At 59.3% G+C, this 56,201-nt stretch carries 57 protein-coding genes, 3 tRNA genes and 2 pseudogenes (1 of these 62 running past the window's edge); 45 read left to right on the top strand and 17 right to left on the bottom strand.

The genetic code is table 11. The annotated features are described in order from the left end of the window. Together EA472_RS17720 and EA472_RS17715 are read right to left on the bottom strand one after the other, a co-directional pair. Positions 1-1,222 carry the 5' portion of a DUF58 domain-containing protein gene (locus tag EA472_RS17720; protein ID WP_243637893.1) on the bottom strand. The gene continues 776 nt to the left of window position 1, outside the view, so 1,222 of the gene's 1,998 nt are visible here — the first part of the coding sequence; its start codon is at positions 1,220-1,222; its stop codon lies beyond the left edge, outside the window. After that, the gene (locus EA472_RS17715; protein WP_124192844.1) at positions 1,219-2,142 is read right to left on the bottom strand and encodes a DUF4129 domain-containing protein; all 924 of its coding nucleotides are present in this window, start codon (positions 2,140-2,142) and stop codon (positions 1,219-1,221) included. The genes EA472_RS17720 and EA472_RS17715 overlap by 4 nt, the downstream gene beginning before the upstream one ends. 295 nt (positions 2,143-2,437) lie before the next feature. Here EA472_RS17715 and EA472_RS17710 point away from each other — a divergent pair. The 14 genes from EA472_RS17710 (at position 2,438) to EA472_RS23270 (ending at position 9,033) form a co-directional block, all read left to right on the top strand. Beyond that, positions 2,438-2,520, top strand: a tRNA-Ser gene (locus EA472_RS17710). A 75-nt stretch (positions 2,521-2,595) separates the two neighbouring features. Next, positions 2,596-3,108 (top strand): 30S ribosomal protein S13, encoded by a 513-nt coding sequence (locus EA472_RS17705; protein ID WP_124192843.1) that lies wholly within the window; start codon positions 2,596-2,598, stop codon positions 3,106-3,108. Next, positions 3,108-3,629, top strand: coding sequence for a 30S ribosomal protein S4 (locus EA472_RS17700; protein WP_124192842.1), 522 nt, complete (start codon positions 3,108-3,110; stop codon positions 3,627-3,629). Before EA472_RS17705 ends, EA472_RS17700 begins: the two co-directional genes overlap by 1 nt. A gap of 1 nt (position 3,630) precedes the next feature. Then, entirely contained in the window at positions 3,631-4,020 is a 390-nt protein-coding gene (locus tag EA472_RS17695) for a 30S ribosomal protein S11 (protein WP_124192841.1), read from the top strand. Between the two features lie 4 nt (positions 4,021-4,024). Beyond that, positions 4,025-4,774, top strand: a complete 750-nt coding sequence (locus tag EA472_RS17690; protein WP_124192840.1) for a DNA-directed RNA polymerase subunit D — start codon at positions 4,025-4,027, stop codon at positions 4,772-4,774. A 131-nt stretch (positions 4,775-4,905) separates the two neighbouring features. Further along, positions 4,906-4,990: transfer RNA gene (locus EA472_RS17685), tRNA-Leu, on the top strand. 210 nt (positions 4,991-5,200) lie between these two features. Further along, positions 5,201-5,554 (top strand): 50S ribosomal protein L18e, encoded by a 354-nt coding sequence (locus EA472_RS17680; protein ID WP_124192839.1) that lies wholly within the window; start codon positions 5,201-5,203, stop codon positions 5,552-5,554. Next, on the top strand, positions 5,551-6,000 hold the full coding sequence (locus EA472_RS17675) for a 50S ribosomal protein L13 (protein WP_124192838.1): 450 nt from the start codon (positions 5,551-5,553) through the stop codon (positions 5,998-6,000). Before EA472_RS17680 ends, EA472_RS17675 begins: the two co-directional genes overlap by 4 nt. Next, positions 5,994-6,392, top strand: coding sequence for a 30S ribosomal protein S9 (locus EA472_RS17670; protein WP_124192837.1), 399 nt, complete (start codon positions 5,994-5,996; stop codon positions 6,390-6,392). The genes EA472_RS17675 and EA472_RS17670 overlap by 7 nt, the downstream gene beginning before the upstream one ends. 12 nt (positions 6,393-6,404) lie before the next feature. Beyond that, positions 6,405-6,599 (top strand): DNA-directed RNA polymerase subunit N, encoded by a 195-nt coding sequence (locus EA472_RS17665; RefSeq protein WP_124192836.1) that lies wholly within the window; start codon positions 6,405-6,407, stop codon positions 6,597-6,599. Position 6,600: 1 nt separating this feature from the next. After that, complete coding sequence (locus EA472_RS17660; RefSeq protein WP_124192835.1) at positions 6,601-6,780, top strand: DNA-directed RNA polymerase subunit K; 180 nt, start codon at positions 6,601-6,603, stop codon at positions 6,778-6,780. Between the two features lie 2 nt (positions 6,781-6,782). Next, positions 6,783-7,994 (top strand): phosphopyruvate hydratase, encoded by a 1,212-nt coding sequence (eno, locus tag EA472_RS17655; RefSeq protein ID WP_124192834.1) that lies wholly within the window; start codon positions 6,783-6,785, stop codon positions 7,992-7,994. Continuing rightward, positions 7,991-8,815 carry a 30S ribosomal protein S2 gene (gene rpsB, locus EA472_RS17650; protein WP_124192833.1) on the top strand — a complete coding sequence of 275 codons (825 nt, stop codon included), beginning with the start codon at positions 7,991-7,993 and terminating at the stop codon, positions 8,813-8,815. Before eno ends, rpsB begins: the two co-directional genes overlap by 4 nt. A gap of 92 nt (positions 8,816-8,907) precedes the next feature. Continuing rightward, positions 8,908-9,033, top strand: a complete 126-nt coding sequence (locus tag EA472_RS23270; RefSeq protein WP_279387187.1) for a hypothetical protein — start codon at positions 8,908-8,910, stop codon at positions 9,031-9,033. A gap of 103 nt (positions 9,034-9,136) precedes the next feature. Here EA472_RS23270 and EA472_RS17645 read toward each other — a convergent pair whose 3' ends face one another. Together EA472_RS17645 and EA472_RS17640 are read right to left on the bottom strand one after the other, a co-directional pair. Further along, positions 9,137-10,342 (bottom strand): LolA family protein, encoded by a 1,206-nt coding sequence (locus tag EA472_RS17645; RefSeq protein WP_124192832.1) that lies wholly within the window; start codon positions 10,340-10,342, stop codon positions 9,137-9,139. A 141-nt stretch (positions 10,343-10,483) separates the two neighbouring features. Further along, entirely contained in the window at positions 10,484-11,413 is a 930-nt protein-coding gene (locus EA472_RS17640; RefSeq protein WP_124192831.1) for a thiamine-phosphate synthase family protein, read from the bottom strand. A 100-nt stretch (positions 11,414-11,513) separates the two neighbouring features. On the opposite strand from EA472_RS17640, the gene mvk reads away from it, so the two are divergent. From mvk to EA472_RS17625, 3 genes are all read left to right on the top strand, one after another. After that, complete coding sequence (gene mvk, locus EA472_RS17635; RefSeq protein WP_124192830.1) at positions 11,514-12,500, top strand: mevalonate kinase; 987 nt, start codon at positions 11,514-11,516, stop codon at positions 12,498-12,500. Continuing rightward, positions 12,497-13,240, top strand: a complete 744-nt coding sequence (locus EA472_RS17630) for an isopentenyl phosphate kinase (RefSeq protein WP_124192829.1) — start codon at positions 12,497-12,499, stop codon at positions 13,238-13,240. Before mvk ends, EA472_RS17630 begins: the two co-directional genes overlap by 4 nt. A 90-nt stretch (positions 13,241-13,330) precedes the next feature. Continuing rightward, positions 13,331-14,572, top strand: coding sequence for a hypothetical protein (locus EA472_RS17625; RefSeq protein ID WP_124192828.1), 1,242 nt, complete (start codon positions 13,331-13,333; stop codon positions 14,570-14,572). Between the two features lie 254 nt (positions 14,573-14,826). Here the strand turns inward: EA472_RS17625 and EA472_RS17620 are convergent, their stop codons facing one another. Beyond that, on the bottom strand, positions 14,827-17,145 hold the full coding sequence (locus tag EA472_RS17620) for an amino acid permease (protein WP_124192827.1): 2,319 nt from the start codon (positions 17,143-17,145) through the stop codon (positions 14,827-14,829). A gap of 466 nt (positions 17,146-17,611) precedes the next feature. On the opposite strand from EA472_RS17620, the gene EA472_RS17615 reads away from it, so the two are divergent. The 3 genes from EA472_RS17615 to EA472_RS17605 all read left to right on the top strand — a co-directional run bounded on the left by EA472_RS17615 (position 17,612) and on the right by EA472_RS17605 (position 21,190). Next, on the top strand, positions 17,612-18,964 hold the full coding sequence (locus EA472_RS17615; protein WP_124192826.1) for a ribonuclease J: 1,353 nt from the start codon (positions 17,612-17,614) through the stop codon (positions 18,962-18,964). A gap of 1 nt (position 18,965) precedes the next feature. Continuing rightward, on the top strand, positions 18,966-20,069 hold the full coding sequence (gene idsA3 / locus EA472_RS17610; protein ID WP_124192825.1) for a geranylfarnesyl diphosphate synthase: 1,104 nt from the start codon (positions 18,966-18,968) through the stop codon (positions 20,067-20,069). 326 nt (positions 20,070-20,395) lie between these two features. Next, entirely contained in the window at positions 20,396-21,190 is a 795-nt protein-coding gene (locus EA472_RS17605) for an NAD+ synthase (RefSeq protein ID WP_124192824.1), read from the top strand. 101 nt (positions 21,191-21,291) lie between these two features. Here the strand turns inward: EA472_RS17605 and EA472_RS17600 are convergent. Continuing rightward, a pseudogene (locus EA472_RS17600) lies at positions 21,292-21,966 on the bottom strand (enoyl-CoA hydratase/isomerase family protein); the annotation flags it as partial. 89 nt (positions 21,967-22,055) lie between these two features. Here EA472_RS17600 and EA472_RS17595 point away from each other — a divergent pair. The 4 genes from EA472_RS17595 (at position 22,056) to EA472_RS17580 (ending at position 25,864) form a co-directional block, all read left to right on the top strand. Next, a complete protein-coding gene (locus tag EA472_RS17595; protein ID WP_124192823.1) occupies positions 22,056-22,796 on the top strand; it encodes a DUF7114 family protein in 741 nt (246 codons plus the stop codon). A 121-nt stretch (positions 22,797-22,917) separates the two neighbouring features. After that, a tRNA-Thr gene (locus tag EA472_RS17590) sits at positions 22,918-22,989 on the top strand. A 304-nt stretch (positions 22,990-23,293) separates the two neighbouring features. Then, a complete protein-coding gene (locus EA472_RS17585) occupies positions 23,294-24,343 on the top strand; it encodes a tyrosine-type recombinase/integrase (RefSeq protein WP_243637892.1) in 1,050 nt (349 codons plus the stop codon). Positions 24,344-24,643: 300 nt separating this feature from the next. After that, the gene (locus tag EA472_RS17580) at positions 24,644-25,864 is read left to right on the top strand and encodes a hypothetical protein (protein ID WP_124192821.1); all 1,221 of its coding nucleotides are present in this window, start codon (positions 24,644-24,646) and stop codon (positions 25,862-25,864) included. A 6-nt stretch (positions 25,865-25,870) separates the two neighbouring features. Here the strand turns inward: EA472_RS17580 and EA472_RS17575 are convergent, their stop codons facing one another. The 3 genes from EA472_RS17575 to EA472_RS17565 form a co-directional block, all read right to left on the bottom strand. Then, a complete protein-coding gene (locus EA472_RS17575; protein ID WP_124192820.1) occupies positions 25,871-26,347 on the bottom strand; it encodes a hypothetical protein in 477 nt (158 codons plus the stop codon). 103 nt (positions 26,348-26,450) lie between these two features. Continuing rightward, positions 26,451-27,800 (bottom strand): hypothetical protein, encoded by a 1,350-nt coding sequence (locus EA472_RS17570; RefSeq protein WP_124192819.1) that lies wholly within the window; start codon positions 27,798-27,800, stop codon positions 26,451-26,453. A 165-nt stretch (positions 27,801-27,965) separates the two neighbouring features. Then, complete coding sequence (locus EA472_RS17565) at positions 27,966-29,306, bottom strand: PD-(D/E)XK nuclease family protein (RefSeq protein ID WP_165874938.1); 1,341 nt, start codon at positions 29,304-29,306, stop codon at positions 27,966-27,968. Positions 29,307-29,520: 214 nt separating this feature from the next. Between EA472_RS17565 and EA472_RS17560 the strand changes: the two genes are divergently transcribed. The 4 genes from EA472_RS17560 to EA472_RS17550 all read left to right on the top strand — a co-directional run bounded on the left by EA472_RS17560 (position 29,521) and on the right by EA472_RS17550 (position 33,972). Next, positions 29,521-30,375 carry a hypothetical protein gene (locus EA472_RS17560; protein WP_124192817.1) on the top strand — a complete coding sequence of 285 codons (855 nt, stop codon included), beginning with the start codon at positions 29,521-29,523 and terminating at the stop codon, positions 30,373-30,375. A 1,124-nt stretch (positions 30,376-31,499) separates the two neighbouring features. Then, entirely contained in the window at positions 31,500-31,940 is a 441-nt protein-coding gene (locus EA472_RS17555; protein WP_165874937.1) for a hypothetical protein, read from the top strand. Next, a complete protein-coding gene (locus tag EA472_RS22625; RefSeq protein ID WP_165874936.1) occupies positions 31,940-32,116 on the top strand; it encodes a hypothetical protein in 177 nt (58 codons plus the stop codon). Before EA472_RS17555 ends, EA472_RS22625 begins: the two co-directional genes overlap by 1 nt. Next, positions 32,116-33,972 (top strand): hypothetical protein, encoded by a 1,857-nt coding sequence (locus tag EA472_RS17550; protein ID WP_124192815.1) that lies wholly within the window; start codon positions 32,116-32,118, stop codon positions 33,970-33,972. Before EA472_RS22625 ends, EA472_RS17550 begins: the two co-directional genes overlap by 1 nt. Before the next feature lie 253 nt (positions 33,973-34,225). On the opposite strand, the gene EA472_RS17545 is transcribed toward EA472_RS17550, so the two are convergent. The 3 genes from EA472_RS17545 to EA472_RS17535 all read right to left on the bottom strand — a co-directional run bounded on the left by EA472_RS17545 (position 34,226) and on the right by EA472_RS17535 (position 35,743). Continuing rightward, on the bottom strand, positions 34,226-34,555 hold the full coding sequence (locus tag EA472_RS17545) for a hypothetical protein (RefSeq protein ID WP_124192814.1): 330 nt from the start codon (positions 34,553-34,555) through the stop codon (positions 34,226-34,228). Positions 34,556-34,689: 134 nt separating this feature from the next. Continuing rightward, the gene (locus tag EA472_RS17540) at positions 34,690-35,346 is read right to left on the bottom strand and encodes a DUF3267 domain-containing protein (RefSeq protein ID WP_124192813.1); all 657 of its coding nucleotides are present in this window, start codon (positions 35,344-35,346) and stop codon (positions 34,690-34,692) included. A gap of 115 nt (positions 35,347-35,461) precedes the next feature. Then, entirely contained in the window at positions 35,462-35,743 is a 282-nt protein-coding gene (locus tag EA472_RS17535) for a hypothetical protein (protein WP_124192812.1), read from the bottom strand. A 147-nt stretch (positions 35,744-35,890) separates the two neighbouring features. Between EA472_RS17535 and EA472_RS17530 the strand changes: the two genes are divergently transcribed. The 8 genes from EA472_RS17530 to EA472_RS17490 all read left to right on the top strand — a co-directional run bounded on the left by EA472_RS17530 (position 35,891) and on the right by EA472_RS17490 (position 39,822). Next, the gene (locus EA472_RS17530) at positions 35,891-36,838 is read left to right on the top strand and encodes a hypothetical protein (protein WP_124192811.1); all 948 of its coding nucleotides are present in this window, start codon (positions 35,891-35,893) and stop codon (positions 36,836-36,838) included. Positions 36,839-37,381: 543 nt separating this feature from the next. Further along, positions 37,382-37,879 (top strand): hypothetical protein, encoded by a 498-nt coding sequence (locus EA472_RS17525; protein WP_124192810.1) that lies wholly within the window; start codon positions 37,382-37,384, stop codon positions 37,877-37,879. Then, entirely contained in the window at positions 37,876-38,262 is a 387-nt protein-coding gene (locus tag EA472_RS17520; protein ID WP_124192809.1) for an SWIM zinc finger family protein, read from the top strand. Before EA472_RS17525 ends, EA472_RS17520 begins: the two co-directional genes overlap by 4 nt. Then, positions 38,259-38,660: a DUF6166 domain-containing protein gene (locus EA472_RS17515; RefSeq protein ID WP_124192808.1), complete on the top strand. Its 402-nt coding sequence runs from the start codon at positions 38,259-38,261 to the stop codon at positions 38,658-38,660. Before EA472_RS17520 ends, EA472_RS17515 begins: the two co-directional genes overlap by 4 nt. Further along, the gene (locus EA472_RS17510) at positions 38,653-38,835 is read left to right on the top strand and encodes a hypothetical protein (protein WP_165874935.1); all 183 of its coding nucleotides are present in this window, start codon (positions 38,653-38,655) and stop codon (positions 38,833-38,835) included. The genes EA472_RS17515 and EA472_RS17510 overlap by 8 nt, the downstream gene beginning before the upstream one ends. A gap of 277 nt (positions 38,836-39,112) precedes the next feature. Then, the gene (locus EA472_RS17500) at positions 39,113-39,337 is read left to right on the top strand and encodes a hypothetical protein (protein ID WP_124192805.1); all 225 of its coding nucleotides are present in this window, start codon (positions 39,113-39,115) and stop codon (positions 39,335-39,337) included. A gap of 33 nt (positions 39,338-39,370) precedes the next feature. Further along, positions 39,371-39,601 (top strand): hypothetical protein, encoded by a 231-nt coding sequence (locus EA472_RS17495; protein WP_124192804.1) that lies wholly within the window; start codon positions 39,371-39,373, stop codon positions 39,599-39,601. A 2-nt stretch (positions 39,602-39,603) separates the two neighbouring features. Further along, complete coding sequence (locus EA472_RS17490) at positions 39,604-39,822, top strand: hypothetical protein (protein ID WP_124192803.1); 219 nt, start codon at positions 39,604-39,606, stop codon at positions 39,820-39,822. Positions 39,823-39,835: 13 nt separating this feature from the next. On the opposite strand, the gene EA472_RS17485 is transcribed toward EA472_RS17490, so the two are convergent. Continuing rightward, a complete protein-coding gene (locus EA472_RS17485) occupies positions 39,836-40,099 on the bottom strand; it encodes a helix-turn-helix transcriptional regulator (protein WP_124192802.1) in 264 nt (87 codons plus the stop codon). A 113-nt stretch (positions 40,100-40,212) separates the two neighbouring features. On the opposite strand from EA472_RS17485, the gene EA472_RS17480 reads away from it, so the two are divergent. The 5 genes from EA472_RS17480 (at position 40,213) to EA472_RS17460 (ending at position 48,344) form a co-directional block, all read left to right on the top strand. Then, a complete protein-coding gene (locus EA472_RS17480; protein WP_124192801.1) occupies positions 40,213-41,310 on the top strand; it encodes a hypothetical protein in 1,098 nt (365 codons plus the stop codon). A gap of 449 nt (positions 41,311-41,759) precedes the next feature. Further along, complete coding sequence (locus EA472_RS17475; protein WP_124192800.1) at positions 41,760-43,322, top strand: type I restriction-modification system subunit M; 1,563 nt, start codon at positions 41,760-41,762, stop codon at positions 43,320-43,322. Further along, positions 43,319-44,641: a restriction endonuclease subunit S gene (locus tag EA472_RS17470; RefSeq protein ID WP_124192799.1), complete on the top strand. Its 1,323-nt coding sequence runs from the start codon at positions 43,319-43,321 to the stop codon at positions 44,639-44,641. The genes EA472_RS17475 and EA472_RS17470 overlap by 4 nt, the downstream gene beginning before the upstream one ends. 2 nt (positions 44,642-44,643) lie before the next feature. Next, positions 44,644-47,604, top strand: a complete 2,961-nt coding sequence (locus EA472_RS17465) for a type I restriction endonuclease subunit R (protein ID WP_124192798.1) — start codon at positions 44,644-44,646, stop codon at positions 47,602-47,604. Further along, the gene (locus EA472_RS17460; RefSeq protein WP_124192797.1) at positions 47,601-48,344 is read left to right on the top strand and encodes a M48 family metallopeptidase; all 744 of its coding nucleotides are present in this window, start codon (positions 47,601-47,603) and stop codon (positions 48,342-48,344) included. Before EA472_RS17465 ends, EA472_RS17460 begins: the two co-directional genes overlap by 4 nt. 96 nt (positions 48,345-48,440) lie before the next feature. Here EA472_RS17460 and EA472_RS17455 read toward each other — a convergent pair whose 3' ends face one another. From EA472_RS17455 to EA472_RS17445, 3 genes are all read right to left on the bottom strand, one after another. Then, positions 48,441-50,393, bottom strand: a complete 1,953-nt coding sequence (locus EA472_RS17455; protein WP_124192796.1) for a type I restriction-modification system subunit M — start codon at positions 50,391-50,393, stop codon at positions 48,441-48,443. 343 nt (positions 50,394-50,736) lie between these two features. Further along, a complete protein-coding gene (locus EA472_RS17450) occupies positions 50,737-51,447 on the bottom strand; it encodes a hypothetical protein (protein WP_124192795.1) in 711 nt (236 codons plus the stop codon). Between the two features lie 41 nt (positions 51,448-51,488). Then, positions 51,489-51,914: a DUF6884 domain-containing protein gene (locus EA472_RS17445; protein ID WP_124192794.1), complete on the bottom strand. Its 426-nt coding sequence runs from the start codon at positions 51,912-51,914 to the stop codon at positions 51,489-51,491. Between the two features lie 77 nt (positions 51,915-51,991). On the opposite strand from EA472_RS17445, the gene EA472_RS17440 reads away from it, so the two are divergent. Then, positions 51,992-52,942, top strand: a complete 951-nt coding sequence (locus tag EA472_RS17440) for a hypothetical protein (RefSeq protein ID WP_124192793.1) — start codon at positions 51,992-51,994, stop codon at positions 52,940-52,942. 196 nt (positions 52,943-53,138) lie between these two features. Here the strand turns inward: EA472_RS17440 and EA472_RS17435 are convergent, their stop codons facing one another. Next, a complete protein-coding gene (locus tag EA472_RS17435) occupies positions 53,139-53,798 on the bottom strand; it encodes a hypothetical protein (protein ID WP_124192792.1) in 660 nt (219 codons plus the stop codon). Positions 53,799-53,969: 171 nt separating this feature from the next. On the opposite strand from EA472_RS17435, the gene EA472_RS17430 reads away from it, so the two are divergent. The 3 genes and pseudogenes from EA472_RS17430 to EA472_RS17420 all read left to right on the top strand — a co-directional run. After that, complete coding sequence (locus EA472_RS17430; protein WP_124192791.1) at positions 53,970-54,938, top strand: DUF2800 domain-containing protein; 969 nt, start codon at positions 53,970-53,972, stop codon at positions 54,936-54,938. Further along, positions 54,935-55,444 carry a hypothetical protein gene (locus EA472_RS17425; protein ID WP_124192790.1) on the top strand — a complete coding sequence of 170 codons (510 nt, stop codon included), beginning with the start codon at positions 54,935-54,937 and terminating at the stop codon, positions 55,442-55,444. The genes EA472_RS17430 and EA472_RS17425 overlap by 4 nt, the downstream gene beginning before the upstream one ends. A gap of 684 nt (positions 55,445-56,128) precedes the next feature. Next, positions 56,129-56,201: pseudogene (locus tag EA472_RS17420) on the top strand (IS6 family transposase); the annotation flags it as partial.

Genomic DNA, 56,201 nt, shown 5'->3' with positions numbered 1-56,201 from the left:
TGGCCGCCCGTAGCGGCACGCCGGCGGCGATCGGACGCAGACGGGGCTCGCAGACCACAGTCGTCGGAGCGCCGACGTGGAAGGCACCCTCGGCCGACCGGGAGAGATCTCGCGTCAGGACGAGCGCCGGATCGAACTCGTGGGTGCCCGGTGCGGCCGTGACGCTGTACTCGAGGGTGACCCGCTCGCCGGGTCGAAGCGCGGTGCCCAGCCGCGGAGAGCCGTCGGTGACCGAAAGCGCCGCGGGTACGCCGTCGACGAACCGGAGGTCGAACAGCGGCCGATCGCCCGCGTTCGTGATCGCGAGGGTGACGTCGATTTCGTCGCCCGGTTCGGGCTCGTCGTCGCTCAGCGTTCGGTCGATCTCGAGCGTCGGCCGCGGCGACGAGCCGGTGCGGGCGAAGCCGGCGTAGCCGATCCCGACGACGCCGGCGAGCACCACTGCGGGCAGTTCCGCGACGGCCCCGACGCCGATCGCCGCCAGCGCGACGACGCCGATTCCGGCCCAGTGGCCGGTCGCACTGACGGGAAACGACGACACCTCGCCCTCGGGGAGGCGTTCGTCCGTGGTTCTGACGTCGACGTCGTCGTCCGCGCTCGAGCGCCGGTGGCGGAGGGTGACGGTGTCCGGAACGGTTCGGTCGTTCAGTCCGACGTAGCCGATCTCGGCGATCGCGGCCGCCGTCCGGCGGATACCGCGACGAAACCGATCGTCTCTCCGGAACCGATCGGCGAGGCGGTCGCGGATCGATCGTGACGGGAACTCGACGTCCTCCGAGAGGAACGCGGCGGCGATCGGATCGTCCGTCCAGGAGCCGTCGCCGACTGCGGCCCGTGCGTCGTCCTCCGAAAGCCCCTCGAACCGAGTGAGGACGGCGACGGCGGCGGTTCTGAGCCCGTCGACCGTGCGTCGACTGACGAACGAGCCACGCGCCGTCGTCGCGGTGAACGCTTCGACGGCGTCGGTGAGGTGTTCACCCGGAACCGGGGTCGGGTGGTGGCGCTCGGAATCCGGCGTGGACGTACACTCCCGGGCGTCGCGGCGACGGCCGAGACTGGCCGCCGCGCCAACGAGCGCGACGGCGCCGACGAGAGCGACGACCGCCCGGGTCATCGTCACCGTCCCGGTTCCGGCGAGGATCGCGATCGCGCCGGCGAACGAGCCGACCGCGACGACGACGTGGAAGGGTCTGACCCCGGGGCCGAGGTCGCGTTCGCTCACGGCGTCTCACCGTCCGTCCGATCGTCAGCGTCGGCGTACTCGGCTTCGATCCGTCGCAGGACGGTGACCGCCCGGCGCTCTCGCTCGTCGGTCGTCTCCCGATCGCCGTATCGGACCGACTCGAACAGCGACGTGAGTTCGTCGACGTCCTCGCGTGCCAGCCCCGTCTCGACGGCCGCGGCCGCGAACTCGCCGGGCGTACTCGAGTCGGGGCGATCCACCTCGAGCGGGCGCGTCATCTCGAGCCAGGCGCGATACACCTCGTTGTCGACGTCGTCGCTCGACTCGATTCGCTCGGCTGCGCGACCGGCGGCCGCACCGACCTCGGCGCGACTCCCCTCGGCCGCGTCCGCCGGTTCGACGCCGTCGTCCTCGCGGGGAGCCGTCCGATCGTTCCGGTCTGACCAGGCGATCGCGCCGGCGAAGATCGCGGTGAGGACCGCGAGCAACACGACCAGCGGCCCGACCGAGAAGGGCTGGCGCCGCTGATCGTCTCCGTCGCCCGGCTGCCCGCCGAGGCTCTCGTTCGGCTCCTCCATCGGCTGCGGCGAGGGGACCGACTCCCACAGGTTCGACCGTAGCAGCGCGTAGACGATCGCGGCCAGCAGGAGCGAAACGGCCAGAACGACCGCGATCGTCTTGACCAGCTCGCGTCGGTGTGCGATAAAGTACCAGGCCGCGACGGCCGCGAGCAGGATCACCAGGGCGAAGAGCAGGTACTCGACGACCGCCGGCACCTCGAGTGCCGTCTCGGCGGGCTCCTCCTGGGGAATCCCGATCGGCGACCCCGTCTCCTCGCCGCCGTGGCCGTCGCTCCCGGCGGGTTCGATCGTGGAGGTGATCGTCGCCGCGGCCATCGCGACCGCCGCGATTCCGACGAGCGCGATCGCGATCCGGACCGCGGCCCGGGACCGAGACATCTACGACGCGTTAGTTGGTCGATCGATAATACACTGTCGCCGTCCAGTCGTGATCGCCGGCCGTACGAAGGGGCGGATCGACGGCTGCGGTCTCCGATCGAGCGCCGACCGGCGGAATCGGTTCCGCCGACGGCGGTCGAAAATCGCGGTCCAGCGTGCCCGTCGCGATCGGTCCGATTCGCTCGACAGTTCGGGCGTTTCGTTGCGCTTAAGTACCCGACGGGGGTAGGTTCTGGTGCGATACGTGTAGGGGATGCGGTCCCCGAGTCCGGAAGGGCGACGATAGAGACACGGTGTCGTGGTAGCCAAGCGGCCCAAGGCGCATGGTTGCTAACCATGTGGCGTCAAGCCTCCGGGGTTCGAATCCCCGCCACGACGTCGGATACTCGAGGCCGGCGATTGTGCCGGCCACGATTTGCAACGCGCGCAGACCAGACACACATACACCACATCATGAGCGAGGAAGAACCTCAAGAACAACAGGACGACGACCTTCGATACTTCGTCCGGATCGGTCAGACCGACCTCGACGGGACGAAGTCCGTCGAGCGCTCGCTCTCGGAGATGAACGGGATCGGTCGACGGACCGCCCGGATCATCGCCGACGAGGCCGGCGTGGATCGAACGGCGACGTTCGGTGCACTCGACGACGACGTCATCGACGAGGTCGTCACGCTCGTAGAGAACTACGCCGACGAAGTGCCCGACTGGCTCAACAACCGCCAGCACGACTTCTACACCGGCGAAACGACCCACGAGATCGGGAACGATCTCCAGTTGACCCGTCAACACGACATCAACCGGATGAAGATGATCGACTCGTACAAGGGCGTCCGCCACAAGCGCGGCCAGAAGGTCCGCGGCCAGCGGACCAAGTCCACCGGTCGAACGGAGGGCACCATCGGCGTCAACGTCGAGGAGATCCGCGAGGAGGCCGAGGAAGCCGCCGAGGAGGATGACGAGTAATGCCACTGGGCACCGACACCAAACAGTACGAGACGCCGAACCACCCGTACCAGGGCGAGCGAATCGCCTCCGAGCACTCGCTGGTCGACCGCTACGGGCTGAAGAACAAAGAGGAGCTCTGGCGTGCACAGTCCGAGCTCCGTTCGTACCGACGCGAGGCCCGAGAGCTGCTCGGCCAGCCACAGGGCGATGAGACCGTCGTCCGCCGATCCGGGGAGTTCCTCGGTCGGCTCAAGCGCGTCGGCATCCTCGACGAGGCGGACGAACTCGGCGACGTCCTCTCGCTCGAGATCGAGGACGTTCTCGAGCGACGGCTACAGACGGTCGTCTACCGCAAGGGTCTCGCGAACACGACCCAGCAGGCTCGCCAGTTCATCACGCACGGCCACGTCGTGATCGGCGGCCAGCGCCACCGCATCCCCTCGTACGTCGTCGACGTCGACGAGGAGGACCTCGTCGCGTTCGACGAGAACAGCCCGCTCGCGGACGAACTACATCCGGAACGCGCGGAGGGTCAGTAACATGAGCCAAGACGACGATAAGTGGGGAATCGCCCACGTGCACGCATCGTTCAACAACACCATCATGACCGTCACCGACCTGACGGGGTCGGAGACGATCGCGAAGTCCTCAGGCGGGACGGCCGTCAAGCAAAACCGCGACGAGGCGTCGCCGTACGCGGCCATGCAGATGGCCGAGTCCGTCGCCGAGGAGGTCAAAGCCGCCGGCATCACGGGCCTGCACGTTCGCGTGCGCGGCCCCGGCGGAAACCTCCAGAAGTCCCCCGGACCGGGCGCGCAGGCGACGATCCGTGCGCTCGCCCGATCCGGTATCGAAATCGGCCGAATCGAGGACGTGACTCCGATCCCGCACGACGGATCGCGCGCACCCAAAGGCAAGGGCGGCTACTAGATCCATGACAGACGCGTACGACGTCGAGTTCGTCGAACGGGACGACCGCGAGGCGCGGTTTCTCGTCCGAGGCGTAACGCCCGCGTTCGCCAACGGCATCCGGCGAGCGATGATCGCCGACGTCCCGACGATGGCGATCGACACCGTTCGATTCGTCGAGAACTCGTCGGTCATGTTCGACGAGCAACTCGCACTTCGACTGGGTCTCGTTCCGCTTTCGACCCCGCCCGAGGGCGAGTTCGGCGAGGACGAAACCGTCACGCTCTCGATCGACGTCGAAGGGCCGAGAACCGCCTACTCCGGCGATCTCGTCTCGAGCGAACCGCTCGTCCAGCCCGCGGACGAGAACGTCCCGATCATCGAACTCAAAGACGGCCAGCGACTCGAGGCGGAAGCGGACGCCGTTCTCGAGCGTGGCAAAGGTCACGCCAAACACCAGGGCGGCGTGGCCGTCGGCTACCGACATCTCCAGCGCGTCGAGGTCGTCGGCGACGCCCCCGAGTTCGAAGAGCCCGAGAGCCACATCGTCCGCGGCGTCGTCGAGATCGACGGCGAACTCGTCACGACCGAGGAGTTCGACCACGACCTCACGACGCGCTATCCGGGCAAGGAACTGGAAGTCGAGGACGTCCCGAACGCCTTCGTCTTCCACGTCGAGACCGACGGTTCGTTCACCGTCGAGGAGCTGGTCACGCGAGCCGCCGACACGCTGGCGGCCCGCGCGACCGAACTCGAAGACGCAGTACAGTTGTAGGACAATGACCCGACGCCCCCTACCCGACCCGCGCGATCCGTACGCTGACGCCGCGAGCGACGAGACCGGCGGCGGATCGGCCACTGGAATCGAAAGGGGTTTGAAGGGGCGACGGATAGAGGGAAGTGCGAGCAGGGATAGCCAAGTCTGGCCAACGGCGCAGCGTTCAGGGCGCTGTCTCGTAGGAGTCCGCAGGTTCAAATCCTGCTCCCTGCATTTTTCCGGCTCGGCCGACGGAAGAGCCGTAAAAATGGAACAGACAGATTTGAGCCACGGGAGTCGCAGCGGTCGAGCACCCGCGAGACCGACCGCCTCCCGGAGGTTCAAATCCTGCTCCCTGCACGGCTTCTCTCGGACCGATTCCACCGTCGCTCGAGACGCGGTGCGTTCTCGAGCGCGAGCAGTTGCAGTATTTGGAGGACATCAATGAGTAGCAAGACTAACCCGAGGCTCAACGATCTCATCGCCGAGCTGAAGTCGACGTCCCGCAAAGCGGACGCCGACGTCTGGCGCGACGTTGCGGATCGACTCGAAAAGCCCCGGCGCACCCACGCAGAGGTGAACCTGGGCCGCATCGAGCGGTACGCACGCGAAGAAGAGACAGTCGTCGTTCCCGGCAAGGTGCTGGGCTCCGGCGCACTACAGAAGAACGTCACCGTCGCGGCCGTCGACTTTTCGTCCTCGGCGGAGACGAAGATCGAACAGGTCGGCGAACCCGTATCGCTCGAGCAAGCGCTCGAAGAGAACCCAGAAGGATCCAACGTCCGGGTGATTCGATGAGCGTCGCCGAGTTCGACGCCGACGTCGTCGTCGACGCCCGCGACTGCATCCTCGGACGCGTCGCAAGCGAGGTCGCCCAGCGCGCACTCGCCGGCGAACGCGTCGCCATCGTCAACGCCGAAGACGCCGTCATTACCGGCGACAAAGAGGACGTCTTCGAGACGTACCGGAAGCGACTCCAGCTCGGATCGGACAGCGGTCCGTACTACCCGAAGCGACCGGACACGATCTTCAAGCGCTCCGTCCGCGGAATGCTTCCGTACAAGAAGCCCCGCGGTCGCGAGGCGTTCGAAAACGTCCGCGTCTACGTCGGCAACCCCTACGAGGACGACGACGGCCGCGAGGCCGAAATCCTCGCGGACACGTCGCTGGATCGACTCTCGAACATTCGCTTCGTCCACCTGGGCGAAGTTTCCGAACAACTCGGTGCTAACGTCACATGGTAACGAACACGAGCGGAAAGAAAAAGACCGCCGTCGCCCGCGCGACCGTCAGCGAGGGCGAGGGCCGCGTTCGCATCAACTCCAAGCCGGTCGAACTGATCGAACCGGAGATGTCCCGGCTGAAGATGCTCGAGCCGTTTCGCATCGCCGGCGAGGAGCTTCGCAGCGAGATGGACATCGACGTCCGCGTCGAGGGTGGCGGCATCAGCGGACAGGCTGACGCCGTCCGCACCGCCATCGCCCGCGGCATCGTCCAGCACACCAACGACGCCGAACTCCGCGATGCGTACATGGAGTTCGACCGTTCGCTGCTGGTCAACGACGTTCGCCAGTCCGAACCGAAAAAGTGGGGCGGCCCGGGCGCTCGGGCTCGCTACCAGAAATCGTACCGCTGAGGTGATGCAGGTATGATGGTACCGGTTCGGTGTTTCACCTGTGGTAACGTCGTCGGCGAACACTGGGAAGAGTTCGACGAACGAGCGAACGAGGGGGACGAGGACCCACAGCAGGTGCTCGACGAACTCGGCGTCGACCGCTACTGCTGTCGGCGCATGCTCGTCAGTCACACCGACCTGGTCGACGTCGTCTCTCCGTACCAGTAATATGCAACAGCAACACCACAACCGCTACGAGAAGGCACGGATTCTCGGCGCGCGAGCGCTCCAGGTGTCGTACGGCGCGCCGGTACTGATCGAAACCGATCAGACCCAGCCGATCCTGATCGCCGCCGAAGAGTACGACGCCGGCGTGTTACCCTTCACCGTCAAACGGGGTGAGAACTGAGGATGACGCTCATCACCGACGTTCGGCTCAGGCGAATCCTCGACTCGCGCGGAAATCCGACCGTCGAGGCCGACGTCGTGACCGAAAGCGGCGGTTTCGGCCGCGCCGCAGCGCCCAGCGGGGCGAGCACCGGCGAGTACGAGGCCATCGAGCGACCGCCGGGCGAGGCGATCGCCGCGGCTCGCGAACACGCGGTTCCGCGCCTCGTCGGCGAAGCCTACGCCGGCAACCAGCGCGAGGTCGACGCGATCTTGCGGGCCGCCGACGGGACGAACGACTTCTCGAAGATCGGTGCCAACAGCGCGGTCGCCATCTCGATGGCCGCCGCCAAGGCCGGAGCCGACGTCCTCGGTGCACCGCTGTTTCAGCACCTGGGCGGAACGTTCCGGGGCGAGAACTTCCCGATCCCGCTCGGAAACGTCGTCGGCGGCGGCGAACACGCCGCGGACGCGACCGACATCCAGGAGTTTCTCGCCGCGCCCGTCGGCGCGCCGAACGTCGAAGACGCCGTCTTCGCGAACGCGGCCGTCCACGCGGCCGTCTCGGATCTGCTCGCCGAACGCGGGGTTCCGAGCGGCAAGGGCGACGAAGGCGCGTGGGCCCCCTCGATCGACGACGAGACCGCCTTCGAGATCGTCGACGAGGCCGTTTCGCTGGTCGAAGACGAGGTCGGCTTCGAGATCCGGTTCGGACTCGACGTCGCGGCCGCCGAGATGTACGACGCCGACTCGGAAACGTACGAGTACGAATCGGCGGGTATCAGCCGCGACACCGACGAACAGATCGACTACATCGCGGATCTCGTCGACGAGTACGATCTCGTCTACGTCGAGGATCCCCTCGACGAGAACGACTACGACGCGTTCGCCGAACTGACGGACGTGGTCGACAGCGCGGCGCTGATCTGTGGCGACGACCTGTTCGTCACCAACACGGACCGACTCGCGGAGGGAATCGACGTCGGAGCGGCAAACAGCATCCTGATCAAGCCCAACCAGATCGGGACGCTGACCGACGCCTTCGACGCGATCGAACTCGCGACGGCGAACGGCTACGAGTCGATCGTCTCTCACCGCTCGGGCGAAACCGAAGACGCGACTATCGCACACCTCGCCGTAGCGACCGACGTCCCGTTCATCAAGACGGGCGCCGTCGGCGGCGAGCGAACCGCAAAGCTCAACGAGCTCATCAGAATCGCAGACGACGCGACATGACAGACAACGACGCAACCCAGGAAGGGCTCGACGCCGCCGAAGAGGAGATCGAGGAGGAACCGGCCGAAGGGGCCGGTCCCGCCTCCGAACCCGACGAGGACGTCGAGCCAGTCGACGAACAGTCCACAGAGGAGTCGGCCGGAGCGGCCGACGCCGACGCAGAACCAGCGACCGAGGAAACCGAAGCGGAGGCCGAAAACGCCGGCCCCGCACTCGACGACGACGTGATGTCCGACGAGGAGGCGGACCTCCTCATCCCGGTCGAGGACTACCTCGGTGCCGGGGTTCACATCGGCACCCAGCAAAAGACCGCGGACATGGAGCGGTTCATCCACCGCGTCCGAACCGACGGTCTCTACGTCCTCGACGTCTCGAAGACCGACGGACGCATCCGCACCGCCGCGGACTTCCTCTCGAACTACGCACCCGAACAGATTCTCGTCACCTCGAGCCGCCAGTACGGTCGCTTCCCGGCCGAGAAGTTCGCTGAAGCCGTCGGCGCTCGCGCGCGCACCGGCCGGTTCATCCCGGGAACGCTGACGAACCCGAAGTATGACGGCTACATCGAACCCGACGTCGTCGTCGTCACTGACCCGATCGGCGACGCCCAGGCCGTCAAGGAGGCGATCACCGTCGGTATCCCGGTGATCGCGATGTGCGACTCGAACAACCAGCTCAGCAACGTCGACCTCGTCGTCCCCACGAACAACAAGGGGCGCAAGGCGCTGTCGGTCGTCTACTGGCTGCTCGCCAACGAGGTCCTCGACCGCCGCGGTGCCGAACCCGCGTACTCGCTCGAGGACTTCGAAAGCGGCGTCTGATCGCGTATTTCGGAGCGCTCGTTTTCGCGGACCGTTCGATTCGGGACGTCTCGAAGCGAAGGAGTTACGTCTTCGCTCGAAAAATCGGTTCCATGGTCGACATCCTGTTCGAGTTCGAAGAGGGGATACTGCCGCCGGTCGTGTTGCTCGCGACGGCCGCACTGATCGCGATATTCGCGATCGGCATCCCGCTTCGACTGCTCCTCGCGCTGTTTTGAACCCCGCTCGAGCGACGGTGATCGTTCGTCCGGACGCCGATCCGGGCGAATCGCGTCCGCGGAAACGCCGACCGAACGCCTCGAGACGCAAACTCCGACCCGATCACGGCGGACAGCCCGTCGACTCGGCCACCGCGACCGCGAGGGCCTCCCCGTCGCCGTCGACGTCCGGCGTCAGTTCGTACCGGACGTCCCCGCAGTGCCAGACGAGCGTCGTTCCCATCGACGTCGAGACGAGCGAGCCGTCGACGTCGCCGACGCCCTCCTCCCGAACGTCCTCGGGATCGTACGCCGGCGGTCGTTCCGTGATTCGTCCCAGCAGCGAGTCGTCCTCGAGGTCGTCGCCGTCCCGGTAGAGAAACTGTACGGTCGAATCACCCTCGAACTCGTTCGCCGTCACCAGCTCGAGTTCGAACCCGTCCGGTGGCGTCGGCTCCGCGATCGGAAACGGAACGGCGTCGTCGGCCTCCGCGAACGTCGAGACGTCGAAGGATTCGGCGGGTTCGTAGATCTCGGTTCCGTCCGGCGGGTCGAACGCGAACCGCTCGTCGGGGATCGGCTCGTCGAACCGAACGTTCTCGTAGGTGACCGTTCGGACGGTCCGCTCGCGCTGGAGAACGTGCTCGCGGGGGTTCTCGTGTTCGGTGACGATTCGCTCTTTGATCGGGAATCCGGCCTCGACGTCTATCCACCACGTCGTCGTCCGACTCGCGTTCGACGCGTCCGCGTTCGCGTCCGCTCCCAGCACGTACTCCGTCTCGCCGACGAGGATGCTCACGCCGTCGATCGCGGCAGCGTCGGTCGCCGGCTCGATCTCGACGACGTGGGCCTCCCGACCGTCGACGTCGTCGGTGCCGACGTACTCGACGTCGAACGACTCGAACAGCGTCTCCGGCGAGTGCTGGATCGCCTCCCAGTCGCTCTCGTCGTCGACCATCATCCGCTCGCTGTCGGCGAAGTAGTGGGTTCGCGTCGAGCCGTTGACGACCGTCACGTCGCCGGCGTCGATCTCCGGTCCGGTGCTCGAGATCACCGTCGTGCGTCGATGATCCGGTGGCCGCACTTCGATCTCCGCCTTCGTCGTGAGCACGCGGGGCTCGTCTTCGTCGACGTCGTACAGCTCGTGGGTCGAAATCTCGGTGGCGCGAACGGTATCGACGCCGCCGTCGTCGTCGATCACGTCGGTGACCAGCGCCTCCGCATCGGGATCGCTCTCGAGGACGCCGACGAGAGCGGCACCCGCGACGCCGAAAGCGACGACTCCCAGGACGGCGACGACCGCGATCGACGGACCGCGCGGGACGGACATTAACGGATACGAGACCGTAATCGAATTCGAAATATGATTCTGGCGGTTCCGGCGGTCCGGACGGTCGACGCGAGCGTTCTAATTAACGCGATTCTCGAACGGTGGTAGTGCTCCGACGAGACGATCGGCGAACGTCCGCGCTCACCGCTTGGCGGCCGGACCGTCGAGTAACTCGACGATCAGCTCCGCCGCGTCGCTGGCGGCGGGTCCGAACACGTACGTCGTCGGTTCGATGCCGAACGCACCGCGGTGGTAGGCCACGCGCGGAACGCGGCCGCGGTCGCGAAACCGGTTCTCGAGGTGTTCGCGACGATCCTCGTAGTCGGCGTCGAACTCGAGCGGGTCGATTCCGATCGATCGAGCCGCCTCGAGCAACGCCTCGTCCGTCGCGACGTTGATCGCAGCCCGAACGTCGGGGTCGACGTCGCGGGCGGCGAGAACGGCCGTCGCGACGTGTTGGGACGCGCCGAACTCGGGATTGGCGGGAATCTCGATCCGGCCGCTCATCGCGTAGATCCGGCCGGGAACGGCGGCGACGTCGGTCTCGTCGCGGGCGTCCGGCAGCGCCATTCCGACGTTGGTGCCGACGTTGGGGACGATCTCGGCCATCGCCGGCGTCGACGCGAGCGTTCGAGCGGCCGTCCGGACGTCCGCGAGCACGTCGCGTTCGGCCCTGACGTCCGAGTCGAGCCCGCGAACGCAGAGGTCACAGCCGAGTCCCCTGAGTTCGGGCATCGCCTCCTCGTGGAGCTCGCAGATGGGGCCGCGGTCCTCGAGGCTGTGTACGAGCGAGAGGAGTTCGGCCAGCGCGTCGTAGCCGTCCATCTCCCCGGTCGAGAGGCCGTCCGCGATGCGCTCGACGGTCGCGACGGTCTCGGGATCGTCGCGAAACCGATCGTCGCCCCCGCCGTCTCCGCTTACGTACTTGCTCACCGCGGCCTGGGTCACGCCGAGATTTGCAGCGATCTCCTGTTGGGTCATGCCCCGATCGGCCAAACGGATCGCGAGCATCGCCCGGACGGTCGGCAGAAAACGGTCGACCACGAGTTCGCTCGGCAAGACGAGGGACATACGGCCGGATTCGGACGTCACCGGCATAAGTCCGACTACACGGCGTCGCGATCCGCCGCGAGAAGACAGCTATTAACCGTCGTCGTGCGAACGGCCGGCTATGACACTCTCGAGCGCTCCCGGCAAGGTGTACCTGTTCGGAGAGCACGCGGTGGTCTACGGCGAGCCCGCCGTGCCGTGTGCGATCGAGCGGCGGGCGCGGGTGGGCGTCGAACGGCGCGACGACGGCAGGCTGCGCGTCCACGCCGAGGACCTCAGCCTGGACGGATTCACGGTCGAGTACGGCGCGACGACGGACGACCGGCCGGACGTAAACGTCTCCGAGTCGCTGCTGACGGCGGCAACCCAGTACGTCGACAGCGCGATCGAGCAGGTCCGGGACGTGACCGGCGACGACGAGGTCGGCTTCGACGTGACGATCGAAAGCGACATCCCGCTCGGCGCCGGCCTCGGTTCCTCGGCGGCGGTCGCCGTCGCCGCGATCGACGCCGGGACGCGCGCACTCGGCACCACGCTCGAGCCGGACGAGCTGGCGGAGCGCGCCTACCGCACGGAGTACGATGTCCAGGAGGGCCAGGCCTCGCGCGCGGACACGTTCTGCTCTGCGACCGGCGGCGCGGTCCGCGTCGAGGGCGACGACTGTCGGTCGCTCGAGTCGCCCGACCTGCCGATCGTGATCGGGTTCGACGGCGGCGCCGGGGACACGGGCGAGCTCGTCGCCGGCGTTCGCGGCCTGCGCGAGCAGTACGAGTTCGCAGCAGACACGGTCGAGGCCATCGGGGACGTCGTCAGAAACGGCGAAGACGCGCTCGCTGCCGGCGACCTCGAGGAGGTCGGGCGGTTGATGAACTTCAACCACGGGCTGCTGTCGGCGCTCGGCGTCTCCTCGCGGTCGCTCGACGCGATGGTCTGGGCGGCCCGTGACGCCGACGCGCTGGGCGCGAAGCTGACGGGCGCGGGCGGCGGCGGCTGCATCGTCGCCCTCGATCCGACGCCGGAGACCGAAACCGCACTCTCGTTCACGCCGGGCTGTGAAAACGCGTTCCGGGCCGCGCTCACGGGCGAGGGGGTGAAACGCCTCGAATGATCGTCCTGAAACTCGGCGGGAGCGCGATCACCGACAAGGATCGTCCCGAAACGCTCGACGGGGAATCCCTCGAGACCGCAGCCGACGCGATCGCGGACGGGCTCCGATCCGGCTCGGCATCCAGCCTCGTGATCGTTCACGGCGGCGGAAGCTTCGGCCACGCGAACGCAAGCGAGCACGGCGTGACGACGACCGCGGGAACGCACGACGTGGCCGCAGTCCACGACGTCCACGGCGCGATGAAGACGCTGAACGAGTTCGTCCTGAGCCGCCTCGTCGATCGCGACGTCCCGGCCGTTCCCGTCCACCCGTTCTCGACGGCCCACAGGGACGAAGCGGGGCGGCTCGTGCTCCCGACCGGACAGGTCGAGACGATGGTCGCGGAAGGGTTCGTCCCCGTCCTCCACGGCGACCTCGTCGCTCACACCGGCCGGGGTGTGACCGTCGTCAGCGGGGACGAGCTCGTCGCCGCGCTGGCTCTCGACCTCGCGGCCGATCGGGTCGGGCTCTGTTCGACGGTGCCGGGCGTGCTCGACGACGCGGACGCGGTGATCGACGAGATCGCGTCGCTCGAGGAGGTCGCGGCCGTCCTCGGCGACAGCGACTCGACCGACGTCACCGGCGGGATGGCCGCGAAAGTCGAGACCCTGCTCGAACTCGACGCCGAGGCGTCGATCTTCGGGATCGAGGACGTTTCGGCGTTTCTCGCGGGGAAGACGCCGGGAACGACCGTTCGGTGAGATCGCCCCGTCGCCGCCGGCCGACCAGTCTCGGTCCGCGGCGAACGAAACCGATCTCGTTTTAGCTCGCCGGGCGAACCTCAGCCAGTGATGTACTCGAGACGAGCCGTTCTCCGAACGGGTGTTGCGGCGGGAGTGGTGGGTGTGGCGGGCTGTGCGACGCCGGGTTCGGGGCTCACCGCGCGCCGACGGAGCGCCGGCGTTCCCGACCCCGAACCGCCGGTCTACCGCGAGTGGCTTCCGGCGCCGGACGGCGCCCGCTCCGGACTGGAGTCGGCGAGCCGGTACGTCGACGTCGGGCGAACGCTCGAGCGCGGCGGAACGCTTTCGGTTCACTTGGCCGCGACGGCGGTCGAGTTCTGGGCGTTCGGCGACTGGTTCGGTCACGACGTCGACGAGATCGACGGCATGTTGATCCAGGGATCGGGGCCGATCACGACGATCTACGCGGGCGACGTGTCGATCGATGATGCGGCGGCGGGCCTCGAGGCGTCGGGATACGACCCGCTCATTACGGACGACGCGCAGGCGCTGTTTCGCCGTCGGGACCATCCGCGGATCGCCGCGGTCTCGAGCGAAGGCGTCGTCCAGACGACGGTCGAATCGAATTCCGATCGGGCGCTCGAGGACGCGATCGCGCGCACGAGGGCGTTTCTCGACGCGAAAGCAGGCGAGCGTTCGCGTCGCCACGAGGCCGACGACGCGTTCGCGCGCGTAACCGACGCTCTCGGCGCAGGAATTCGAACCACGGTACCGCGTTCGGCGTCGTCGTGGCTTCCGGCGGGCGGTCGGTGGGGGACCGCGATCGACGCAACGGACGACGGCTACGTCCGTCGAGCAACCGCGGTCGGTCCCCACTCCGGTTCGTCGTCGACCGCGGACGGACTCGAGAGTCGCCTCGACGAGTTCGAGGCACACGTCGACGACGTCTGGGACGGTTCGCCGACCGTTTACGGTGACGACGCCGCAATCGAAGCCGTCGTCGTCGCGGAGGCGGACCGACCGGCCGAGTCGATCGACCGACTCGTCCCGCCGCGGGCGACGCTCGCCTTCGCGTACGACGACACGGAGGACGCCGGCGTCGTTGCTCACCGCGCCGGCGAGGCGATCGAGACGGAACGGCTCTCGATCACGGTAAACGGGCGGGTCGTCGAAGACCTCCGATTCGAGAGCGAGACGTTCGACGCCGGCGACCGGTTCGCGATCCGCGGACTGAACCGGAACGCGCGCGTCTCGGTCGGGTATCTGCTCGCGGATCGACTCGGAATCACGCTCGAGACGTTCGACGGCGCGGGAGCGTCCCTCGAGGACGCCGAGATCGATCGGGTTTGATGCGGATTGCCGTCCCGGCGTCCCGGCGGATCGCGCCCCATCTACGATTGCACCGGCAATGACGGACAGCGGATCGTCCGAGCGGTTCGACGCGCAGCGTCATCGTTTGGGTGGTCTCGAGGCGCTCGGGACGCGAATCAGTGGTCACGAAAGCCGTTTGTGACACACCGCGGCGAGGAGTCGAGCGCCACGTACTACGGCACGGAGTCGGGTGCAACGTACTCCGGCACGGTGGAGGCAGCCGCCGTCCGCGATCAGTCGAAGAGGACGCGCTCGAGGATCGGTCGCAGGAACGAGCCGCGACGGGTCTTTTTCGAGTGGACGAACAACACGGGCTGTTCGATCGCCGCAGCCAGCCGATCCGACCGTTGTTCGACGACCAGATCCGGCAGCCGTCGGTGGGTGACGGTGCTCAGCATGACGACGTCGGCCGACTCGAGTTCGCGAGAGAGGTCGTCGACCTCGTCGTCCGTTCGGACGATGGCGGACTCGACCGGGACGGTACAGAGGTCGTCGAGTTCGTCGTGGTACTCTTCGATCGTCTCGACCAGTTCGTCGGGGGCGTTCTCGGAGACGGCAAAGAGGAACCTGAGCCGCGCGCCGAGGACGTCGGCCATCGCGTCCGCGAGTTCGACCTTGAGCGGGTCGTTGAACGGACTGCGATCGGTGACGACCGCGATCTCGTCGACGTCGACGCGCTGTTCGTGCTGGACGAAGACGACGTCACAGGGAGCGTGTTCCATGATCCAGTCGGTGTCGCGTCCGAACAGGGTTCCGAGCCGGCTCGTCGCCTCCTGTCGGGCGAGCACTAGGTCCGCCCCCGTCCGATCCGCGAAGTTGACGACCGCGTGCCGGGTGTCGTGACTGACGATCTCGCCGACTTCGACCGGAATCTCGAGGTAGCGAACGAGTTCGTCGGTTCGTTGTTCGAACTCGAGGTCGGATTCGGAGACGTCCTCGGCGGCCGTATCGAGGGGAACCTGGTCCGGCACCTCGTCGAAGCGAACGACGCGGATGCGTCCGCCTCGGCGGCGAACGATCGGCGCGGCCAGTTGAATCAGCGCGTCCTCCTGATCGCGAGTGACGTCCTGTCGGATCGGGATGAGGATCTCGTAGGTGTCCTCGCGCTCGAGTTGCTCTTCGGTGTCGCGGACGAACTGGCGGCCGGCTTCGCGACGGGCGAGCCCCTTCGCGACGCCTTCGCGTTCGATGCGACTCTGCGCGTAGAGCTTGAACCAGACGAACCCGATAATCACGATGGCGATCGAGCCGACGATCTCCCTGAGTTCCATCTGGGAGATGATGAACACGCCCGAAACGATTCCGAACAGCTGCACCCACGGGTAGCCCGGCGTATCGAAGTCGGGGTCGTACCACTCGAGATCGCGCTCCCGGAAGGCGATCAGGGCGCCACAGACGAGGATGTAAACCAGAATCTGGAACGCGCCGGCCATCTTGGCGATCTCGTCGACCTCCTGGGTGGCGACGATGAAGACGATGACCGCACCCGTCGTGAGGATCGCGACCGACGGTGTGTTGAATCGCGGGTGGATGTACTCGAACTTCTCCAGAAAGAGTTTGTCTCGACTCAGCGCGAGCGGGTACCGCGAAGCGGTCAGGATCCCCGCGTTAGCGGTGCTGACGAGCGCGAGCAACGCGGCGAGGATTATCGTCACGACGGCCAAAGAGCCGACTGGAACGCCGCTGCCGAGCCCGGGGACGGTCATCGTCACGTGACCGAAAAGCAGACTGGTCGCTTCGGCCATTGGCTCTTCCGTATCGGCCAGTTCGCCGCCTTCCATCACGCCGACCAGCACGAACACGAGCAGCGCGTAGAGGAAACTGGTCGCGATCAGCGAGCCGAGCAGCCCGAGCGGAAGATTTCGGCCGGGATTCTCGATCTCTTCGGCGACTGCGGCGACCTTCGTCACTCCGGCATAAGAGACGAGGACGAGCGCCGTCGCGGTGAGAATGCCGTCGATGCCCTCGTCGAAAAAGCCCTCGAAGTTGGCGCCCTCCACCTGGATGATCGAGGCGGCGACGAATCCCGAGAGGATGATCAGCATGACGATAACCATGATGAGCTGGAGACCGCCCGTCTGCTTGACGCCGATGAGGTTGACCGCGATGAGCACGAGCGCGAACGTGATCCCGAGCGCTCGGACGCCGGGAATCGGTAGCGACGCCCCGATCACGGGGATCGCCAGATTCCACGTCGGAAGCTGGTAGATGAAGTTGATGTAGAACATGCCGCCGTACAGCGCGAGCGATCCCTTGAGCATCAGCATGAGCCAGGTGCCGAGCCCAGCGATCGTCCCGAACGACGGACCGAGTCCACGTTCGATGAAGACGTAGTCCCCGCCGGCTTCGGGCATCGCCGTTCCGAGTTCCGCGATGGAAAGCGCCGCCGGAACGACGAGAATCGCCGCGATTACGAACGCGAGAATCACCGCCGGTCCGGCTTCGGCCATCGCGATTCCCGGCAGAATAAAGATCCCGCTCCCGATCATCGCCCCCATACTGATCGCGATAACGGCGAGTAATCCGAGGTCACGCTCGAGATCCTTCGTCATTGAAGGGCATTTCCGAACGAGAGTTTAGAAAGCTTCGCATTTCAGATCCGATTGTGCTTCAAAATGGGTGAAAATTAAAAATCAGCAATTGATATCCCGATTTGGATTACGCCCGTCCTCTTTTCAACGCTCAGCCCGGACTACTGCGTTTACACGGATCCGAGGGAACATTCGCCAGCCGGCCGATCGGAGCATTCGGCGCGTCGCGAGTCGCCGACACCTGATACCTCGTCGGGCGACGATTCGTCGGGGAGCCAACCCACTGTGTTTTTAACACCCCGGCGTGTAGAGGCCGGTAGCGAGACCCGCGGGCAAGTGCGTCCAGGCCCTGTCGCGGGCCGTCGGAGGCCCCTCCGGGACGCATAGCGGGATGGCCGACGTGCTGTAAGACGCCGGGGCCGACGACCGGGAGTCCGCGGACCGTTTCGATGAGAGTCCACCACGCGGCTTTCAGTGCTACAGAACCATGGAAATCGAAATCGCAACGATAGGCGGATACGAAGAAGTCGGGCGGCAGATGACTGCCGTCCGCGCCGGTGACGACGTCGTTATCTTCGACATGGGACTGAACCTCTCGCAGGTTCTGATCCACGACAACGTCGAAACCGAGCGGATGCACAGCCTCGACCTGATCGACATGGGCGCGATTCCCGACGACCGGGTCATGAGCGACCTCGAGGGCGACGTTCAGGCGATCGTCCCGACGCACGGTCACCTGGACCACATCGGCGCGATCTCGAAGCTCGCACACCGGTACAACGCGCCGGTCGTCGCGACGCCGTTTACGATCGAACTCGTCAAACAGCAGATCGAGGGCGAACAGAAGTTCGGCGTCGAAAACGACCTGATCAAGATGGACGCCGGCGAGACGATGTCGATCGGCGACAGCGGTCAGGTCGAACTCGAGTTCGTCAACGTCACCCACTCGATCATCGACGCGATCAATCCCGTCCTCCACACGCCCGAGGGCGCGATCGTCTACGGCCTCGACAAGCGCATGGACCACACGCCGGTCATCGGTGATCCGATCGACATGGACCGGTTCCGCGAGATCGGTCGCGAGGGCAACGGCGTCCTCTGTTACATCGAGGACTGCACCAACGCGAACAAGAAAGGGAGAACCCCGAGCGAGAACGTCGCCCGCGAGCACCTGCGCGACGTTCTCTACAGCATGGAGGACTACGACGGCGGCATCGTCGCGACGACGTTCTCGAGTCACATCGCCCGGGTGACGTCGCTCGTCGAGTTCGCCAAAGACATCGGCCGCCAGCCCGTCCTGCTCGGCCGATCGATGGAGAAGTACTCCGGAACCGCCGAACGCCTCGACTTCGTCGATTTCCCCAGCGATCTGGGAATGTTCGGTCACCGCAAGTCCGTCGACCGAACGTTCAAACGAATCATGAACGAGGGCAAGGAGAACTTCCTCCCCGTCGTGACCGGCCACCAGGGCGAACCCCGCGCGATGCTCACCCGGATGGCTCGCGGCGAAACGCCGTACGAACTCGACGACGGCGACAAAGTCGTCTTCTCGGCCCGGGTCATCCCCGAGCCGACGAACGAGGGCCAGCGCTACCAGGCCGAGAAGCTGCTCGGCATGCAAGGCGCACGCGTGTACGACGACATCCACGTCTCCGGCCACCTGAACCAGGAGGGCCACTACGAGATGCTCGACGCCTTGCAGCCCCAGAACATCGTTCCGGCCCACCAGGATCTCAAGGGCTTCTCGGGCTACGTCGACCTCGCCGAGAGCGAAGGTTACCGGATGGGACGTGACCTCCACATCACGCGAAACGGTAATCTCATCCAGCTCGTCGACTGACATGACCAGTCCTCAGGCACGAGAGGAAGCGGTGCTCGAGGCGGTTCGAAAGCGCCGCGAGCGAGTCAACGAGGCGATTCCCGAAAATCTCCCGATTCGACGGCCGGAGCGACTCTACGAGGCGTCGCGGTATCTGCTCGACGCCGGCGGAAAGCGACTGCGTCCGACGGTGTTGCTCACGACGGCCGAGGCGCTCGCGGACGTCTCGCCGCTTTCGGTCGACTACCGATCGTTTCCGACGCTGGACGACGCGCAACCGGACGGAACCGCCGTCGGCGGTCGGGACGCGAGCGCACAGTCGTCGGCCGTCATCGACGTGATGAACGCCGCCGTCAGCGTCGAGGTCATCCAGTCGTTCACCCTGATCCACGACGACATCATGGACGACGACGACCTCCGTCGGGGCGTGCCCGCCGTCCATCGGGAGTACGACCTCGAGACGGCGATCCTCGCGGGCGATACGCTCTACTCGAAAGCGTTCGAGATCATGCTCGAGACGGGCGCAAAGCCCGACCGGACGGTCGAAGCTCTCGACGTGCTCGCGACGACCTGTACGAAGATCTGCGAGGGCCAGTCGCTCGACGTCTCCTTCGAAAAGCGCGAGGACGTCTCGACCGAGGAGTACCTCGAGATGGTCGAACAGAAGACCGCCGTCCTGTACGCCGCATCGGCGTGTCTTCCGGCCGTCCTGATGGGGGCCGACGACGAGACGATCGACGCGCTCTACGGCTACGGCCTCGACATCGGCCGGGCGTTCCAGATTCAGGACGACGTTCTCGATCTGACCGTTCCGAGCGAGGAACTCGGCAAACAGCGTGGCAGCGACCTCGTCGAGAACAAACAGACCCTGATCACCGTCCACGCCCGTGACCAGGGCGTCGACGTCGAGAACCTGGTCGACACGACCGACGTCGACGCGGTGTCCGAAGCCGAAATCGACGACGCGGTCGCGACGCTCGAGGAATCGGGCTCGATCGGGTACGCGAACGAGATGGCTCGCGACCTCGTCGAACAGGGGAAAGCGCGACTCGAGGTCCTCCCGGACAACGACGCGCGCGAGCTGTTACTCGAGCTCGCGGATTACCTGATCGAACGCGGCTACTGAGCCGCCGGCGCTCTTTCGGTACTCGTCGTTTCGTGACGAAGCGAGACGCTCGGCTCACCACCGCCGCTCGGTCACTCTTTCACTCGTGTCGTCGTTCGACGGCGGCCGTCCACCTCGCCGGCGATCACTCGCGCCGTTCGCGCCGAGAACTGCAACTCCCCGAGTTGCTCACCACCGGCGCTCGACGCAACCGAGTGTAACCGCTCGCCGCACTTCCACACAGTGTTCTCGAGGAGAGCCTCATCGAACGGCCCACATGTGCACGAACGTCCACTTTTTTCCGCGAACGCGAGCCTATTAGGACGACGACCCCGTATCGACAGTCGATGATCGACCTTCGCTTCTCGGAGGAGGAACTGGAACTGCAACGCGAACACATTACCGACTTCATCCGCGACAGCGTCGACGCTGCCGGCGCGGACGGTGCCGTTCTCGGCCTCTCCGGCGGCATCGACAGCACGCTCACCGCCTACCTGACCGTCGAGGCCCTCGGCTCGGAGAGCCTTCACGGCCTCGTCCTTCCGGCGACCGTCAGCAGCGACGAGAACATGAGCGACGCCGAACGGGTCGCACGGGATCTCGAGATCGGGTACGACGTCGTCGAGGTCGAACCGATCGTCGACTCGCTGCTTTCAGCGTATCCCGAAGCCGAGGGCGACCACGAGGCGGTCGGCAACGCCAGAGCGCGCGTCCGCGGCGTCGTGAACTACCTCGTTGCCAACCACGAAAACCGCCTCGTCGTCGGCACCGGCAACCGAAGCGAAGCCGCCGTCGGCTACTTCACCAAGTACGGCGACGGAGCCGTCGACTGCCACCCGATCGGAAATCTCTACAAACAGCAGGTCCGCCAGCTCGCCCGTTACGTCGGCGTTCCGAACGATCTCGTCGAGAAGACGCCCACCGCCGAACTCTGGGCGGATCAGACCGACGAGGACGAGCTGGGCATCGACTACGATACCCTCGACTCGATCCTCGTCGCCCACGTCGACGGACCGCTGTCGGTCGCCGCAACCGCTCGACTGCTCGAGATCGAAGAGAAGACGGTCGAGAAGGTCCGCGGACTGTACGAACGTAGCGAGCACAAACGACTGGTGCCGCCCGCACCGGAGCCCCTCGAGTGAGCTGTGACGCCGGTCGGGCCCGACGATCGGACCGGTCCAGCGGTCCGAGCACGATGCTCGAGCGATTCGCCCCATCGACGCCGTCCGGAGAGATCCGTGCCTTACTCGAGCGCGTCGTCGAGACCGGCCGCGTGTGACGAGACGAGGTCGGCGAACGCTCGCGCCTCACGTCGCTCCTGTGGCCTCCGCTCGTCGTCGTCTCGAATCCGTCGCTTCACCGTCCGCAACGCGTCGTCGGGGTTCGCCGCGATCGACGCCGTCACCGCTCGCGGATCGTCCTCGAGTCGCGAGAGCAGCCCCATGCGGAGGGCGTCGTCGGCGTCGATCGCTCGCCCGATGAGCGCGAACTCGAGGGCGTTTCCCTCGCCGACGACGCGCGGTAAGCGAACGGTCCCACCCCACGCCCCGAACAGCCCGAAGGTGACGCCCGGCTCGCCGTATGTCGACTCCGGAGTGCCGACGCGGACGTCACAAGCCAGCGCGAGTTCCAGTCCGCCGCCCCGAGCCGGTCCGTCGATTTCTGCGACGACGACGGCCGGCGACTCCTCGATCGTTCGCGCAACCCGCTGGCCGAGCGCCGCGAACTCGACGGCGTCCTCCTCGTCGAGTTCCCGACGACCTCGAGATCCGCGCCCGCACAGAACGCCGAGCCCCGACCTTCGATCGCGATCACCGACTCGTCGGCGTCGTCGATCGCCCGCTCGAGTTCCTCGAGTCCCGCGACCGTCAGCGCGTTTCGCGCGTCGGGACGATCCAGCGTGACGATCCGGATCGATCGATCGGTATCGATCGCGACGTCGATCATGAGCCGAGTCGGTCGAGCGTTTCCAAAGGTCTTTGCTTCCCCCCTCGTAAGTTTCCGCTAATGGACGAGGCCGACAACTGTCGGCGTGCCGCCACCGAAGCCGTTGCGGACGTCGAACCACCGCGGTTGCACGATCTCGTCGAATCGGTCCTCGACGACGCATCGATGATCCCCGCCGTATTCACGATCGAAAGCACCGCCAGGGCCAGCCCCGACGCGGTCGGTCCGCTCGAGCGCCGAGCCGGCGGCGTCGATCTCGATCGGTCGATCGTCGACGACGACGCCGTTTTCACCCACGCTGCGGGCGTCCAGCTCATCTACGAGGGGCTGAACCTCACCCGAATGCTGGCCCACCGGGAGCCCTGGACGGACGACGACGACGCCGCGGGCGAGACGGCCGACCTCGAAATTCTGGCCGCGGACATCCTCGTCGCCCGTGGCTTCTACTTGCTCGCGCGAACCGACGCCGCCCAGAAGGCGGTCCAGACGGTGCAGGCGTTCGGACGCGACCAGACGCGACGCGAGTCGACACGATCGGACGCCGCTCCGGCGACGGACCTCGCGGCGCTCGACGCCAACCTCGAGCGAGACGTCCTCGAACTCGCCGTCCTCGCGGGCGCGGCCGCCGTCGACGAACGCCCCTCGCCGCAACTGCTCTCGCTCGCCAACGACCTCGTCGACGGCGTCGGCCCGTCGTTTCCCCCCGTCGCGACCTGTCTCGCCGACCTCCCAGCCTCCCGATCCGACATCCTGCTCGAGGAATCCGGGACGGATCGGGTAACCTCCGCGACGGATCACTGACTCGACCCAGCGTGCCGGCGACGAACTCCGAATCGTCGTCGTTCGAATTGCGCCATCACCTGCCACGCCCGCGGGCGAATCGAAACCCATAAAGACGACTCGAGTCAACGAACACGTACGCGCCTGGGTAGCTTAGCGGTAAAGCGCGTCCTTGGTAAGGACGAGAGCCCGGGTTCAAATCCCGGCCTAGGCTTCAGCGGCCTTAGCGTCTCTCTCGACTGATTTCGCCCTTCTCAGGAGAGACCAACGATGTCCAATAACGTCCGAAAAAACTACAACCCGATAGCCGCGCAGTCTTGCGATTCTGAAAAGTGTCATGGCACACAAACAAAACGGGGTGCGCGCGGATGACCAACCAACCCGATCCGCTCGACAATCTCCCCTCCGGGGACGGCACTCCGCGGGATGGTCTTCCCCCGGCTCCAGAACAAGTTGAGTTCGACTTTCCCCTTGCTAGTGAACGCTCACGCGAGGACCTCGAAAACTACGGGCTCAATATGGTCGACGACTACCGGGACTTCAAAAAAGATCTTCTCTCGTGGCTCGCCACATACGGTAAGCACCCAGAGAAGGGGCAGGGCCTCGCAGAGAGCACTCTTCAGTCGACACACTACAAGCTGGAAATCGTCTTCCGATGGCTTTGGGAGGACGAAGACGCCTACACGACAGACTTCACACCGGATCACGCTGACCGCTTCATCCGTCTCCTCAATCGCTCAGACGGGATGGCCGATTCCAGCGTGATTCACTACGGGAAAGCGGTTCAGCGACTGTTCAAGTACCAGAACCATATCCACGGAACCGACTACGACTGGGAGCCGAAACCCGAACTGAGTCAGGCGACTGGTGACGAACGGGATTATCTCCGTAGAACCGCGTTCAAGCCGCTCTATCAGGCGGCATTGGAATACAACTCGGTCAAGAGCTACAACAGCAATATGTCCGCCGAGGAGCGTGATCGGTTGAAAACCCATGTTTCACAGCGTCTCGGCGTGCCCAAGTCGGAGGTTGGTCCCGAACACTTCGAACAGGCGAACTCGTGGAAGGAGCCGTCGATAATCGCTGTGACGCTGGATACTGGACTCCGTCCCATCGAAGTGGGGCGAGCCACCACGGACTGGGTCAATCTTGAGAACAACGAGCTCAACATACCCAAGGACGAGTCCACGAAGAACGAGGCGCACTGGAACTGTTCCATCAAGAAGCGCACGTCAAGGGTCCTCAAACGATGGTTAGAGGAACGAGCAACCTACGACAAGTACAACGGTCGAGACGAACTGTGGCTTACGAAGCAAGGAAGCAAGTACAGTTCCAAGTCGTGTAACTATCTACTGAGCCGCCTCGTTGAGCAGGGCGACCTTCCTATCCCTGATCACAAGGATATTACCTGGTACTCGATCCGGCATGGGGTTGCGACCTACTGGGCGAACCACATCGGCCCACACCACGCGAAAGAGCAGCTCCGTCACAAGTCGGTCACAACGACGATGAAATATCTTCACTCCGACGCTGAAACCCGTAACGACGCCGCCGAACAGATCTGGTAGCCGCTCACCCCGAAGCGGTGAGTAACGGGCGATCACCGTCCGGCCAGAACTCATCACCCTCGGTAGACGGTTGACGTACCACCGAAGCTCGTACCTGTGTGGCTGTTGGCATTGTCGCGATGAGATAGCTCACATCCGTCCTCATACGTGTATTGTCGTGAGAGCCAGAGGCAAGATTCAGTAGAACACCCCCTTTGTTTTGGCACCCAATCATACCGCCGTCCTGCGGTATCGACCAGATTATTTTACTTTCACCTCGGTGAACCAACTCTTAAGTGTTGTGAAACCGTCAACCAGGGTATGATGACGGACCTGAAAATCACCACCGTCAATGACTTCGACCAGAACGGCATCTTCCCGCTACGAAACGTTCGAGTAGGGGGTAAGAAGGTGCAGACCCCTACCGCAGCTACGATCCCTGGCAAACTCCGTGAACACGAGGAGTTCCACCCTGACAGTGATGGTGTGAGTGAGCTGTATCGAACCGTGGGAGGGGACGATCTCGATGAGGCGATGCGCGACCCGGATGGAAGCCAGATCAACTCCGACCTCGAAAGCCAGTTTTCGAGTGCTACAGATGACTCGTTGAAGATCACCTTCACGAAATACACCGAAACGAGCACTCTTGGCGTGGCTCATGCACGGTATCTGGCGGACATCCACGCCGCCTACTCGGACATAATCACCGTCCCGTTGATGCCGAAGCTGGTGAGGAACGTCGAAGACGATCTCAGCGACCCGTCCTATCGCTCATTCAAAAAGAGCGTCGTCGCTTTCCTAAACCAGGTCCAAGAGCGCCATCCCGAGGTACCCGTTATGGGCCTTATTCCACGATTGGGGTGGGAGTTCATCGACGACTTGTTGGGTGTCTACGAAGCTCACGACGTGACGACCTATGCCTTCGATTTCGACCGGTGTAAGGTGACGACGGGAACCCAGCTGGCGATGGTCGAGCCGTTGATGCAGAGTATAGCTAACCGAGGTATCGAAGAACACACACTGTTCTACGCTATCAACCCCTCACCGGGAACGAGACAGCAGGCACTCGGTGTACGACCCGCTTCCGACATCTCTTCCCTGGGTCTTGGTTTCGACATCATCGGGGGATGCCATGTGTCACCCCGAATGCCTGAAGAGGCGTTCGAAAAGATGGAAGCAGAACAAGGAGAGGACGGCGAACCCGAGTTCCGCTTGTTCGACAGGACAGACTGGGTCTACCGTGACATCCCAGTGAGTGACCTCTCGGACGTGTTCCCCGACAAGACCGCCTTTGACGCAGAAGGTGTAGCCACTCGCGTTCGCCGCTCGCCTACAAACGCCAAATACCGCTTACAGAAGCTGGTCAACGGCGAGCAGAAGGCGTTAGCGGCCAAAGACCTTCGAGACGCACTGGCATCCGACCAGGCGTATCCACAAGTTATTGAGAAACTCGGTGTGACTGACCAGACGCAGTCGGCATACGAACAAGCACGAGACGGCTTCGACGAAGAACGGTTTCAATCGGGGGTCAGCGACTTCTAAGATTCCCTAAAGTTCTGGACCGGGACACCGTCCGACAGCCGCTTTGCGTTCGTGTTCTATCGTTTGCATCGGTTGACCACATTCTGGACAGAGATCGTACTGTGGTTGATCCTCAGCGAACTGTGCGGTAACCTCAGCGAGTTTGTCCCACCCGTATCGTTCGCCGTCATCCAAATAGTTGCCAACCCATAGTAGAAGCTGTGTATCCGGTCCTGGTGCCGTCAGTAGATAGCTCTCTTCGTCAGCGGCCAGCACGAGCTTAGGTCCAAAATACGGGGTCGTCCGCTTGATAACCGTTGTCTCTGACGGGATGTCGGCGTTCTGGGAGAGACGCGTAACTACATCGACAATCTGTATATTGTCACCGCGTTCGGCTCGGAGCATCACCATTTTTGATTCATACTCCGTTGCTGGCGGGCCTGGTTCGGATTCACGTTCAATTATTCTCTCTGTCGTTATTTTGTCTGTAGATGTCCCCGGCATAGATCACCCTAAACAGGAATAGAGGTTAAAATAGATGGCCCCGTCAAGTCTTTGTGACTAACTATAAGCGGTGTCGTACTACTATTGAACCCTCTCCTCGATCCTATACTCCGAGCTCTTCACGGACATCAGCAGCCGTAAGAACCCCGCTCTCTGCGAAGAAGTCCTGAACACCAGGACCGCCGAGATCGCCAGGGCCGAGTCCAAAGCTTGGATCACGAAGTCGGTTCTCCAGAAGGATCAGTAGCGCCTCGACTTCGATCAGACGGACTTCCTGGATGTCGGTGCTGATTTTGAGTGTCCGAATCGCGTCACGCTCATCATCCGTGAAGTCTCCGGAGATGACGGCAAAGTAGATGTTTCGGAACCCTTGGGCTCGGAGCGAGGGAACCTCACGGTTGATGTAATCCTGAAACTGCCGTTCATCGCCCGTTCCCATACTGTAGCCGTTTCGACGGGATTTCGCGTCGTAGATGATTGCGTAGTTGTGCATATGGTCCTTCGCGATGCCATCCGGATTACGACCACTCCCTTGCCCCATCTCGTCAACTTCGAACCCTACCATCCGGAACGCACGCGCCAACCGATTCTCGAACAGCGTTTCTACCGAGTGGCCTATCCCGTCGACGACGCTTTGAATCTCATCGGTGTTTTCGGCCAGATCCGGGAGAATGGAGACGATCGGCGGGATGTAGCTGTCGGGGAGGGTAGTCATCTGTGTCGTTCCTCCAGCTGGTTCGGGCTCGTCGTCGAACTCGTCGCGCTGTTGCCAGTACCAGAACACGTGCTCGACAGTCCAGAGATGTATGTCTCGACCGGTGTGCTCTCCTAATGCTTTGCGGAGTTCCTCGTTAAGCTCCCAGAAAGAAGCATAGCTATCTGCGAGATCGTCTTCCGGTTCCCAGATCGCCAAGTCGGACAACGCGTTCACCATCGAGGTGTAGTAGATCGGATACTCGTCAGGGGCGTGGACTTGCCAAAAGTAGGAGAGGAAGTAGGGTATCGATCCAGGGCGCGGTGCCTTACGAAGGTCATCAACCTCGTTTCGGAGTCGTTCAACAAAGCCTTCGAGCGAACGTATTTTTTCCTTCGCTTCGGTTTGGTCAGCGGGTGGCTGGATGAGGTTATGCAAAAGCTCGGCCAGCTCGTCTTGGCGTTCCTCCCCAGCCGAGCTGTAGACCATATTGAAGAACATCATTCCGTTCATCCCTTTGAACCCCCAGTAGGGGAACCGCTTGTTCTGGCCATCGATCTCTGACTTAAACTCACTCAATGGAAGATCGCCAGCCAGAAAATCATCGATGAGTTCACGAAGAACAGGGAGCCGATCTTCTCGCCGTTGGTCGGCTTCTTCCATCGTCACAACCTCCCCTTGGCTGTCTTTCATCCGGTAGTCGTTATCCTCGAACGCGTCCCATGCTCGAACGAGTTGCTGATCGTCAGCGAGTACCATTGATGCGCGTGGCTTCGAAGTGAACCATCATCATACTTGTCCAGTCTCCTAACTACCCACAACCTGAGCAAACGGCTTAGTCCACTATAGACGAGTCAAACCGTTCGTGCGCCAATGCTTGTTCAATAGTAAGGGGGGGCTTCGCTACTGGATTACACAAATCGATTAGTAGTATGCAGTCATGGATTCATCGAAAGATTCGTCGATGATAGTGATTATCTCGGGATTCTCAACGGACAAGTCAACGAACGCGTCTCCCAGTGCCGCAGTGTAGGCATCAAAGAAGTCGTCGTGCTCGGTGATGGGGATGTTGTACGTGGCCGAGAAGACACTACCGCTACCGCCAGCTAAGCTTACGGCGGGTGGGAGTTCATAGTCTCGCTCTGCGATCTTGTTGCGGACTCGCTCTTTGACCATCTTGTGGAACTCTGTGTCACTACTTGTACCGTGCCAAAGCGTGAGTTCCAGCACCCCGTCTTTGATCGCCTTTTGGCGGTTCTTTTCCAGTCGATGATAGAGTGTGATGTGGGCGTAGTTGTCATCATCTCGCTTAGTATAGATCACAGATCCTTCGTCTGTTCGTCGCCTCCACTGTTCCTTGGCGATACCCGCCCACGAACTTCCCTGGCGGAAAATCCATCGAGTGCGATCGTCGGAGTCTGGGTCCAGTTCAATAGCGATGTGATTATCGGGGAGATCGGGGATCTCTACGATCTCGACCCCATCCAACTCTCGGGCGAGACGTAGTCCCCAGTTATCGGCGAAAGCATCCCACTGATTCTCAAACGCGCTCTGTACGTCTTCAATCTCGTCGTAGTAGTCAAAGTATAGCTGAGCTTTCTCTTGTTGGTTCTCTTGGTATTCAGTCATAGTCAGTTCCTGCTGTATCGTGCTGATGAAGTCGTCGAGCTGTGCTGTCGTCCGTGCCGGATACCCGCCCTGGCTCTTCGCGAGGAACGCTTGGAGTTCCGATGCGATCCACTCCCAGGAGACCTGAACAAACTCGGTCGCTTCTGGTGGTGATGCATTCTCAGGGGCGAGGTAGATGTAATGGCGATTGTCTACTGGGACTTCGTCTTTCGATAGATCGATTGCCGGGAATGATGAGGCATCGATGTACGCTTTTGTTTGCTTATGGGTCTCGGACGCCCAGAGTTTCAGCTCCCAGCAGATGTACCACTCTCCTGGTAGCCAGAGAACCGCATCGGGGCGGGAATCGTTGGAGGTGACGACCTCGGTTTCGACCTGGACGTCCTGTAAGTCCAGTCGAGAGAATGTGTAGTCCAGGTCATCTCGATCAGAGAGCGATGACAAGAGGTGTTCTAAGAGCGCATAGTTGAGTCCATGGCGTTCTTCGGACGAGAGGAAGTGAAACAGAAGGCGTTGCCAGTCCTGTTCCTGTTGATGGCGGCCGAGAATCTGGAGGGTCGTTGGCGGCGGCTCGTCAGAATCTGGGAGGTGATTGAGCCGCTGAACCAGCTCCTGTAGTTGCTTTTCGACTGACACACAGTGTATTGGTGAGAGATAGAAAATCAATGTATCGCAGTTTCCGAGGGAGGGAATGTTCTTTCGGATCTCGAACCTACGTGGCTGTTGGCAGTGTCGCGGTGAGGGAACCCGATCTCTGTCGGCGATTCTGAACCACAACTATCGTCAGAATAGTCAGGTAATAGATGTATTTACAATCTTTCAACTACAATATTCATATGGGTAATACCCTATGGCTAAGGAGAACGATGAAGAGCGACAGCAAACGGATTTGCACGGTAATCCAGTCGACAACGAGGATGACGAGGACGAGCAGGAATTGAATGACTTCAACGAGGAGATGCCTTGGTACGAGACAAAGGGCGGCTATCGACGGGACGTGATGTCAAGCCTGTTCCAGAAGGCGGTGCGTCGGTCGGACGATGAAACTGCGGCCTTCGCGGCGTGGGAACTCGTTCGCTCTGGTCCAAAGTACGAAAGTCACTATTGGTCTCGTGCGATCCTCGTGTGTGTCGAGGATTTGGTCGCAGGGAACGAAGCTACCGAACACGTCCTGCGGTATGAAGAACTCGCGAAAAACAGGTGGGAGGACAACGGATGGGCACGCCGTCTCTGCGCTATTGCCGCCGCACTCGTCTGTGCTCGGGCTCAGCCGAGTCGAGAAACCACCCATGCCAACGGCTACTTCTCGAACACGATGGTCGACCGAGCACGAGTGAAACAGGATGATGACCACGAACCACTATACGAGCCACCAGTGTCTGAAGAGGAACTGGACCCAGATGGAGAAATTGGTTTCGTGACTGTCGACAAACATACGTATCCTGGAGCGGGAAAAGGTCGTGGCTGGCCTCATTTCCGTCTGCATGGCGCGCGTATTGGACCACACGAGGACACTGTACTCGGGAAGAAATTTCGGCGGCGAGTGTTAGAGTACGATCGACCGGAGTACAGCTACAGGGAACCAGAGGTAGCATTTAGCGAAGAGGAGATCGAGCATGCGCTGGAGCCAACGGCCGAAGACGATCCATGGCGGTGCGAGTTCGACACTATGGACACGCTGGATGAATTTGACGACGAGAACTAACTAAGCTTCCAGCGGTCCACTCATCGTAGAGCCGGAGAGGGTGGAGACATGATGAAGTAGCCCCCCTCGTTCGTCGCCCCTAAACACGCTGAAACTGGATGTCTGGGCACTCCCAGGCACCTTTTCAATGAAGCCAGCTAATTCAAATCAGGGTAGCACCCCCTCTCCGTCTGTTTCACCCCCACCCACCCGACGATAGAAGCCTCGGCCCACCCCCTGGTCGAAATCCCAGTTGACCGCTGATTTCTATGTCGGTGGATTCGCGCAGTTCGTACCATTGGTCCTGTTGGCAGTGTGCTCTCTCGTCGTGAATCCGAGCCTGAAATGTCGGAACCCTGTATCGGGGGGTTGACACCGGCTATCAAACGCCGTCAGCCAGTTTAGTTGCTTCATGGAGGACAGGATACACAGTTTTCATACTTCGTGCAGCAGGAACGGCCAGTGACCTTCATCACGGAAAACTGGTATATATCCCCCGGGGTGTAGATATATATGAAGCCTGGTACAATGACCCGAAATCGAACCAGTATCAAGCTGGATCCAAACGTGAGAGATCGGCTGCGAGCCCAAAAATCAGGTGGAGAAACATATAATCAACTTCTTGATAAGATGCTCGAACACTACTCGGAGGTAGCTACTCAGTAGCAGTACAAAACCAACGGCCGGAACTTGTAGCAGGAAATCGGCCGCTGGATCTCAATTTGAGGCCCGCTGCTCCAAGTGGACGCCTCGTTCGTGTTTTAGCACGCTCGGGGCTTGTATCTTGCGACGCATGACGGGGCAAAAAGAGGTGACATCAAACATGCCACATGACCCGAGCGACGACGGAGCACTGTACCAGATGAATCAATCAGACCATGTCGCGTTTCAATATGCCTGCCTCCACGATTTCGCCCGAGCCACTGGAGATGAATGGTGGGTCAAGAGCAGTCGTAGACTTCTGTTTGACCACCTACGAGGGTACCAACGCTTCCTAAATAATGGACCAGAGCCCAGCGAACCGATGCAGGAATGGACCCCGCTTCAACGAACCATTCGATTCGCATCCAAATATGCTGAAACTTACCTCGAAACCAGAGACCCAGAGGACACCACAGAAGCGATTCAAAGGGATATGAGGGAGGATGGCCGAAACCTCCCCCAGGGAATCGCCGAGTGGATCGTCCAGCGAACAGCCGATACGAGCGCCGATCAATGACTTTACTCATGTATCAAAAAACAGAAGATCTTATGTACCTGTGGTACATAGTTTTATGTACAGAATGCCAACGAGACAGGTCCGCATACGTGAAGACCATCATCGCTTCGTAAAAGACGAAGCTTTCACCCTGAGTGGGTTGGTACAAACCGCCATCGATGAGGTAATTGAAAATAATCGAGAGCTACCAACCGAAACAGATCGATCAACCGAGGATCACAAACTTATCCGCACGTCGGTTAGTGTCAGTGATGAGCACGACGATTTTATTGCCTCTCATGATTTTGTTTTTTCAGTCTTTGTCCATCAACTGATTGAGGATCGGATAGAGTTAAAAAGAAAACTTGACGAGTTGGGTGATCAGTGATGTCGGATGACGAAGTGATAAGCCTGGGGCAGGTGTTGGAAAAGAACGACGGAAATCCACAGGCCTTGTTCAGGCACCGCGATGCGGCATACAGCATCGTCAGCTTGGAGGCTGATACTCGGGAGTACGAGCACGGGTCCGGCGACTTGATCGAACGGAAGATCGACAGGCTGTAATGTCGATGGCAAGCAAGTCTGGTAGCGCAGCGTCGTCTAAATCGGGGCTTGAAAAGAGACGCGAACAGACGTACGATCTGATCCGCTCTTGCGCTACTAACGGCGGCTACCACTTGGTCCCCGTGTTGATGATGCTGGGCAAGACGTATTCGGCTGGGAAGCTGGCCGCCGATCCCTCGGTCGACAGGCCGGTCACCGTGCTCACCAACGAGACAGACACCCGTGAGCAGGTCAAGGACTACGCGATCGAGGAGGGGCAGGACTCCGACCGGATCAAGATGTTACCGCAGTTTTTCGAGGTTTGTCCGACCGCAGCCGGCGAGCACGACGACGTCGAGATCCCGTACCGCGAGGAAACGTGGTCCCAACTGGTCGAGATGCTCCACAGTAACCAGATCACGCCGAGCTACATGCACAAACGCCTCGACGACGCCATGCCTTGCCAGCACGAGGGCAAATGCCCGTACGCCGTCGCCTGCGACTTCGAGATCGATAACGTCGACCTGCTGATCGGCCACCCGATCCACGGCAACGTCGAGCGATACATCGAGGAACGAGTCACGATCTTCGACGAGGACGCTGGCGGCGCGTTCGAATACACGGTTGAGCAGGACGCGTACACGCGAGCGATCAATGTCCTCCTGGAGCACCACGTGGATCTCGACGGGGCGACCTCGATCGACGACCTGATCGCCGCGGACGACGACCAGCGAGCCGAATGGATCGCGGAGATCCACGAACAGGTAGATCTGACCGATCCGAATGTTGGCTACTCGGATCAAGGGGGACGGGCCGACGCCCCGCTGCTCGCGATTGCGGTGCTCAACGGCGAGCCCGTCGCCGACGACGGCAGCCTCAACATGCGTCGAACGGAGCTCGCGAGTAAGACGCTGCTGTACGACGAGGGCACCGACACGACAGATCCATCGATCATCGTTCGTACCCCGCCCGAGCCGCTGGCCAGTGCGTGGGCGACGATCGCCATGGATGGGACGCCCACGCCGGAGATCTGGTGCAACCGCCTCGGTCTCGACCTGGAGTACCACGAATTTATGACGCTCAACGAGCGGGCCGAGTTCATCGAGCACGTCTTGGACTACAACATCGTCCAGCTGACACCCGACCGGACGGTGTCGGCGGCAAAAGCGAAGAATCTGAACCGTGACGTGTTCAACGGCATCCTCTGGGAAATCAAGAACGAGCACGACCGGATGCTACCGACGATCACCAGTAACGAGGCGAAGCAGAGCATCATCAACGGCCGCTACGTCTCGAACAAGGAACTCCACCTCGGAAAAGTGCGCTCGCACTCCGAGCTCGAAGACGAGACGCTCCTCGCGGTTCTCGGTTCGCTTCATCCGGGCGACCGAGAGATCCAGCGTCTGGCCGCCCTCGACGGGTACGCTGTTGAGAGCAACGGCGAACCGGGCATCGACAAGAGCTACGGCAAGGTCGGAGACAAATACTACCGCCATCTCGTCCACAATGAGGTCGCCCAGGCGATCTTCCGAGTCGGTCGGACGGAGGAGATACCGGGCGCAGACATCTACGTCTACACCGCAAACATCCCTGACTGGATTCCTCGAACCGTCGTCGAGGAGAACCCGAAGCGATGGTCGAGGTCTGTGCAGGAGGTTGCCCGTGCCCTGGAAGAGAGGGGGTCGGCAACGAAGGACGAGATCATCGACAGCGTCAGTGTCAAAAAGCGAAGCGTAGACGAGGCGCTCAAGGTACTCCGGAAACACGGCTATGTCGAAGACGAGCGCGGAGACGGTCGGTACGCCAAGAAGGAATGGAAAAATGTCGGCTTATCAGAGAAAAACCCGCACGCAAATGTTCCAATACCTGATAGATAAAACCGCAAGACGGCTCAGGGATGCAGATTTCACAACTAATGTATAGGTTGTAGATCTTGCACCCCTAAGACCTCTGGTAATCCCAGATTCAGTGTGGCCACGGTAATATAAATATCTTGACGGTAACCGCCCATCTGATGGGTCGAGTGCTTAACCAGTTGTGAACGTCAGAATCCTGGTTAACAACCTCTGCCGGAAGCAATGTGAGAGAACGGGTTACGGCACACGCGCCACTGCCAACAGCTGCGTCATCTCACAGCACGATAATAGCCGCAGTTACCAACAGAAACAACACCGGTGCGAGGAACCGGAACCAACGCAACCTATTGCTCCACCTTCTTCCCCACTGTTTCTCACCATGACTGAGACTGGGTTTCCTGTCGAGTTCCTGTAACGGCGGGATATATACCCTTTCAATACCCCAACCCAGTAGCCCGAGTATCAGTGCAGTGGCACCGATTGAAAATATCTCTTGGTTTTCGAGGTATACAGGCTCTATAGCGATTGCCGTCAAGACAAGGACGAACCCGATCGTAGCCAGAAACTTGTGAACGTTGTCGTAGGGCAGCTCGGGAAGATCCATCGCCTACTGGGATGTTCGAGTCAGTTATTATGAAAGCTTGGACGCGGTCGGTGGTTGGATTCGATGGTGACGTCGGGGTCGTAGTTGGATGGCCTGACCGGACCATGCCAAAAGAGACGGCGGTATGAGAACCGTCAAGAGGACGGTTCGTATATGAATGAACGAATGCCGTCATTCGTGTCTGCGATCCATCCCATCGAGCCCTTGGGACGCGACCCGAGACCACTGAAGGCGTAGAGATCACTACATGACGCCGCCGTGTTGATGAAGAATACATAGCCGAAGATCACTGTCAGCGCCGGGCTCGACACCGTGATGCAGAGCGCGTAGCTCGTCGGAGAGATGACGAGTAACGGCGTGACGAGAGCCACCAAGTTGTGCTCGCGGGCGATCCACTGCTCCGTTACGAGCGCGTACGAGATCGGGAAGCCATACCGGATCTCAACGTCGTATCCGTAATACTCGTTGACCACGCGGTGGACCTGCTCGTGGAGGACGACTGTAACGACGTAGATGCTAATCGCACCTCCAACGAGCACTGCCAGTGCGCCGAGCGGCGCCCCTCCCACTGCCCACACGGCTTCTTGGACGGTCGAGATGCCAAACGGGAGAACAACCAACGCAGCCAGGGAGAGCGCCAATTCCAGCGTGAGTATGCGCCGTCCTTTGGATGACGAGATGGCGTCGTGGAATCCGTTGAGTTCGTCATATTCGTCCGGATCGTTGTCGAGTCCGTCGGGTGGTTCTGGAGGACTATACTCCTCGTCCGCTTCGGTCATTCCTGCGCTCATGTTTTTCCCGTTGGTTTCAGCCCCACCTCAAAGGGGTGAAATCATCAAAAACCAACACCACTGACTACCATGTCGTTGATAAAAACGACAACCCACGGAGTGAAAGTGGAACTTCCTACTTTTCGATTAGTCTTATAGAGTGTTCGTTGAAGGCGGCGACGAATTGGGCCATCCGGATCACGTACTCGTCATTGACGCAGACGACGTAGATACCGGCCTGATCCAAGTGCTGGCGGCGTTCGATCAGGACGCAGACAACTGGGCCGTCGAACGTGATCTCGTCGCCAGCCAGCTCTACAGCCGGCAACAACGGGTGTCGTCGATGGATGACCGTCGAGCAGAGCCAGCCGAGTGGCTGCACGTCGTCGACGAGTGAGTGTCCTTCCCGGACGAGCACGACGACCAGGCCGACGCCATAGACATGACGATCTCGAAAGTCGGCCTGCAGAGCCAGCAGCCGGCTGACGATGAGAAGTGGGGCGTCACCATTGTAAGATCTCGTTCTTGGCTGCAGGTTTAAGGACCTTCTCTCTAATCTACCACTATGTCTTCGGAAATACAATCACCCTTCAAATTCCTATGGGAGTACAACTATCCTTTCAAATATTGGCAAAATCGGGTCCAAAAAATCAACCCATTCAACGAGCAGGATCGGTTCGAGGCACTCTATACTGCGGTGTTACTGTCGGACATTTACACCCACGTGTTCGCGGCAAAAGTTCGGAATCCAGACTTGCCGTGGTTCGTCGTGAAAGAAGAAACCTACCGGAACAACATCAACTCGGTGCTTGAGAATCTGGAGTCTGATGGATTCCCACTGGTCGAGAACATGCTGGAGCACGAAGACACGATGGCCAGTATAATGACCAACGAAGAGTACACTATCGACGAGCTGGAGGCCCTTTCGATCGGATTGCTCGGTTGTCCCGCGTCAATCGACGACGAGACGCAATCGGTGGAGTTTCACGAAGATCCATGGCTACATCGCGGAGTATGTAACGCGATTCTGAACTATGCCGATGGTACGAAAAATCTACTCAATGACTTTAAACACGGGTTCCGAGTAATCCCAGTCACTCCCGATGACCTTCGGCTACTCACGAAAGAGATTATGATGTTCGATTCAGACGGGGACAAAGAATACACCCGGAGAACGCAGGAGTTGGACAAAAAATTAACCGATGAGGGGGAGTGGAACTTTGCTTTCGCACGGATGCAAACGACCAAAGAGGACTACGGATATGACTGCCAACTTGACATCTACCATGTCGACGCGTGGGCTTGCTACAAATTTTCCGAGGTCGTATTGACTGCACTTTATAACCTGATCAGACCAGATGGTGGTAAGTACCTCTGGGAGAAGGTGGAAAGAACGCCCGGTCTCGGTGGCGAGGATGGATTCTCAGCGATCGACCACGTAATGGGATTCGGGCTCCCCCTCCGCGATGATCCGGATACGGTCCTCACTAAAGAAGAGTTCCAATCCGGCTAATGACATTGATCGCTTCGATGCTCGCCACCCAAACGGACCCCTGTCTACAGCCGCACCGGCCCGAGCACAGTGCCAGTGGATCATATCCGGATCCGACCGGACACTGCCAACAGCGACGTTTGTAGAGTCTCAACATCCTAATTTACCGTTAGTTTCTGCTGGAATAGATATAACTAATATACCATCTATCCTATCAATACATAGGGAAACCTACACGAGGAGCCACAGCTCTGGACAAACGGTGCCGGAGTTGAGGCCGGTGATGGGACACCGGACTCGGTAGGCTTCCCTTGGAGACCAGGAAGCAATGTCAGATACGAGTTCCAGAGTGGAAACGCTGTCGAACAGACACCCGGATGCGGAGCAGATAGGTTCGCATCTGGTGATTGATAAGACGGAATGGGTTCCAGGTCAGCATCCCGACCCCCACCGAGGACATCCAGAACAAGTGGAGTACCTCGAATCCTTCTATCGCTGCACCCTGTGCGGTGTCGAGGTCTTGCAGAAACGCGACCTACCGGATTCGTGCAGGGGTGACGAAGCGTGATCATCGAGGACGCCAGTATCGACTGGAAAGAGGAAGTCGCAAACGATCCACGGCTTCAGGTGGTCGTCGATGAAATCCCGTCGCGAGACGAACTTCGGTTTGAACACGAGGACCGGATCTATTGTGCGATCCACGATGGATTTGTTCAATACTACACGTGGAGTGGTGAAGGAAACGATGGTGGCTACGCAGGACGGTGTTTCACCATTAGAATGGTCGATGGCGAGCAAATCACGCTACGCGGACCATTCTCAAGTCGGGCGGGCTGCGTCAACCAACGGTCGTTCGGACCGGTAGTCGATGTGCGGCTCACTACCGATCCCTCGACACTGGAACGGGGCCATACGTTCCGGTCGGGGTCGTTGACTCTGGAGGCCGCCAAACAGGCAATCGACCTCGTCGACGAAGATGCACATCTGGAGCGACAGCTCAAATACTCCTCGAAGGAGCCCGTTTGGGTTCCAGTCCGCGACAACGGAGGTAACGAAGCGTGAGCTCTGAGTCAGTCCAGCCCGAGGTTGACGCCCGGACACTTCGGGCTGCCCGCGAGCACATGACCGTCTTCGAAGAGGGAGATGCGCTCTTCGAGGTGACAACGCAATCTGGATCAGCATACACGGTTGACCTGCGAGAGCCTGCCTGCTCCTGTCCCGATTTCCAGTACCGGGAGGAAGTGGAGGAGTGTAAACACATTCGTAGAGTGAGGATAGAGGTCGGACAGGTCGACATCGATGCACTCGAAGAATCACTCAGCGAGCAGGCCGACGACATCCAGCAGGATGCCGAGGAACTGATCCAGGCCGCTGATGAGTTAGGCGAAACGGCTACTGAACTCGAAGACGCAGTCGAACGGCTTCGAGAGGTGACGGGGAGATGAGCCGGGATGTCGGAGCTGAAACCCAGGGTCCGAGCACCCAGAGTACCGCTCCACGGCCTTCAGCAACGACCGATTCGGCGGAAACAGTCTACCGTGGCTATCGAGACCCGACTGCACCGGTTGGCGAAGAGTGCACTGTCAGCGTCGACGGCGAGCCACTCGACTCCAGGCACGATCTTCTGTCGGCTTCGAGAAGCGGGTTCGAGTGGGGCTATGGTGGAAGCGGCCCCGCACAACTCGCGATTGCGTTGCTCGCACACGCGTTTAACGATGAGATCGCCTGTGATCACTACCAGCGGTTCAAGCGAGATGTCGTAGCCGAGCTGCCTGAGGAGGGGTGGACACTTCGGGCAGCCGATCTCGACACGTGGTACAAGCAGGTGAGTGCCGATGCTTGATCGGTTCATCCGCCTCATGGTGTGGTGGTTCCGCAAATGGTATCCGGTCTTCCGATCCCTCGGTGAGAAGATGGGGCGCGAGGAGTATGTCGAGACCGCGATCAAAGTGAGCGAGGAAAATTTCGAGAACACAGCTGATGCGCTCGGGATCGAACTGGGGGGATACGACGAATGACCCTCCCAGATCCCGCAGCATCGCTCAACGGTATCCGTAGCGGGAATATCTGCGATTCGTGCAATCGTCGGATACAGCACGGCGACAAGGTCTCGATGTACGCCACCTGGTACAACAAAGGTGGCTGGACACCGAGGCGGACTTGGTGCATGAAGTGTTGCCCAGAGGCGGTTGACCCTGGTACGGAAGGTGCCGATGAAGTGATCGTCGAGGCCGTGTTCTGGAGTCATCAACTTGCTGGCGTCCGCGTGAAAGACCGGAGCTACCCGAGAGAGCAATGATTACGTTCAAGAAACACGACACGGCGACATGTCCTGACTGCGGTGCGTCACTGGTCTACGGCACGAAGGAAGAAGCGTCGAGTTGGAAGGTCTACTACGAATGTAACGACCGGTGTGGCTGGGAACAGATGGCGGGTCGGGTGTCGCTGGCTGAAATCGAGCATCGGGACGAGATAGACGAACGCGCTCGTGAGATGGGCGAGCGGTTGGCTGGACCGTAACGAACAGGTACCAACCCTGTGATGGTTACGTCGATGAGACGATTCGAGGTCGGTGATCGGGTCCGCATCGACATCCCGGACAAAGGTGATCCCGACTTTGAGCTGTATCACGACCGAACGGGCGAGGTTATCGATCTGATCGAGGACGACGCAGACGCGGTTACCGGCGACGTGCGCGACTCGTACCTGTTCGGCGTCGAGTTCGAGAACGGAGAGACTGAACACTTCCGATGGCGAGATCTCCGACCACTATCAGAGGGGTGAGTATGGAGCTGACCGATCGCGAGCACGAGGTAGTGACCAATGTTTACGGCGACGAGATGCCCACTGACCTACGTGAGATCGAGACAGAACAATTGGTGGCGATGCACGACCGTGTGGCCCAGGCGGTTCAGCTGTCGTATGACGACGACGATGTGGAGTCGCTGGGGATTCTACTTCCGCTGGAAGGCAAGATCACGAACGTTCTGTACGACCGTCTATAGCTGTGGGGTTCTCTCACCCCTCGGACGAGACCCGATCAAGTGCCCGTAGCAGAAGTGTTCCATTCTCCGTGAGCTGGTAGGTGACCCGTTTACGTCCTTTGGATTCGCGGTCAGCAACTTCGATCATCCCTTCGTCTTCCAGCTCGCCAAGAACATCGTAGATGTATCCCTTGGTGTACTCAACGTCATCACTCGCCACGATTGAGTATCCGGTGTCAGGTCCGTTCTCGTGAAGATAGACCAAGACATCGACTTTCCGCTCATCAACCAGTGCCATCACCCGACTATTTTTGGCCGGTCTGGGGTATGTTATATAAGCAACTTGATAGACCGGTCTAAAATAACAACTTGTTAATTAGATTGATATGTGTGGAGTTAGACGCGCAGTGTATGGAAGTCTACATGGTCGAACAGGAGAATCTCAAACGACTCCCAGAGTCAGAGTTTGACAAGGAGGCTAACCTCGAAAACCGGCTCATACGCACGGATGGGGCAACGATCGGTGGTGTTGACGTGATGTATATCGGGCGTCAGGGGACCCCAGACGAGGGCGGTATCTTCGACATCTTGGGCCTTGATGAGGAGGGGAACACCGTAATCGTCGAGCTCAAACGTGGGAGGGCCCCACGCGAGATCGCCGCTCAAGCTCTTGAATACGCCAGCGGTATCCGGAAAGAAGATTATGAACAGCTGAACCAGCGGTATCGCGAGTTCGTACGTGAGTACGGGCCAGAACAGCCACTTGATGGTGATCTAACACTCCGTGATCGACATCGAACGTATTTCGGCTTGGACGACACAGCCGACGAAGATAATTTCAACGACAACCAGCGGCTGATCTTGGTGGGCACGGAGTTCCGCGACGTTTCACTGAATATGGCCGACTTTCTTCGAGAGCACGACATTGACGTGATCTGTGTCGAGTACAGTGTCTACTCGGAGGGTGAAATGGAACTCCTCTTGACCGAGAACATCCGGCGGCCGCTGAGTGAAGAGCCAACCAGTACAGTGTCGAGCACAAGCAACGCCGAAGACTACTCTGATCTCATTATCGCCGTACGAGACCACATTTACCCACAATTGAAGGATGACCTACATATAGAAGATAAAGAACAGATAGCGAGGGCGACCGAAAAGCGGGGGATGGGCACTGGTTCGAATCACCCAGATCACCCGGAACCACTGAAATATGGGATGAAGCCGCTCATCGAAGAGGAGGGTGTGGTACGATTCCGTGTGAACATCTGGGATGCAGAATCGAACCAACACGAGGAGCTCCGCCGATTCCTTGCCGAAAATATTGGTGAGTTGGAAGGATATGATATGATAGACGATCCCAGCCGATCGATGGGTGTCCTACATAGAGACGTCAAAGTGGATCGAAACGACATCGAAGTCCGCGAGTTAGCCCAAGAGATGGTCGACCTGGTACAATTCCTGCATCCGCGTGCTATTGAAGAGTACGCCGGTCACGAGCTGTTCGAGTAGCTGTATCAGCCAACAAAAAACGGCGACGACGGCCGTATCTGTGGGAGCAAAATGGTCGGGGTGGTGGTTGGGCTGTAGGATGGGTAGAAAGGCATCGGATGGCTGTATGTCGTCACGATGCGCTCCGGGTGGGATGCACGTGATCGGGCTGTCCGGCGTTAGGGCAACCGCGTCAGTCGGATCAGAGGTCACGTGCCGGTCGAGTTGAACTCGGCCGCTACCGCCTTTCCGAGACGACCAGTACGTATGTGTGGCCCCATATGTATGTGCGCGGCATCTACAACCCAGGGCTCGGAACCGGGTTTCAATCCCGTCGCCTCAATGCCAACAGAAACGGCGGCCCCGGAAATAATGGTACAGGCAACGGTCTTGACGGTATTGTCGAACAGCTCCTACCCGTCTATGATCGTGACGTTGCTATTATAATGTCTGCAGATAATCCTTGAGCTATGGCTGAAAAGGACCAGGCTACGCTACCTGGAACGGAACCGGATCTACTTACACTTCCTACACTCGAAAAACATCTGTGGGCGGCTGCGGACAAACTTCGGGGAAGCATCGACTCGGCGGATTACAAGAACTACATCTTCGGGCTGCTGTTCCTCAAACGGGCCAACGACCGCTTCGAGGAGGAGACCGAAGAAGTCGCCGAGGAACTCGGGATTCCAGTAGAGACCGCCAGGGACGACCGAGACCTCCACGAAGAGTTCTGGATACCAGAACGCGCTCGGTGGGATCACATCAAGGCACAGGAGACCGACGTTGGTGCGGCGCTGAACAAGGCGCTCGCGGCGGTCGAAGATGAAAACGATCCCATTGCCGACCGCGTACTCACTACGGTCGATTTTAACGACAAAGAGCGGTTGCCCGACTCACTGCTCTCCGATCTCGTCTCGCACTTCTCGAAGCACCGCTATCGGAACGAGGATCTCGAAGACCCCGACATCTTCGGACGAGCCTACGAATACCTCATCCGCGAGTTCGCCGACGATGCTGGCAAGAAGGGCGGCGAGTTCTACACGCCGCGCGAGGTCGTCCGTCTCATCGTCAAGTGCGTGAATCCGGAGCCGGGCCACCGCGTCTATGACCCCTGCTGTGGCTCCGGTGGGATGCTCATCTACTCCGCCGAGCACATCCGTGAATCGGGCGGCGATATGACAGACATCTCGCTGTACGGCCAGGAGAAGAACCTGAACACGTGGGCCATCGGTCAGATGAACGTCCTTCTCCACGAGCTCTACGACGCGAAGATCGAGAAGGGCGACACCATCACCGACCCCAAGCGCGTCACCAAGCACGATGAACTGGAGGTCTTTGACCGGGTCATCGCGAACCCGATGTGGAACCAGAAGGAGTGGAACAAGGACTGGGTAGAGGACAACGAGCCGTACAACCGCTTCCCATACGGGCTCCCGCCGTCGAATCGTGGCGACTGGGCGTGGATTCAGCTCATGATCGCCTCGCTCAACGAGACCGGAAAGGCGGGCGTCGTCATGGACAACGGCGTCCTGTTCCGTTCGCGGTCCGAGAAAAAGATTCGCAAGCCGATTCTGGAAGACGATCTAATCGAGGCTGTGATTGCACTCCCGGAGAACCTATTCTACAACACCTCGTCACCGGGCTGTATCCTCATTCTGAATAAGGACAAGCCCGAGGAACGCGAGAGCAAGGTTCAGTTCATCTACGCCGAGGATCAGACGCTTCGAGAGTCCGGCGTGCAAGTATTCGAGGAACTCTCGAATCAAAATCAACTGACGGACGAGGGCGTCGAGTACCTTGCCGACACGTTCCAGACGGGACGCGAGGAAGATCATCACAGTCGGCTCGTCGAGCTGGAGGAGATCGAGGAGAACGACTGGAACCTGAACGTGCCGCGCTACGTCGACACGACCGAGCCTGAGGAGCCGATCGACGTAAGCGCGAAGTTAGAGGAGTTGGATCGGCTGGCCGAGAGGCGTCGGAAGACGGACGATGAACTGCAGCAGTACATGGAGGAGTTAGAGTACCGATGAGTGAAGCCTTGGAACAGTCTGATCTCCGGGAAGGCTACAAGACCGTCAAACTCGGTCCTCGTGAGATTCCCATACCGGATGAGTGGGACAACGTGCCTTTCGACGAGGCGATAGAGCTCAATCCGAAATACGAGAAACCCGATAACGGCCCGTTCGATTACCTCCCAATGGACGCTGTTGATGAAGAAAAGCAGACCATCGAATACTGGACTCAGCGGGAGAAAGACGACTGTACGACGACGTGGTTCAAGAACGGAGATACTGTCTACGCCAAAATCACACCGTGTACTGAAAACGGGAAGATTGCGTTCATAGAAGATCTGGGTACGGAGGTTGGCTCCGGTTCTACGGAGTTTCTTGTATTCCATCCCCGGGATGGTGTAACCGACGAGCGGTTTGTCTACTATCTCTCGAACTTACCCGAGTTTCGTTCAGTCACTATTTCCCTCATGGAGGGATCTACCGGCCGACAACGGGTTCCGAGCGACGTGTTCAAAGGCGGAATACAGGTTCCACTCCCGCCGCTTCCCGAACAGCGCCGCATCGCTGACATCCTCTCGACGGTCGACGAGCAAATACAGCAGACAGACGAGATCATTAAAGAAACCAAAGCACTTAGAGATGGTCTTCTACAGGATTTGTTTGATGAGCTAATTCCTAATAGTGGCCGGAAGGAGACACAACTCGGTCCATTTCAGGTTCAGATTCCCGAACATTGGGAGATATCCGATCTTGATGATCTAAATCAGGATGATTATCCCATTTGCTATGGCGTTGTCCAACCAGGCAAACATGATGAAGATGGGATCCCCCTACTCAATATCGAAGACGTAGACGAAACAGGAGAGATACAAAGAGAGTCGATTCATAAAATCACACCTGATCTCCACGAAGAATATTCCCGAAGTCAGCTCCAAGGGGGAGAAGTACTCGTTTCTGTAAAGGGAACCGTCGGCAATATTGTTCAATTGAATGAGGAAATAGGAGAAGCGAATATCTCTCGTGATTTGGCACGAGTTACTCCAACCACTGACCTTGATGCGAGATGGTTGAAATACTGTCTTTCCACCAAAATTTACCAGGATTTGATCGATGTCTTCAGTACAGGCTCGACTCGTGCCTCACTAAATATCGGGGAGTTGCGAGAGATTCCAATCATATGCCCACCGATTTCGGAGCAAGATCGTATTTCGGAGGTGCTTTCGACAGTGGAGAGAGAAATTGAAATTGAACGTGAAAACAAACAGCACCTCCAAGACCTCAAACGAGGTCTACTGCAGGACCTCCTCACCGGCAAAGTCCGCGTCTCCGTCGACTAATCATGCCTGACGAGTACGCCGAGTCCGAACGGCCCGCCCTTGGCGCACTCCAGCAACTCGGTTGGGAGGTCGTCGACCAGCAACGGTCCACTTGGCGCGATCCTCGGGAGACGGAGTCCTCGGCTGTACTCAAACCGCGTCTTCGCAATGCAGTTGAGCGCCTGAACCCGTGGCTCAACGAGAACAATCTGAACAAGGCCGTCCGCGAGATCACACAGGTCGCCGGGACGAGCACGATGGACGAGAACGAGCAGATCCATGAAAAGCTCGTCCGACACATCTCCGTCGAGCAGGATCGAGGTCACGGGAAGCAGCACCAAACAGTTCAGTACATCGACTACGAGAACCCCGAGAACAACGACTTCTTCGCGCTCAACCAGTTCCGTGTTGCAGGGCCGGTCGAGGTCGTCAAGCCCGACATCGTGCTGTTCGTCAACGGCATCCCGCTCGGCGTCGTCGAGTGCAAGAGTCCCCAGATCCCAGAGCCGCGTTCGGAGGCGCTCGATCAGCTCACCCGGTACCAGAACGAACGCGACGGTGAGTCTGAGGGAGCCGAGGAGCTGTTCCGATACAACCAGTTCTCGGTCGCCGCCTGGATGGAAGGCGCGGTCATGGGTACGTACGGAACGCCGAAAGACCAGTACAAGCCCTGGCGAGACGTCTATCCGCTAGAGGACGACGAACTCATCGAGCTGTTCGACCTCGACGGCTACCTCCCGGATCAGTACCGGATGCTGTATGCACTGTTTGAACCCTCGCGCCTGCTCGACCAGCTACGGCACTTCACGGTGTTCGAGAACCGACAGAGCGGCGCGATCAAAATGGTCGCTCGGTATCAGCAGTACCGGGCTGTTCGGAAGGCGCTCGAACGAATCGACAAACGCGGTCGGCGCGAGGCACAGGGCGGTGTCGTCTGGCACACCCAGGGTTCGGGCAAGTCGCTCACAATGCTCTTTCTCGCGCTGAAGCTCCGCCGGAACGAGGACGATCCAACACTCCTGTTGGTTACGGATCGCCGGGCACTCAACGACCAGATACATGCGACGTTCGAACGCTGCGGCTTCCCCAATCCGAAAAAGGCCGAGAGCATCGAGGATCTCCGCGACCGACTCTCGTACGACGCGGGCGAGACGATCACGACGCTGATTCACAAATTCCAGACCACGGACGACGAAGAGGACTTCCCGGTGCTCTCCCGGAACGAGAACGTCTACGTGATGGCCGACGAGGCCCACCGGACGCAGGATAAGGAGCTCGCGAACAACATGCGGACGGCGCTTCCTAATGCCTTCTACGTGGGATTCACTGGGACGCCCATCGAGAAGGACGAGCGCAACACCCGCCGGACGTTCGGGAACTACATCGACACGTACACGATCGATCAGTCGCTGGAGGACGGCGCGACGGTCGAGATCCTGTATCAGGGCCGTCTTGCAGACATCCATCTCGAAGGTGAGACGCTTGACCGCCTGTTCGATCGCATCTTCTCGGACAAGACCGACGAGGAGAAAGCGGAGATCCAGAAGCGATACGCCCGCACGCAAGATCTCGCAGAGGCCCAACCTCGCATCGACCGGGTCGCACTGGACATCATCGAACACTACGAGAACGACGTACCTGAGCCGTTCAAGGGTATGGTCGTCACTACAAGCAAGGAGGCGGCGATTCGGTACAAAGAGACCCTCGACAACCTGAACGGCCCGGAGTCACGAGTCATAGTCTCTGAGGGGCACAACGACCCTGAGCACATCAAGAAGTGGACTCCCAGCGACTCCGAGAAGAGCCAGTACAAGGAATCGTTCATCGATCCGAACGGCGAGGTCGAGCTGCTCATCGTCTGTGACATGCTCCTGACAGGCTTCGACGCGCCGGTGGCTCAGGTGATGTACCTCGATAAGCCGCTACGTGAGCACAGCCTGTTGCAGGCGATCGCCCGCGTGAACCGGCCGTTCGAGGAGAAGACCCATGGCCTCATCATCGACTACTACGGTGTCTCGGACGAGTTGAAGGAGGCGCTCGCGATGTTCAGCTCGAAGGACGTCGAGCGGGCGATGGTGCCGGTCGAGGACAAACAGCCCGATCTTGAGGCGGCACACAGCAAAGCGGTCTCGTTCTTCGACGATCTCGATGATGTGGAGCAGTGCGTTCAGTCGCTCGAACCTGACGACCGCCGAATCGAGTTCAAGAACGCGTTCAAGCGGTTCTCACAGCTGATGGACGTCGTCCTCCCTGATCCGATGGCGAACCCCTACCGGGAGGATCTGGAGCGGCTCAGCACGATCTACGGGAAGGCGAAGGAGCGGTACCGCGATGAGACGATGAACCTCGAAGGAGCGGGAGCAAAGGTCCGTGAGTTGATTCAGGACCACATCACGTCTCGGGGCATCGAGGTCCTGAACGATGAACCCGTCTCGATTATGGAGGAAGTCGAGTACGACGCGAAACTTGAAGGCTTAGAAAGCGACGAAGCTCGGGCGAGTGAGATGCAAAATGCAATCAAGCACGAGCTCAACGTTCGATTCGACGAAGATCCAGTGCAGTACGGTTCTCTCAGAGATCGGCTCGAAGAGCTCATTGAAAAGTACCGGGAAGGGCGATACAACGAGCGTGAAACCATTGAGGAGCTTCGGGCACTGATGGACGAGATTCGCTCCCGCGACAAGCAGGCGCGGAACAAAGGGCTCCGGGACGAGACCGATCTCTCGTTCTACCACGCCGTTGAGGACGTACTGGACGAGCACGATGCTGGCGAGGAAAATCTCATCGAACTCACCGCTGATTTGGTCGGGACTGTTGAGCAGTTTGTGACCAAGGTGGAATGGAAAGAGAAGACACAGTTACAGAACCGGATGCGGAAGGAGGTGACAGGAGAGTTGTATCGCTCTGAAATCGACATTTCGGGTGATGAACGGAAAGAGCTAACCAACCGCGTTATCGAACTGGCCCGGAATCACTACCAATGAGCGAACGCCTACAGCGCCGGCATCATATCGGCCAGACGGTCGTGCCCTACACGGTCGATTGGTCCGAAAATCGGGAGACAATAGGTTTGTCAATCGACAAGTCCTTGGAGTTGACCGTTACAGCCCCGATGACCGCGACAGTAGGTGATGTTGAGGACGTGCTTGAATCTCGCCAAGAGTGGCTGCTTCAGAAACTCTACGGACTCAAAGAGCAAGAAGGGCCGCCGTATCCGAAGGAGTACATGAGCGGGGAGAAACTCCAGTATCGGGGGCGACAGTATCCATTGAAGGCTGTTGAGGCAGATGTCCCAGAACCAAGGTTATCGTTTGACGAGCAGACGTTCACCCTTCGCGTCCATCGGTTCGACGGGGATGTAGACGATGTGAGCGTTCGCCGAAAGCACCAAGCGGTCGTCGACTGGTTTATTGAGCGTGCGGAGGAAGAACTCCCGGACCGAGTGTCACGTTTTGAGTCGAGGTTGGGGCTTGACGCCGTGCCAGTGTGGGTCGGGGAGATCGATGGCCGGTGGGGTGAATACGACAGAGGAACCGTTCGCCTCAACTGGCGGTTGATTCGAGCACCCGTTCGAATCCAAGATTACGTCATCGCTCATGAGTTGGCTCATTCAGTACACAATGAACACTCTGGCGCGTTCTGGAACACGGTTGGTGCTCTCATCCCGGATTACGAGGATCGCCGTGAATGGCTCAGGGTGAACGGGAACTCTCTGGCTATCTAATCTGTTCAGTCTTAGCTATCTTCGATGATCGCGTAATACCAATTAGTGAATCGTGTTTTATAAAGCGCCTTATAATCGAGGGGGTAGGTGCGTGCCTTAGTCACGCCACTCATACAAGTCACTATACACCTGCTCACGTTTCTCTTGCATCTGATCAGCCCAATCCACTGCTTCGTCAAGCACCTCTTGTGGGTAAAGCCCAAACTCAAAAGTTTTGATATAATTCACATCAACGTGTTCGGATCCCCCGATCATACGGGTCGAACCACCTTCGTTCGAAACTAACCTTGCGAGGATAGTTCGTTGTTTTTCTGCAAGCCGATACTCGTCTATGTGGCCTGAAGCTTGACGGTCCACCATTACGCAGAAACCGACCAGCCGCATTGCGGTGGCGACGCTACCTGACAGATCTTGGCCGGGGAAATCAGGGAGATCTTCGAAAAGATGGGCTTCATATCCCCTTTCCTCCAACGCACGTTTCACCCGTACGAGCTCCGCTTTATGAGCACCCTCGTAATTTCCTAAAACCAAGACCGTATTATCGAGCTTTTGGATCACTCTCCCGAGAATCGCATCAAACGTTGAGTTTGCCTTGAGATTCAGCTGACCGTCGTATGACACTTCATCAAGCTTACTCAGACCTCGATTGAGTGCCTGTCCTTCTCGGAAGTCCACCCCATCAACATAAAATGTAATGTTGAGGTTGTAATCATTCTCTCGTATTTCTTCGATTTGAGCAGTCTTACTTATCGAATATCTCGTCGCATTGTCCTGAACCAGGCTTACGATTCTATCAATCCCATCCTCAGTCAATTTATTCTGGCTCTTCCGCTCCTCATAGAAATCGGGATCTGCTGCGTGAATGAACTGTACTTCACCTTCCTTCTCAGTTGGCTTGTCAGTGTTTAGAACGAGAATTGCTGAAGGAATAGCCGTGTTTGGGAACAATTTCTCTGGAAGGCCAATTATCGCCTCAACAAGATCATGCTCAAGCATATATTTCCTATACGCCATCTCATGCTTCCGAAAGAGGACACCATGAGGAATGATGATAGCCGCTTTTCCCCCTGTTCCGTCTAAATTAGGACGTTTCAGGTGCTTGGCGATATGCATGATGAAAGCGTAATCACCGCGATCAGCGCGGGGGAGTTTGTCGCTCCAATTGAAACGCTCATACTGGTCATTCCGAAGTTCGTCTTTCGGCCAATCCATTGAAAAAGGAAAATTGGAGACGACGTAGTCAAATCGTTCCAACTCGCCATTCTGAGTGAACTGGGGATCCAATAGTGAATCCCCTCTGGCGATTTCATCGTTTAGATCATGGATGGAGAGATTCAAGCGGGCAATGGCGGCAATATCTAAGTTGATCTCTTGGCCCGTCAGTCGGAGTTCTGAGGGGTCCTTATCTTGTTCTTCACGGTAGTAGCGGGCGGCATCAACCAACATACCAGCGGATCCAACGGTCGGATCGTGAAATTCGTCTCCATCTTCGAAATCGTTCAAAAGTGCGATACTCAATTTTGAGATCTCTGGTGGTGTATAGAACTGGCCTCCTCTCTTACCTTCCTCCTCAGCGAAATGGTGAATGAGGTCTCTGAAAGCATCACCAAGTAGATCCGGCGGTATCGAAGTGCGATCAAAATCGTACTTATTTAGATGATCCATCAGCTCGGTCAAGCGGTCATCATTGAGCCCGTTTGCATTGACAAAATCGACCCTGAAGGCCCCTTCCAACTCGGGATTCTTCTTGATTAGTGCTTCAAAAGCTTCATTGAGTGCTTTATCAACGTTGTCGGTTATTGCACAAATATCGTCCCACGTGTGTCCTTCGGGAACAACAGGAACATCATAAAGGTCGGGATCCCGAGCGATCTGCTTGCCGTACTCGTCGATATTATCCTGATACTGATTTTCGAACTCGTCGGAAATGGTCTTGTAATAGACGAGTGGAAGAATATACTCCTTGTAATCGGTTGGGTCGATAGCATCGCGAATAATGTCTGCACATTTGAATAAATGAGAGTTTAGTTCGTCCAACGAGAGGGGCATAGGAGAGACGTTAATTGGGGGACCAGTTATTTTCTGCGGTGGGAAATCATCTAGGGCCACCTTCTTGAATTAGCTATTGCTACAATACCAAGACGGCGAAACTACTCCTGGAAACTGGCAAAGGAAATACTCACTTCCGGTTGTCTCAGCGTCGTGTTCGCAACTGTCGCCGTAGCGCCCCCGACCATCCTGGCGCTCATCGCGTATGTCGGCCTCCGGTTGAATGACCTAATCTTCAATCCTCCATCCACAACAAACTGAGAGACATCTCTGCGCGGTTCGTGCCAACAGCTACCCCGGAGAAAACTACGACGGTCAGAGCATCCTCCAGATCACAGTTAGCTCAGAGGCCGGAGGTTTCCTCTAAGGCATCAGCCAATCGGTCCAGAAACGCCGTGTCGTACTGTTCTCCGACGTGGTTGATGTTCCACAGGCCCGAGTCGTTGATCTCGCTACGGGGACTATCACGCCCCAACCAGTCGTCGCTCCGAGAGTCGAGAGAATCCTTTCGGTAGTTGCTGACCAGCGCGATCGCGTTACGCTCGATGTAGGCCCGATCACTCTGCGGGCTTGGATCGTCGTCGACGTCAACCCATAGGAAGGGAAGGTCACGGATATACCCGCTTACGCGACGTTCATGTTCTAACTCCGAAAGTCGACGTTCTCGGTCGGCGCTGGAGCCGTCGCCCCAGTGCGGATACTCGTCGTGAATACCGTTGCGTTCGATCATCGCCTCTCCGACACGCTTGCGGAAGACCGAGCCACGGTGATTCCCTCCGCCTTCGTAGGTCCCGCTGTTCGCTCCGCGGTGTGTCCGAAGTCGATTCCACAACGATGTACCCGAACCCGAGGACACTGCATGTGTGCCGATCCGGGTGAGTCGAAGCTGATCAGTCGAATCTCGTGTTCCATCCTCGGCAAAGAAGAAATATACGCCACGCACTGGCCAGTCCATATAGCCCGTACAATCTTTGAGCCGTTGCTTCCCACCGACGTTTGCTTCGAGCTGATCGAGAAGATCGTATAGTCTGTCAAGATCCGAACGACGTGACATATCACCTGGTTCGAAGCTGGGGCACAAAATCGTCCGGGTTCTCAGAGATGTTCGTTGTACCACGCGAGCGTCTCACCGAACTGGAGGCCGTCAGTCGGGGTTTCAACGTCGACCGGTGTATCCTCCAACAATGGGATGAGTTCGCTGTAGTAGTCGCGTCCTGCGTGAAAGACGAGTTGGTTGTCGTCATCAACTATGCCTTCCGCTTCGAGTTGGCCGTACACGGTTTCAGCCCACTCACGTTTCCGGGCAACCGGTGCACCCGTCAGCGTTTCATCGTAGGGCTCGATAGGCGGGCCTGACGGATCGAGCAGGTGGTGTTTCGCGGAGAGGATGTACCAGCGGTCGTGATTGGCTTCGACGTACTCACGCGCCTTGCTGAAGAACGTCGACGGCATATAGAGGTCAGCGGGCTTTGCGGCTTGCTCACGCTTGCTCTTCGTACAGCTCACGAGCCCGATCTCCATAATAGAAGATCAACCGGTGAGGGGATGAAAGCTGGCGTAAGTGTAATGTCTGAATCGATCAAACCTCCATACATCTGATGACATGGGGATTTGATCGTGATTTCACTCCGTGGGGTAAGCGTGATGAGGAGATAGAGCCCCGAGTACATCCGCATCTCACTGAGCCTGCTCGAAACCGGATTGCACGGATTCTTGAAAATGTAGTTGCGTATGACGATGTGTATGAGACGTATATGGAATATCGAACAGAAGTCATAGAGGAGCCAGACTATTTTCGGTGGCGAAATTTCGATCCAGCAAGGGCATCTCAGACACACCTAATCAAGGAAGAAGACACCGATGAGGTGCTTCTCTATCTGGAAATCCTGCTCAACACGCTTTGGTCGAATCGTAATCACTCCGAGGAGGACTTGTTAAAGATGGACAGTAAACTCCGTCGAGTGCTTCGTGAGCACCGGATTCTCTTCAGATTACGACCAGATCACAAGTACCTTCATCGTTCGCGTGTCGAAGGTGGTGTTCGCAAAACCCGGCCCAGACGTTATGACCCTAATCGGTATGAACCCCTTCACTTCGAAAAGCTCGCGGATGAAACTATTGTTCAGGCGGATCAGGATCTTCGAGTCTTGACGAAAGGTACGAAATGGAAAGAGCCATTGAGCGGCTACAACGAAGCATGGAATAAGTATCAGGACGGTCAGTTCTCTGCCATAATCGCTGAAAAGCTCTACAACAGTGTGGAGGCTGTCGTTCAGAAGATGTGTGTGGAGCAAGGGTGGGAAAACGAAACACAGACCGTCGGGACCTATCTTGACCGGTTAAACAAGGAAGGACTGTTCGAGCCGAACCAGTCGATGGTGGGTGAGTGGCAACAAATAATGGGTGGTCTTCGTACCGGCGTACAAAAAACCGGAGATCGGAAAAGCTGGCACGATGAAGTTGATCAAGACTATTGTCTTCTTTTGCTTCACCAGACCTCTGCGTTCCTCACGTTCCTCATTAAACGATACGAGAAAGAATCAGAATAGCGACGTCAGAAGAGTTGTGCGACTTTGTTTGATAGGAGAATCTGACGATGCTGTCATTATCGGGGCTCGGTCGCAGCTTCCATCTCCAGCCCGGGTCAGCAAACCAGTAATCGACGGTAGCGAAAGATCACCAACTCCTCCATATTGATTCCTTGTTAAGGTAGGTTGGTGATCTCAGTCCCGGGGCGGGAAACGATCAGTCGATCCACCGCGAGAGGTCTGCGATTTCCCCACCAATCACCTGCGAACTCAAGAACGTCAGTTGCTCCCGTAACGCGTAGATTTTATCCCGATTCGCCCCCCAGTTGGCGTGGAACCAGACGCGGTAACACTCCAGCTGAAATCCGTCGTGGACGGCTCGGAAGGCCCTGATGTCGTGTTCGAGTTCTCGTTGTCTCGAATCACAGAACTCTAACAACGTCTGGAACACCTTCTCGTGAAAACAAAGGACGTAGTAGGTATCCTGATCGAGGAGGTCAAGCTGATCGAAAAGGTTCTCGACGTCATCCGCTATTGGGTCAATGTTGCCCGAATCCGCATCGACGATCCGCTCAACCAGATCGGTCATGTACGCACCCTCAAGCTCGGTCGCCTCAACGTGGTCTCGAAACTGATCGTTCCGATGCTTCGGCTCCGTCGAATGGAAATTCTGATAGTCGGATGGCAACTTGGTAGAGGGGTTCAGCGAGAGCAAGACGACCGACGGTCGTAGACGGTCGTGGTTTTCGTTGATGAACTCGAAGAACTCCGCAGGGTCCTCTTCAACACAACCCTCGTTCGGAAACTCCGAACTCCATAGCGCCCAGCTGGACGTCGGGTACTCGTCTTTCAACGTCTTCAGCGTACTGACATCCATCAGCTATGTGTACTGGAGCCAGCTTGATGAACATACTCCTGCCACAGCGCCAACTGATTAACCGGTGGCAGTATTCTGACGCGGTCGTGCCAACAGAGGCGTCGACCTCGGCTCCGATCGGCCAAAAAAGCGTCCCTCACGGTTTTAGCCCCTGATCACCTCATCGCTGATATGACGTTCAGCGTCTCGTGGCACACGCTCCTCGACGAACTCGACGACCTGCCCGAGGAAGCGACGCTGATCACCCCACTCTCGCACAAGCGATTTCGGGTCACCGACGTGCAGGAGCAACGTGTCATCATCGACTTCGAGGACAGAGACGAGAAGCGACCACTCCAGCGCGACCAGTTCGAGACGTTGTACCGGCGCATCAACCACGGGCATGACGGCTTCGAGCTTGATCGACTTCCTGCTGACGCAGATCCGTACCCGGCGGTGTTGAGTCTCCACCCACGGTTCGAGATCGACGAGGACGCGGGCCTGATCATTGAGAAGGACGGCCCGACCTGCAGCCAGCTTCTCGACGCCGAGCCCGCCGGTGATACAGATCAACGGTCGGAGCCGGACTTGGACGTGTATGCAGACGCGCTGTTGCTCGTAGACGCTCTTGAGCGCCACGACGTGACCACACTGTCGGAGATGGAGACGAACGCGCTGGTGAACATCTACACCCTGCTCTCGGATGTCCAGCGCAACGCTAACGACCTCCGCCAGGACGTGGCTGGCGTACTGCTGAACCGCCTTCACCACGACCGACCGGTGAGCGGCCCCTTTGGATCTGTCCAGCGCACGACTCGTCGGAACCGATCACTGAAAGATGAAGACGAGGTATTGACGAAGCTGGAAGCCGCAGGAATCGACCGCGAGCGGGTGACAGGCATCGACCGGAGCAAGGTCGTCGATGCGTTAGAGGTCACGGAGTTGTCCGAGAGCGACGTCTACGACATTGAGGAGAGCGAATACGTCCGCAAAGCGGAGGTCGACGAGGAAGTCAAAGAGACGCGTCTCCAGGGCCTCAAGGAACAACTCGCGGCGACTGAGGGTGAGGGGGCCGAAGAGTTACGCCAGGAGATCGAGGATTTGGAGGGTCGCATCGACGAACTCACCAGCTTCCGAACGGGGACGGAGGTTCACGAATGACAGTCACTATCGAAGTACCGCCCCGATATGCTCGGCTGGTTCGTAAGAAGGCAAAGGAGCGAAACCAGTCATTCGAAGAGTACGAGGACTGGGACAACCAGTCGGACACTTGGGGCGTAGATCCTGAGAACCGGCATATGATTGGGCTGATGGGTGAGATGGCGTTCGCGATCTATGCTGATCTGCAAATCAATACTGAGGTCGTAGGGTGGTCAGACGGAGGTGTTGATTTTGAGATCTCAACCGAAGGGGTTGAAAGAACAGTTGACATCAAGACGAGTCAGAAGGAGCCGTACGCCTTACCAGTGAAGAAATCGCGGGTCAACTCCGACTACTACGTCCTCGCACATCTGGAGGACACTACGGTGACATTCTTGGGTGCGGCAACAAAAGAAATGGTTCTCGACAGAGATCCAAAGAAGTCGAAGTTTGGCCACTACAACTACGTAGTGCCGGTTTCTGCGCTGGAACCGATTCCAGACAGTGAATGTATCGAGAGTGTGTAGCGGTCGGTAGCCAGAGCTGGGTCTGCGTGGTGTTATCTGGAACGTGCTCCTGTGACTCCCGAGAGTGTATCATCGCTTACTTATAGGTCCGTGTAGTTATTTCGGGGTGAGAAGGAACAAATCAGGTCGAGAACCGGCGATAGTAGCCGTGAAGTGGCCGATTTGAGGCGATCTCGAAAAAGTCCTTGGTAAGGACGAGAGCCCGGGTTCAAATCCCGGCCTAGGCTTGCTCCTTCGTCGCAGACCGTAATTCCCATACAGCGACGCCCTAGCATAGTTTTTTCGACTGTTTTCAGTGGGAAGGATACCCGTTTCGAAGAGGAGTTTGCCGGAATCATCCCCTCCTTAAAGGACACCCGCGCGCGCAGCCAACCTCCGTCTGGTAGCGTTTTTCGAAAATTATGGTTTGATCCCTTTGATTCGGGAAGTGGGGGTGGTTCGTACATTGGCAAAAGGAAGCACACGGTATATTGTGTAACTCTCCTCGAGAAAGTTTAGAAAAATATATACTACTGGACCCATTCGAGATAGTGGAGTTCTTCTCAGCCTTGTGGCCTAAGCCCAAGGTATCGATAGCTACTCCATGGTAATTATGACTGTTTGCGTAGAGACACCACAACTGACTGAATTGGCACTGTCTAGATGAGGGTTTGAGGAATGAGCAGGTGGTGGCGAGAAGTGCCTATGCAACTCGCCAACCTGCTCAGAGAGACCTTAGACGTGGATTGTGATGAGGTTTGGGAGAACGAGCGCACCC

Source organism: Natrarchaeobius oligotrophus (assembly GCF_003841465.1).
In the GTDB taxonomy this organism is placed as follows: Archaea; Halobacteriota; Halobacteria; order Halobacteriales; family Natrialbaceae; genus Natrarchaeobius; species Natrarchaeobius oligotrophus.
This window is presented reverse-complemented; position numbering and strand designations above follow the sequence as displayed.

Bases quoted from the DNA above. Each gene is read 5' to 3' on its own strand.
- EA472_RS17715 (WP_124192844.1), bottom strand. From the start codon at position 2,142: ATGTCTCGGTCCCGGGCCGCGGTCCGGATCGCGATCGCGCTCGTCGGA.
- EA472_RS17705 (WP_124192843.1), top strand. From the start codon at position 2,596: ATGAGCGAGGAAGAACCTCAAGAACAACAGGACGACGACCTTCGATAC.
- EA472_RS17700 (WP_124192842.1), top strand. From the start codon at position 3,108: ATGCCACTGGGCACCGACACCAAACAGTACGAGACGCCGAACCACCCG.
- EA472_RS17695 (WP_124192841.1), top strand. From the start codon at position 3,631: ATGAGCCAAGACGACGATAAGTGGGGAATCGCCCACGTGCACGCATCG.
- EA472_RS17690 (WP_124192840.1), top strand. From the start codon at position 4,025: ATGACAGACGCGTACGACGTCGAGTTCGTCGAACGGGACGACCGCGAG.
- EA472_RS17680 (WP_124192839.1), top strand. From the start codon at position 5,201: ATGAGTAGCAAGACTAACCCGAGGCTCAACGATCTCATCGCCGAGCTG.
- EA472_RS17675 (WP_124192838.1), top strand. From the start codon at position 5,551: ATGAGCGTCGCCGAGTTCGACGCCGACGTCGTCGTCGACGCCCGCGAC.
- EA472_RS17670 (WP_124192837.1), top strand. From the start codon at position 5,994: ATGGTAACGAACACGAGCGGAAAGAAAAAGACCGCCGTCGCCCGCGCG.
- EA472_RS17665 (WP_124192836.1), top strand. From the start codon at position 6,405: ATGATGGTACCGGTTCGGTGTTTCACCTGTGGTAACGTCGTCGGCGAA.
- EA472_RS17660 (WP_124192835.1), top strand. From the start codon at position 6,601: ATGCAACAGCAACACCACAACCGCTACGAGAAGGCACGGATTCTCGGC.
- eno (WP_124192834.1), top strand. From the start codon at position 6,783: ATGACGCTCATCACCGACGTTCGGCTCAGGCGAATCCTCGACTCGCGC.
- rpsB (WP_124192833.1), top strand. From the start codon at position 7,991: ATGACAGACAACGACGCAACCCAGGAAGGGCTCGACGCCGCCGAAGAG.
- EA472_RS23270 (WP_279387187.1), top strand. From the start codon at position 8,908: ATGGTCGACATCCTGTTCGAGTTCGAAGAGGGGATACTGCCGCCGGTC.
- EA472_RS17645 (WP_124192832.1), bottom strand. From the start codon at position 10,342: ATGTCCGTCCCGCGCGGTCCGTCGATCGCGGTCGTCGCCGTCCTGGGA.
- EA472_RS17640 (WP_124192831.1), bottom strand. From the start codon at position 11,413: ATGTCCCTCGTCTTGCCGAGCGAACTCGTGGTCGACCGTTTTCTGCCG.
- mvk (WP_124192830.1), top strand. From the start codon at position 11,514: ATGACACTCTCGAGCGCTCCCGGCAAGGTGTACCTGTTCGGAGAGCAC.
- EA472_RS17630 (WP_124192829.1), top strand. From the start codon at position 12,497: ATGATCGTCCTGAAACTCGGCGGGAGCGCGATCACCGACAAGGATCGT.
- EA472_RS17625 (WP_124192828.1), top strand. From the start codon at position 13,331: ATGTACTCGAGACGAGCCGTTCTCCGAACGGGTGTTGCGGCGGGAGTG.
- EA472_RS17620 (WP_124192827.1), bottom strand. From the start codon at position 17,145: ATGACGAAGGATCTCGAGCGTGACCTCGGATTACTCGCCGTTATCGCG.
- EA472_RS17615 (WP_124192826.1), top strand. From the start codon at position 17,612: ATGGAAATCGAAATCGCAACGATAGGCGGATACGAAGAAGTCGGGCGG.
- idsA3 (WP_124192825.1), top strand. From the start codon at position 18,966: ATGACCAGTCCTCAGGCACGAGAGGAAGCGGTGCTCGAGGCGGTTCGA.
- EA472_RS17605 (WP_124192824.1), top strand. From the start codon at position 20,396: ATGATCGACCTTCGCTTCTCGGAGGAGGAACTGGAACTGCAACGCGAA.
- EA472_RS17595 (WP_124192823.1), top strand. From the start codon at position 22,056: ATGGACGAGGCCGACAACTGTCGGCGTGCCGCCACCGAAGCCGTTGCG.
- EA472_RS17585 (WP_243637892.1), top strand. From the start codon at position 23,294: ATGGTCGACGACTACCGGGACTTCAAAAAAGATCTTCTCTCGTGGCTC.
- EA472_RS17580 (WP_124192821.1), top strand. From the start codon at position 24,644: ATGATGACGGACCTGAAAATCACCACCGTCAATGACTTCGACCAGAAC.
- EA472_RS17575 (WP_124192820.1), bottom strand. From the start codon at position 26,347: ATGCCGGGGACATCTACAGACAAAATAACGACAGAGAGAATAATTGAA.
- EA472_RS17570 (WP_124192819.1), bottom strand. From the start codon at position 27,800: ATGGTACTCGCTGACGATCAGCAACTCGTTCGAGCATGGGACGCGTTC.
- EA472_RS17560 (WP_124192817.1), top strand. From the start codon at position 29,521: ATGGCTAAGGAGAACGATGAAGAGCGACAGCAAACGGATTTGCACGGT.
- EA472_RS17555 (WP_165874937.1), top strand. From the start codon at position 31,500: ATGGCCGAAACCTCCCCCAGGGAATCGCCGAGTGGATCGTCCAGCGAA.
- EA472_RS22625 (WP_165874936.1), top strand. From the start codon at position 31,940: ATGTCGGATGACGAAGTGATAAGCCTGGGGCAGGTGTTGGAAAAGAAC.
- EA472_RS17550 (WP_124192815.1), top strand. From the start codon at position 32,116: ATGTCGATGGCAAGCAAGTCTGGTAGCGCAGCGTCGTCTAAATCGGGG.
- EA472_RS17545 (WP_124192814.1), bottom strand. From the start codon at position 34,555: ATGGATCTTCCCGAGCTGCCCTACGACAACGTTCACAAGTTTCTGGCT.
- EA472_RS17540 (WP_124192813.1), bottom strand. From the start codon at position 35,346: ATGAGCGCAGGAATGACCGAAGCGGACGAGGAGTATAGTCCTCCAGAA.
- EA472_RS17530 (WP_124192811.1), top strand. From the start codon at position 35,891: ATGTCTTCGGAAATACAATCACCCTTCAAATTCCTATGGGAGTACAAC.
- EA472_RS17515 (WP_124192808.1), top strand. From the start codon at position 38,259: ATGAGCCGGGATGTCGGAGCTGAAACCCAGGGTCCGAGCACCCAGAGT.
- EA472_RS17510 (WP_165874935.1), top strand. From the start codon at position 38,653: ATGCTTGATCGGTTCATCCGCCTCATGGTGTGGTGGTTCCGCAAATGG.
- EA472_RS17500 (WP_124192805.1), top strand. From the start codon at position 39,113: ATGATTACGTTCAAGAAACACGACACGGCGACATGTCCTGACTGCGGT.
- EA472_RS17495 (WP_124192804.1), top strand. From the start codon at position 39,371: ATGAGACGATTCGAGGTCGGTGATCGGGTCCGCATCGACATCCCGGAC.
- EA472_RS17490 (WP_124192803.1), top strand. From the start codon at position 39,604: ATGGAGCTGACCGATCGCGAGCACGAGGTAGTGACCAATGTTTACGGC.
- EA472_RS17485 (WP_124192802.1), bottom strand. From the start codon at position 40,099: ATGGCACTGGTTGATGAGCGGAAAGTCGATGTCTTGGTCTATCTTCAC.
- EA472_RS17480 (WP_124192801.1), top strand. From the start codon at position 40,213: ATGGAAGTCTACATGGTCGAACAGGAGAATCTCAAACGACTCCCAGAG.
- EA472_RS17475 (WP_124192800.1), top strand. From the start codon at position 41,760: ATGGCTGAAAAGGACCAGGCTACGCTACCTGGAACGGAACCGGATCTA.
- EA472_RS17470 (WP_124192799.1), top strand. From the start codon at position 43,319: ATGAGTGAAGCCTTGGAACAGTCTGATCTCCGGGAAGGCTACAAGACC.
- EA472_RS17465 (WP_124192798.1), top strand. From the start codon at position 44,644: ATGCCTGACGAGTACGCCGAGTCCGAACGGCCCGCCCTTGGCGCACTC.
- EA472_RS17460 (WP_124192797.1), top strand. From the start codon at position 47,601: ATGAGCGAACGCCTACAGCGCCGGCATCATATCGGCCAGACGGTCGTG.
- EA472_RS17455 (WP_124192796.1), bottom strand. From the start codon at position 50,393: ATGCCCCTCTCGTTGGACGAACTAAACTCTCATTTATTCAAATGTGCA.
- EA472_RS17450 (WP_124192795.1), bottom strand. From the start codon at position 51,447: ATGTCACGTCGTTCGGATCTTGACAGACTATACGATCTTCTCGATCAG.
- EA472_RS17445 (WP_124192794.1), bottom strand. From the start codon at position 51,914: ATGGAGATCGGGCTCGTGAGCTGTACGAAGAGCAAGCGTGAGCAAGCC.
- EA472_RS17440 (WP_124192793.1), top strand. From the start codon at position 51,992: ATGACATGGGGATTTGATCGTGATTTCACTCCGTGGGGTAAGCGTGAT.
- EA472_RS17435 (WP_124192792.1), bottom strand. From the start codon at position 53,798: ATGGATGTCAGTACGCTGAAGACGTTGAAAGACGAGTACCCGACGTCC.
- EA472_RS17430 (WP_124192791.1), top strand. From the start codon at position 53,970: ATGACGTTCAGCGTCTCGTGGCACACGCTCCTCGACGAACTCGACGAC.
- EA472_RS17425 (WP_124192790.1), top strand. From the start codon at position 54,935: ATGACAGTCACTATCGAAGTACCGCCCCGATATGCTCGGCTGGTTCGT.